Raw genomic sequence first — 57,266 nt, 5'->3', positions numbered from 1 at the left:
CGCCCACGGGGTGAAGGTCATCTCCATCGGCATGTTCACGCCGGGCAACGCCCCGGTCGTGTGGCGCGGCCCGATGCTCCACCGCGCCCTCCAGCAGTTCCTGGCGGACGTGTACTGGGGCGACCTGGACGTGCTGCTGCTGGACCTGCCGCCGGGCACCGGCGACATCGCGATCTCGGTGGCGCAGCTGGTGCCGAACGCCGAGATCCTGGTGGTGACCACCCCGCAGCAGGCCGCGGCCGAGGTGGCCGAGCGGGCCGGTTCGATCGCCGTGCAGACCCACCAGAAGATCGTCGGCGTCGTCGAGAACATGTCGGGCCTGCCGTGCCCGCACTGCGACGAGATGGTCGACGTGTTCGGCACGGGCGGCGGCCAGAAGGTCGCCGACGGCCTGACCAAGACCACCGGCGCGACGGTCCCCGTGCTCGGCTCGATCCCGATCGACGTGCGGCTGCGCGAGGGCGGCGACGAGGGCATGCCGGTCGTCCTGTCCGACCCGGAGTCGCCGGCGGGCGCGGCGCTGCGCGCCATCGCGGGCAAGCTCGGAGGCCGTCAGCGCGGCCTGTCCGGCATGTCGCTGGGGATCACCCCGCGCAACAAGTTCTGACGTCGCGGCGGCGCCCCGCCGCCGGGACACCCGTGCGTCCGTGACGCGCCGAGGGGCGCCGCTCGTGTCGAGCGGCGCCCCTCCTGCGTGGCGCGTCGTGCGGGGGGCGGGGCCGCCCGTGCGTCCTGCGGGGCGCGTCGTGCGGGCTGCCCGTGCGGGGCGGGCCGTACGGGGCACGTCCTGCGGGGTGGTGTGTCCCGCGGGGTGCGTCCCGGGTGCTTGGACGGTCAGGCGTAGGCGGCGATGTCGGCGATGACGGAGAACCCGAGCCCGTAGGCGCTCATGCCTCGCCCGTACGCGCCGAGGTGGACGCCGGCGGTGGTCGAGCCGGCCAGGACCCAGCCGAACTCGGACTCGCGGTAGTGGAAGGGCCGCGGCACACCGTCGACGGGCAGCGAGAGCGTCGTCCAGGCGGGCCCGTCGAGGTCGTCGGCGAGCTCGAACGCGGTCTCCGTCTGCTGGTCGAGCCACTCGCTGCGCAGCGCGTGGTCGAGCTGGGCGGGCCAGGTGTAGGCGAGGAGCCCCGAGCCGGCCAGCCAGGCCGCGGAGGACGCCGTGGTGGCGTCCAGGACGCCCGTGCCGTCACCGGAGCGCCGGACGGGGTTGGCGGCGACGGTGACGACCACCGCGAAGCGGCCGCGCTCGGGCCCGGCGACCTCGGGTCTCGTCGTCGGTTCCTCGCCGTGGCCCGTGGCACCGTGCTGGACGGTGCCGTCCGCCGCCGTGCCGACCTGCATCAGCCAGCGGGGGCCGGTGAACGCCTCGTCCAGCCCGTACCAGGGGAAGGGGGCCCGCAGGTACCCGTCCACCGTGCGACGGGCGGCCGGCACCCCCTCGGTCGTGGATGTGGTGCTGGGCGTCGGCTGTGCCTGCGCGCCCACCCGACTCGTCGTCTCCATCTGCCCGGCCGCCTCCTCGATCCGTTCGGACAGATGGAGAGGATATCCATCCGCCCGGGCCTGTTCCGGAAGGCCGGTACTCAGATGACTCAGGTGGCGTCGACGTCGAAGGGGGGCCGTTCGGCCGTTTCCGGCGTCTCGCGCTTCCTCAGCAGGTCGGGCGTGGCGGCCGTGCCGGCGGCGGGTGCCGCGGGCGCGGCGGCGGAACCCTTGACCGCGTCCGCGACCTCGTCGATCTCCTTGCGGAGGTCGAAGCTGCTGCGCAGCTCGCGGATCTCGCGGAGGTCCCCGTTCTCCGCGAGCTGCTTGCGGAGGAAGGCCTTCGGGTTGAGGTCCTCGAACTCGAAGTCCTTGAACTCCGGCCCCAGTTCGCTGCGGATGTCCTGCTTGGCGTTCTCGGAGAAGGCCCGGATCTTCCGGATGAAACCGCTGACGTCCTGGATGAGCTGGGGCAGCTTGTCGGGACCCCAGATGAGCACGGCGAGGATCACCAGCGCCACCACCTCGAGTGCGCCTATGTCACTGAACACCTTGTCGCTCCTCCTCGGGTCTCCGCTGCTCCAAGGTACCCGCTCGGCGGGTGGGGCGGGACTGGCCCTCGGACGTTCAGCCGTTCAGCCGTTCAGTTGTCGGCCGATGAGCCGAGCGTGAGCGTTTTCTCCTGTTCCCGCCCGTCTCGTTCCACGGTGAGGCGGAGCTCGTCGCCGGGGCGGTGGGCGCGGATCTTGACGATGAGCTCCTCGCCGCTGTGCACCCGCTCGCCGTCGACCTCGGTGATGACGTCACCGGCCCGGACGCCCGCGTCGGCCGCGGGGCCGCCCGCGGTGACGGAGGCCGTACCGCCCTGGGCCTTGTCGGCGACCCGGGCGCCGTCGCCGGCGAACTTCATGTCGAGGCTGACGCCGATCACGGGATGCGTGGCCTTGCCGGTGTTGATGAGCTCCTCGGCGACGCGCCGGCCCTGGTTGATCGGGATGGCGAAGCCGAGGCCGATCGAGCCGGACTGGCCGCCTCCGAGCGCGGAGCCGCTGTCGGCGGCGCGGATGGCGCTGTTGACGCCGATGACGCGGGCCTGGGCGTCGAGCAGCGGGCCGCCGGAGTTGCCCGGGTTTATGGGGGCGTCGGTCTGGAGTGCGTCGACGTAGCTGACGTCGCCGCCGTCGCCCTTCTCGCCGCCCGCCGTGATGGGCCGCCCCTTGGCGCTGATGATGCCGGACGTGACCGTGTTCCGCAGGTCGAAGGGGGCGCCGATGGCGACGACGGGGTCGCCGACGCGGACGCCGTCGGAGTCGCCGAGCTGCAGCGGCGCCAGGTTCGACACACCGGTGACGCGGACGACGGCCAGGTCGTAGCCGCTGTCGCCGCCGACGAGGGTGGCGCGGGCGGTCTCGCCACCGCTGAAGGTGACGCTGATGTCCCCGGCGCCGTCGGCGGCGTCCACGACGTGGTGGTTGGTGAGGATGTGACCGCGCCGGTCGAGGACGAAGCCCGTCCCGGTGCCCTGCTCGCCGCCGCCGCTGACGTGGAGGGTGACCACGCTCGGCAGGGCGCGGGCGGCGATGCCGGCGACGCTGTCCGGGGCGCGGTCGCCGGGAGCGGCGCCGGCCTGGGGCAGCTCGACGGGGTTCAGTCCGCCGTTGCGCTCGACGTACGCGCCGACGGCACCGCCGATGACACCGGTGAGCAGGGCGAAGACGAGCGCGCCCACGAGGGCGAGCCCGCGCCGCGGCCGGCGCCGCGGCCACGCCCCGGCGGGGCTGACGGCCAGGGGTTGCGGCGGGCCGGCCGGGCTGCTCCACGGGTCGTACTGCGCCCACTGCCCAGGGGCCGCGGCCGGGGCGGTGGCGTGGGCGTGGGCAGGGGCGGCCGGCGGGGCGGGGGTGGGCTGCGCGGGCGCGTGGGACGGTGCCGGGCCCGGGACGGGGGGCGCGGGTGGTACGGGGCGCTGGACGGGCGGGGCGGGGGCCCACGGGCCGGGCTCGCCGTAGGGCGGCGTCCGGTACTCGTCCGGGGCGTGCAGCGGCCCCAGACGTACGGGCGCGACGCCGTCCCCGCCGCCCGCGCCCTCCACGGGGGTGGCCGTGGGCGGGGCGGGGGCGGAGGCGGGGGCCGCCGGGACGGGGGCGGAAGCCGCCGTCTCGTACGGGGCTCCCGGGGCGTCCTGCGGGGCGGTGTCGGTGGGGTGGGTGCCGCTGCCGGTGGTGCCGGTCGTTTGGGGGTCCGCGGGCCGGGGTGCCGCCCCGGAGGCCGTCCCACCCTCGGTCGGCTCGGTTCCGGGCGCCTGCGCCGCGGGCGTCCCGACCCGGGTCGCTTGTGCGGTGGGCCTCTCGATCCCGGGTGCCTCGCCCGCGGCCGGGGTCGCGGCGGTGACCTGGCCGTCGGGGGTGGCCGGCTCCACGGCGTACCCGCCCCTCGCTGTCGCGGCCGGACCCGCCGTCGCGGCCGGGGCCGCCGTCGCGGCCGGGGCCGCCGTCGCGGCCGGGGCCGTGTCTTCGGGGGCGGCGGCGGAGGGGCCCGGAGCCGGGGAGGGGTCCGGCGTGGGCGCGGCGGGGAGGGTGGAACGGCTCCACCACTTCGGCTTCGGCTGCGTCGGCGTCCCGTCGTCCATGCTCTCCCCGCCACTCACGAGTCAGCGCCCCTCGGGCGCCCCGGACCATGGATTCAACCAGGTCCCCCGGGGCGCCCCTCACGGCACCGGAGGCGCCAGGCGTTTCGGGGAGGGCGGATGAGCGGGGCCCGCCACGCCTATCGGGAACACGCCGTTCGACGCGAACAGCGGGGTCGCCGTGTGGAGGAACGGCGGCGCCGCCGGATGCCGGGCCTGGACCTGCCCGCCCGGCAGCAGGGCCGTACCGGGACGGTCGACCGAGCGTCCGGCGCCCGCGCCGGCAGCGGCGCGACGGCGGTTGCCCTCGCCCGTCGCGGTCGGCTGACCGGCGGAGGAGGAGCGCAGCGGCGTCACGCTGTTCCCGGAGCCCTCGCCGCGCGCGTCGACGACGGTGACCGTCGGGGCGGCGCCACCCAGGGCGATCGCCGCGAACGACACGGCGCTGGCGGCGGCGAAGGCGAACCTCCGGCCGCGCCACGGGGAGCGCTCGGCCTCCGGCCGGCTGGCCTCGTGGATGCGGAAGCCCGAACGGGCCGGGGCGGGGACGTGGTGGTCGTCCGCCGGGACATAGCCGAAGCCACCCGGCCGCACCGCGAACAGGCCCGGACCGGAGGGGCCCGACTCCTCGGTGGGCAGCGGCCCGCGCGGGTCGCCACCGAGCCGGTCGACGCCGAGGGGGCCGCCGAACGGCGACCCGCCGTCCGCGCCTCCGGGCAGGCCCTGGAGGCGGGCGAGCAGGCCCGCCGGTGGTGGCGGCGGCGCGGATTCGGCGAAGAGGCTCTTCACCCGGCGCTGGGCGTCGGCCTCGGCACGGCACTTGGCGCAGGTCGCGAGGTGCGCGAGGACGCGCTCGCGGGCGTCGTGGCCCAGCTCCCCGTCGATCAGCGCGGCGAGACGGTCCCCCAGGTGGTGCTCCGCTGGGGTCGGACGTGTGCCACTCACGCGGCTCCGCCCTCCCCGCCCACGGCGACGAACGCACGCCGATCGACGACGACGCGCTGCTCGGCCCGCGCTTCCGGGGACCGGTGCTTGAGGGCCTTGCGCAGGTGCGACCGGCCACGGTGGATGCGGCTGCGGACGGTGCCGAGCTTCACGCCGAGCGTCGCGGCGATCTCCTCGTACGACAGGCCCTCGATGTCGCAGAGCACCACGGCCGCGCGGAACTCCGGCGCGAGCGTGTCCAGCGCCTGCTGGACGTCGGCGTCGAAGTGCGTGTCGTGGAAGACCTGCTGGGGAGAGGGCTCGCGGCTGGGCAGGCGCTCCGCGGCGTCGTCGCCGAGGGCGTCGAAGCGGATGCGCTGCTTGCGCCGCACCATGTCGAGGAAGAGGTTCGTGGTGATGCGGTGCAGCCAGCCCTCGAACGTGCCGGGGGTGTACGTCGACAGGGACCGGAAGACACGGACGAAGACCTCCTGGGTGAGGTCCTCGGCGTCGTGCTGGTTACCGGTCAGGCGGTAGGCGAGGCGGTACACGCGGCCGCTGTGCGTGCTGACGATCTCCTCCCAGCTGGGCGGAGCCCACGCCTGCGATTCCGCATCCGGTGCGAAGGTCGCCGTCGTGGCTGCGGTCTCGGTGGCGGCGCGGGTGCTGTCAGCGGTGTCGGTCACGGATTTCGGCTCACCCGCCGACCTGAGAAGGCGCCGCAACCGCAGCACTGCTCCCCGATCCACAGGCGCAGCCGCACCTCCCCTGTCGGCTCTGGTGGTGTCCAGCGGAGCCCCTACCATAGCCACCTCGCCCGTTAGCTCCGGATAAGAATCTTTACGAACATTTGGGGCCGACTTCGGCCCTTGGTCCTGCCGGCCGTCCCCACCCCTTCCCAACGCCTGGTCCCATCTGCGGGTTCCCGACCACGAGCGGCTACAGTCACCGTTGCCAACTACGGGAACAGGAGAGGGTCATTACCGCCAACCGGCAGACGAGCTGGGCCTTCGCCGACGCCTTCGCCGCCGAGGACGAACCGCTGCGCTGGGCCCGCGACCAGGCCCGGGAGGCAGGGCTGCCGTCGGTGTCCCCCGGCACCGGCGCCGCGCTGCGGCTGCTCGCCGCCACGGCGGACGCCAAGGCCGTCGCCGAGATCGGCACCGGGACCGGCGTCTCAGGGATCTACCTGCTGCTCGGCATGCGGCCGGACGGGGTGCTGACCACCGTGGACCCGGAGCCGGAGCGGCAGCAGTTCGCGCGGCAGGCGTTCCGCGCGGCGGGCTTCGCCGGCAACCGGGCGCGGTTCATCCCGGGCCGGGCCCTGGACGTGCTGCCCCGGCTGGCGGACGGCGGTTACGACCTCGTCTTCTGCGACGGCGACCGCACCGAGTACCTGCTGTACCTCGCTGAATCGTTGCGGCTGCTGCGGCCGGGAGGGCTCGTGTGCTTCGAGGGCGTCTTCGCGGACGGCCGCACGGTCGACTCCGGCCTCCAGCCGGCCGAGGTGCTGTCGCTGCGGGAGCTGCTGCGTACGGTACGGGAGAGCGAGGAGCTGCTGCCCTCACTGCTGCCGGTGGGCGACGGCCTGCTCTGCGCCGTACGCCGCGGCTGACCGTCCCCCTGCCACTGACCGTCCCGTCCCGCGGCTGAGGGCCCCTCGCGCGGCTGGCCCTCCCCGCCCCGCGGCTGACCGCCGTACGCCGGGCCGGCCCCACCCCGCGGCCGCCCCGCACCCGCCCCCATGGACGTCGCCGCCCGTACGGGAAGCCCCCGGGCCTCCCTCCCCGGCTCGCGCCCCTCCCCGGCCCGCGCCTCTCCCCGGCCCGCGCCCCTCACCGGAACACCACGGCCCCCGGCGGCGCGCCCTCGGGCGCGTCGTGGGGGCCGGCGGACGCACGATCGCCCCGGCGCGGTGACGTGCACCGGCCGGGGCGATCGGGAAGGACGTGGGGCGTTGGCCTCAGCTCGTGACCTTCTTCAGCTCCTCGCCGAGGGCCACGGCCTCATCCGGGGTCAGCTCGACGACAAGCCGACCGCCGCCTTCGAGCGGAACGCGCATGACGATGCCCCGCCCCTCCTTGGTCACCTCGAGCGGGCCGTCACCCGTCCGCGGCTTCATGGCCGCCATGCTCGTTCCCCTTCCTAGAACCAGCTCATCGATCAGCCGCGCGGACCCCATGGAAGGGCACGTACCGGCGTCGAACACATTGCTTCCAGGTCATTATCCCGCATGGTGACACCCGATGACCAACATAGGGCCGCATCGCTTGGGCAACGCGCTCGCGCAAAACCCCTCATATCGGGGATCCGCCTGCGATACTTCGCCCCCGGCCGCCCTGGCCCGGAGTGCCACGGTTTGACGCAGGTCACATGTCGGAGCCGGATGATCTCCGCCATGCTGGGCGTGACAACGCCGTCCGAGCCGCAAAGGGGACCTGCCATGGCCGACACCGTGCTGTACGAGGTGAGCGACGGGCTCGCGACCGTCACCATCAACCGGCCGGACGCGATGAACGCGATGAACACCGAGGCGAAGGTCGCGCTGCGGGACGCCCTGGAGGCGGCGGGCGCGGACCCGGCCGTGCGCGCGGTGCTGCTGACCGCCACGGGGCGGGCGTTCTGCGTGGGGCAGGACCTCAAGGAGCACGTCGAGTCGCTGGCCGGCGGCGAGGCCATGCGCACGGTCCGGGAGCACTACAACCCCATCGTGCGGGCGATCACCGGCATGCCGAAGCCCGTGGTGGCCGGGGTGAACGGCGTCGCGGCGGGTGCGGGCTTCGGCTTCGCGCTGGCGGCGGACCACCGGGTCGTCGCGGAGACGGCGACGTTCAACACCTCGTTCGCGGGGGTGGCGCTCACCGCCGACTCCGGCATGTCGTGGACGCTGCCGCGGCTGGTCGGGCCGAGCCGCGCCGCCGACCTGATGCTCTTCCCGCGCACGCTCTCGGCCCAGGAGGCGTACGACCTGGGCCTGGTCAGCCGGCTGGTACCGGCCGCCGAACTGGCCGCGGAGGCGCTGGCGGCGGCCCGCGCGCTCGCCGAGGGGCCCACGGTCGCGTACGCCGCGATCAAGGCGTCCATGGCGTACGGGGCCGGCCACACCCTCGCCGAGACCCTGGAGAAGGAGGACGAGCTGCAGACCCGGGCGGGCGCCTCCGAGGACCACCGGATCGCGGTGGACGCCTTCCTCGCCAAGCGCAGGCCCCAGTACGTGGGCCGCTAGCGGACACCTCCCGGGCGCGCCGCGTCCGGGCGCGCCGCGTCCGGGCGCGCCGCGTCCGGGCCCGCCGCCTCCGGGTCCGCCTCCCGCCGGCCGGCCGCCTCCGGGTCCGCGCCCCCCGGGTGCGCCGCCTCCCGGCGGGCGTCCCCCGGGCGGGCAGGCGCCGGCAGGTGGGTGGTGCGGGCGGTGCAGTCGGCCAGGTGGTCGTCGACCAGCCCGCACGCCTGCATCAGGGCGTACGCCGTGGTGGGGCCGACGAACCGCAGGCCCCGCGCCTTCAGGGCCTTCGCCAGCGCGGTCGACTCGGGCGTGACCGCCGGGACGTCCGCCAGGGTGAGCGGCACCGGGCGGGCGGCCGGGTCCGGGGCGTGGGACCAGATCAGCGCGTCCAGCTCGCCGGGGGCCCACCCGGCGAGCACGCGCGCGTTGGCGAGGGTCGCGTCGACCTTGGCGCGGTTGCGGATGATCCCCTCGTCGGCGAGGAGCCGTTCCCGGTCCTCGTCCGTGAACGCGGCGACCGCCTCGACGGCGAAGCCGGCGAACGCCCGCCGGAAGCCCTCCCGGCGGCGCAGGATCGTCAGCCACGACAGACCGGACTGGAACGCCTCCAGGCAGAGGCGTTCGAACAGCGCGTCGTCCCCGTGGACCGGGCGCCCCCACTCCTCGTCGTGGTACCGGAGGTAGTCGGGCGTCGACAGGCCCCACGGGCAGCGCGGTGCCCCGTCCGGGCCCGGTACGGCGCCGCCGGTCACCGCTCGTCCTCCGCCGCGTCGCGGCGCGGCGGCTGCTCGTCGAAGAGGTCCGTCCGCCCGGCGGCGGTGGCCTGGGCGCCGGCGAGCGCGGACTCCAGCTCGGCGATGCGCGCGTCGCGCTCGGCGAGTTCGGCTGCCAGCCGGTCGAGGACCTCGTCGACGTCGAGCATGCGGTACCCGCGGGCCGCCATCGGCAGTCGCAGCGCCTCGATGTCGGCGCGGCTGACGGGCCTGGTCGGCGGGAGCGGGTCGACGAGGTGCTCGGGCGGCGCCTCGGGCAGCACCTCGTTCTCCGCGCCGCCGACCACCGCGAGGGTCACCGCGGCCACGACGACGACCATCGCTACAGCCAAGAACCAGAACACAGTGCGCCTCTCCCGGGGCCGGAAACCATGGAGCGTAGAACGTCCGGTGCCGATCGTGCCACGCGGTCGCTGCCGTTAGGGTCGCAGGGACGTCATGCGAGGAGGACTTACGGGATGCTGCGCCTGGGACGACGCGAATTCGACGCGCACGAGCCGGTGGTCATGGCCATCGTGAACCGGACCCCCGACTCCTTCTACGACCAGGGCGCCACCTTCCGCGACGAGCCGGCGCTCGCCCGGGTCGAGCAGGCGGTCGCCGAGGGCGCCGCGATCGTCGACGTCGGCGGGGTGAAGGCGGGCCCCGGCGAGGAGGTCGACGCCGAGGAGGAGGCGCGGCGCACGGTCGGCTTCGTGGCGGAGGTGCGGCGGCGCCACCCGGACGTGGTGATCAGCGTCGACACCTGGCGGCACGAGGTGGGCGAGGCCGTCTGCGAGGCGGGCGCGGACCTGCTGAACGACGCGTGGGGCGGCGTCGACCCGAAGCTCGCCGAGGTCGCCGCGCGGTACGGGGCGGGGCTGGTGTGCACGCACGCGGGCGGTGCGCTACCGCGGACCCGGCCGCACCGCGTCGGTTACGACGACGTGATGGCGGACATCCTGCGGGTGACGGTCGGCCTGGCCGAGCGGGCCGTGGCACTGGGCGTGCCGCGCGAGTCGGTGCTGATCGACCCGGGGCACGACTTCGGCAAGAACACCCGGCACTCGCTGGAGGCCACGCGGCGGCTCGGGGAGATGGTCGCGACGGGCTGGCCGGTGCTCGTGTCGCTCTCCAACAAGGACTTCGTCGGGGAGACCCTGGACCGGCCGGTGAAGGAGCGGCTCGTCGGCACGCTGGCGACGACGGCGGTCTCGGCGTGGCTGGGGGCGCAGGTGTACCGGGTGCACGAGGTCGCCGAGACGCGGCAGGTCCTGGACATGGTGGCGTCCATCGCGGGGCACCGCGAGCCCGCGGTCGCCCGGCGCGGCCTGGCCTGACGGCGCCGCCGCAGCGCGGACGGCGCCGAGCCGGAGCCGGACGGACCAACGGCGCCAAGCCGCGGCGCCGAGCCGGGCCGGGCAGCGAGCCCGGGCCGGCCTGGCGGGTCGAGCCCGGGTCGGACTGGCGCGCCGAGCCGGGCCGGGCCGGGCGGGGCGGGGGTGCGCCGGGCGCGCGCCCCCGCCGCCCCGCCCGCCGTGCTCAGCGGCCGGTCTCCTTGCTGACCAGGGCCACCGCCTCCTCGACGTCGTCCGTCAGGTGGAAGAGCAGCAGGTCGCGCTCCGCGGCCTTGCCCTGCGCGATGACGGTGTCGCGCAGCCAGTCCACCAGGCCCGACCAGTACGCGGTGCCGAAGAGGACGATCGGGAACCGGGTGACCTTCCGCGTCTGGACCAGGGTCAGCGCCTCGAAGAGCTCGTCGAGCGTGCCGAGGCCACCGGGGAGGACGACGAAGCCCTGGGCGTACTTCACGAACATCGTCTTCCGCACGAAGAAGTAGCGGAAGTTCACGCCGATGTCGACGTGCGGGTTGAGGCCCTGCTCGAAGGGGAGCTCGATGCCCAGGCCGACCGAGATGCCGTTCGCCTCCCGCGCGCCCTTGTTGGCGGCCTCCATCGCGCCGGGGCCGCCGCCCGTGATGACCGCGAAGCCGGCCTCGACGAGGGCCTTGCCGAGCCGCTCGCCGGCCTCGTACTCCGGTGTGCCGGCCGGGGTGCGCGCCGAGCCGAAGACGCTGATGGCGTTGGGCAGTTCGGCCAGCGCGCCGAAGCCCTCGACGAACTCGGACTGGATCCGCATGACCCGCCACGGGTCGGTGTGGACCCAGTCCGATTCGCCCGCCGTGTCCAGCAGCCGCTGATCGGCGGTGCCGGGCTGGACCTGGTCCCTGCGGCGGAGCACCGGCCCCAGCCGCTGCTCGGCGCGTACACCCTCGGCCTCGGGGTTCCCCATGATCTGCTCCCTCCGCTGAACATCGCTTGCTGAGGTCAGCGTAGGGCGGGGAGGGTGACGAACGGCGAAATTACGGTGGTCGGGATCGCGGTGGTCAGGCGGTGAGCCAGTCGTACAGCCGGCGCTCGCAGTGGGCGATCCGGTCGACGGCGACGTGCTCGTCCCGCTTGTGCGCGTAGATCGGGTCGCCGGGTCCGTAGTTGACCGCGGGCACGCCCAGGGCGCTGAACCGGGCGACGTCGGTCCAGCCGAACTTGGGCTTGGCGGTGCCGCCGACCGCCGCCATGAACGCCGCGGCCGCCGGGTGGGACAGGCCGGGGAGGGCGCCGCCGGTGTGGTCGTCGACGACGAACTCGGCGACCCCGCAGTCGGCGAAGACCTCCCGCACGTGCTCCTCGGCCTCCCGCATGGTGCGGTCGGGGGCGTAGCGGAAGTTGACGACGACCGTGCACTCGTCGGGGATGACGTTGGTGGCGACGCCGCCGGAGATGCCGACGGCGTTGAGCCCCTCGTGGTACTCCAGGCCGTCGATGACCGGGCGGCGCGGCTCGTAGGCGGCGAGGCGGGCCAGGACGGGGGCGGCGGCGTGGACGGCGTTGGAGCCCATCCAGGAGCGGGCCGAGTGGGCGCGCTCGCCCGTCAGCTTGAGGTGGACGCGCAGGGTGCCCTGGCAGCCGCCCTCGACCTGGGCGTCGGACGGCTCCAGCAGGACGGCGAAGTCGCCCTCCAGCCACTCCGGGTGGGCGTCCGCCACGTGTCCGAGGCCGTTGAGGTGCGCGGCGACCTCCTCGTTGTCGTAGAAGACGAACGTGAGGTCGCGGTTGGGGGCGGGGACGGTCGCCGCGATGCGGAGCTGGACCGCTACGCCCGACTTCATGTCGGAGGTGCCGCAGCCCCACAGGACGCCGTCCCCGTCCAGCCGGGAGGGGACGTTGTCGGCGATCGGCACGGTGTCGATGTGGCCGGCGAGGACGACGCGCTCGGCGCGGCCCAGGGCGGTGCGGGCGACGACGTTGTTCCCGTACCGGTCGACGGTGAGGTGCGGGAGGGTCCGCAGCGCCTCCTCGATCGCGTCCGCCAGGGGTTTCTCCGTGCCGCTGACGGAGGGGAAGTCGACCAGGGCGGCGGTCAGCGCGGCGCCGTCCAGGGTGAGGTCCAGAGCAGGGTGCGAGGACGCCTCAGGCGTGGAGTCGGGCATGTGACCGACCCTATCCCGCTCCCTAGTACGGTTGGCTGCGTGTCCGATTCCGCCGTCCCTCCCCCGCCCGCCCGCCGCGGTGGCCGTCGTTCCCGGGTCGCGGCGTCGTTCGCCGTCCTGCTGGCCGTCGTGGGGTACGTGGCGCTGCGGTGCGGGACGAGTGGCGACGGCTCCCCCGGGTGCACGGTGGGCACGGGGAGCCACACGTACAGTCTGAGCCCGGAGCAGGCGGCGAACGCCGCGACGATCTCCGCCGTGGGGACCACCCGCGGCATGCCCGAGCGGGCGGTGACGATCGCGCTGGCGACCGCGCTCCAGGAGTCGGCACTGCGCAACATCGACTACGGGGACCGCGATTCGCTGGGCCTGTTCCAGCAGCGCCCCTCGCAGGGGTGGGGCACGGCCGGCCAGATCATGGACCCGGTGTACTCGGCGGGGATCTTCTACGACCGCCTCGCCGAGGTGCCGGGGTACTCGCGGCTGCCGCTGACGGTCGCCGCGCAGCGCGTCCAGCGCAGCGGCTTCCCCCAGGCGTACGCCAAGCACGAGCCGGACGCCGCGCTGCTGGCGGCGGCGCTGACCGGCCGTTCGGCGGCGTCGCTGAACTGCGCCCCGGCGCAGGGCCCGAGGACCGGTGACCCGGCGCGGGTGCGCGGCGAGCTGGTGCGGGCGTTCGGCGCGGGCGTGCTCGGCGGGACGTCGGGCGACACCGCGGACGGCAAGGGCGGCGGCACACCGGGGACACCCGGCGGGGCCACCACCGGTCCGGGCACCACGGGTCCGGGGGGCGGCGCACCGGGGAATGACGCACGGACCGTGACGCTTCCCGTTCCGACGGAGGGCGCCGGCGCCGTCGGGCCGGAGGGCGCGACCGGCGGGGGCACGCGGCGCGGCTGGGAGCTGGCGCAGTGGGCGGTGGCCCGGGCGGAGTCCCTGGGCGTCGCGGAGGTGGCGTACGCGGGCCGGGTGTGGAGCGCGCGGGACGCGGCGCAGGGGTGGCGCACGGCCCCGCCCGGTACACCGCCGCACAGGGGTGAGGTCGTCGTCCGCCTCGCTCGGTGAGCGCGGGCGGGCCCGGCGGGCGCGGGCGGGCCCGGCGGGCACCCCGAGCCCGGTCGAGCCCGGTGAGCGCCGCGAGTCCGGTGAGCGCCGAGCACCGCGAGCGTGGTCGTACGGGGACGGCGGAGCGCGCACCGCTGGGCGCAGCGCATGGTAATCGACCCTGATCACAGGGTAATCACGCCACCCTCGCCCACCCTTCGATCAGCCGTCCGGCGCGTCACCCGTCGGGGCCACGTCGCGCGGCGGCGGGTACGGCGCGGGCGGCTCGGGTGAAGGGCCCTGCCGGCGGGCCCCTCCGGGGCGTTTCCCCGGGAAGGGGCGCGGAGTGACGGTTCTGCACGCGCCCCGCGCGCCCTGCGCCCGGCCCCGTTCGAAGGGGGCGCCCCACCGGGCGCGTTACCAACTCTTTACCCCGGGCCACCGCAACCTCCCCCCGGCCCCCGGCGGTTGTCACAGCGTCCGATCGTCGGACCGGCATCACCGCCGACACGACCCTCCCCCGTCGAAGGAGCATCATGTCCCTCCCCCTGACCCGCCGGATCGCCAGTGCCGCGCTGCTGACCGCAGCGGGAGCGGCCTCCGTGGTCGGTGCGGCCGGCTCCGCGAGCGCCGTGGACCTCCCGAAGAACACCGACCTCGCCGGCGGCGTCTCCGCCCTCGACACGGCCACGGTCACCGACACGGTCGACTCCACCGCGCAGGGCACCACCGGCGTGGCGGGCGACGCGGGCTCCGACGCCGTCCCGACCGCGGGCAAGGCCGTCGGGAAGACCACCCGCGCGGCCGCCCCGCTCGCCCGGAAGGCCGGCGGGGAGGTGACGCGCGGTGTCCGCGACGTCGCGGGCGACACCGCCGGTACCGCCAAGGACGCCGCGGGCGGCGCCACCAAGGGCGGCCTGCCCACCGGCGAGCTCGGCGGCGGCCTCCTGGGCGGCCTGCCGGCCGGCACCCCGCTCAGCTGATCCCACCCACCCGGCTGATCCACCCACCCGGCTGACCGCCACTCCGAGCGGCCGGCCCGCCCCACTGCGAGGGCCCGGGGAGACACGCCCCCCGGGCCCTCGCTCACGTCCGCCGACCGACCGCCCCGGGCCCCACGGGCCCACCGCCGGTCGCCCGGGCCTCACGGGCCCGCACCGACCGCCCGTGGCCCTCGCGTGCGTCCGGCCGGCCGCGTCCCTCGGGCGCGGGGCTGCGGCCGTCAGCCGAGGCGCTTGACCGCCGCCGCGACGCGCTCGTCCGTTGCCGTGAGCGCGACGCGCACGAACCGCTCCCCCGCCACGCCGTAGAAGTCGCCGGGCGCCACCAGGACGCCGAGCTCCGCCAGGTACCCGACGGTGTCCCAGCACGGCTCGTCGCGCGTGGCCCACAGGTAGAGGCTCGCCTCGCTGTGCTCGATGCGGAAGCCGTGGGAGACCAGCGCCGTCCGCAGCGCCGTCCTGCGCTCCGCGTACCGCGCGCGCTGCTCGCGCACGTGCGCGTCGTCGCCGAGCGCCGCGACCGTCGCCGCCTGCACCGGCGCGGGCACCATCATCCCGGCGTGCTTGCGGATCCGCAGCAGTTCGCCGAGGACCGCCGCGTCACCGGCGACGAACGCGGCGCGGTACCCGGCGAGGTTGGACCGCTTCGACAGGGAGTGGACGGCGACGATCCCCTCGTACGAGCCGCCGCAGACGTCCTCGTGCAGGACGGAGACCGGGTCGCCCTCCCAGCCCAGCTCCAGGTAGCACTCGTCGCTCAGCAGCAGGACGCCGTGCTCCCGCGCCCAGGCGACGATCCGGGTCAGCTCGTCCTTCCCGAGGACCCGGCCCGTGGGGTTGGACGGCGAGTTGAGCCACAGCAGCTTCAGCCCGGCCGGGTCGAGCTCCGTCGGGTCGTCGTAGACCACCGGGGTGGCCCCCGCCAGGCGCGCGCCGACCTCGTACGTCGGGTAGGCCAGCCGCGGGTAGGCGACGCGGTCGCCGGGGCCCAGGCCCAGCTGGGTCGGCAGCCAGGCCACCAGCTCCTTGGAGCCGACGACCGGCAGGACCTCGGTGTGCGCGACCGCGCGGGCGCCGAGCCGCCGCTCGCACCAGCCGGCGAGCGCGTCGCGCAGGGCGGCGGTGCCCCAGACCGTCGGGTAGCCGGGCGAGTCGGCCGCCTCGACCAGGGCCCGCTGCACCAGCTCGGGCACGGGGTCCACGGGGGTCCCGACGGACAGGTCGACGATGCCGTCGGGGTGGGCCGCGGCCGTCTTCTTGTACGGCTCCAGCTTGTCCCACGGGAACACGGGTAGGCGGGAGGAGACTGCGGACACGGTGCTCACTTTCTCGTGCGGGCGGCGGGCACAAACGCCGCGGTCCCGTACAGCGGAAGGACCGTACGGGACCGGGCGGTGATGGATGGAGCGATCAGCCGTTCTGCGGCGGCAGGGCGGCGATGAAGGGGTGGTCACGCTCGATCAGACCGAGCTTCGAGGCACCACCGGGCGAGCCGAGCTCGTCGAAGAACTCGACGTTCGCCTTGTAGTAGTCCTTCCACTCCTCCGGGGTGTCGTCCTCGTAGAAGATCGCCTCGACCGGGCAGACCGGCTCACAGGCCCCGCAGTCGACGCATTCGTCCGGATGGATGTACAAGGACCGCTTGCCCTCGTAGATGCAGTCGACGGGGCACTCCTCGATGCACGCCTTGTCCTTGACGTCGACACAAGGCTGCGCGATGACGTAGGTCACGCTGTCGTTCCTCCTTGGTAGGGCTGGCTCTGCGCGGGAGCGCGGCGTCGTCGATGCCCGCACCTAGTATCTCCGTTCTTGGAGACGAACCGAACAGGAGGGGCGGACAGAACTGTGGAGTTCACTGCGGGCGGACGCCTTGAAGTCCAGATCACACCATCTGACGTGGGTAAACGGGTGTCTGTCCGCCGGTTGGGGGACCCCGCGTCGGGACCGGAGACGTTCACCGACACCGTCGGGGTTCTCACATCCTGGGACGACGGTGTGTTGCTGATCACACGGCGGACCGGTGAGAGCGTCCGGATCGCGGAATCCTCGCTGGTCGCGGGCAAGGTCGTGCCCGCCGCGCCCGCCCGCAGACGGGGCCCCGCCGCGGGCTTCGCCGAGCTCGCGCGCGTGCAGGCCCGGTCCTGGCCGCCGGAGGAGGCCGAGCCACTCGGAGAGTGGACGCTGCGCGCCGCGCGCGGCTTCACCCGCCGGGCCAATTCGGTGCTCCCCCTCGGCGCTCCCGGCGTACCGCTCGACGACGCCCTCGCGCGTGTCGTGGCCTGGTACGGCGAGCGCGGGCTGACCCCGTACGTCCAGGCCGCCACCGGGGCCGAGGGCACCCAGGAGACGCTGTGCGCCGCCCTGCAGGAGCGGGGCTGGCGGCGGGAGGTCACGGCCGAGGTGCGGGTCGCGGGGCTGGCGCCCGTCGCGGACCTGACCGCCGACACGACCCGGGTGGTCCTGGCCCGGACCCCCGACGCGGCCTGGCTGCGCCGCTACCAGCGGGTCGGCGAGCCCGGCCCGCACGTGCTGCGGGTGCTGTCCGGCGGCCCGTCGGTGTGGTTCGCGTCCGTAGCCGGCGAGGAGGGGGCCCCGGCGGCGATCGGGCGGTGCGTGGTCGACGGCCGGTGGGCGGGCTTCTCCGCCGTCGAGGTCGACCCGGCGCGGCGGCGCGGGGGCCTGGCCACGGCCGTCATGGCGGCGCTCGCCGCCCGCGCCCTCGCCCAGGGCGCCTCCGCGGCCTGGCTCCAGGTGGAGGAGGACAACACCGCGGCCCGCGCCCTCTACGACGGCATGGGCTTCGCGCTCCACCACCGCTACCACCACTTCCGCCCGGACCGGGCCGGCGCGTGAGCGGCGCGCACGACCGGCCGGAGGCGGACCGGTGGCGGACGCGGTTCGCGCGGGAGGCGCGCGAGGAGCGGCCCGACCTGGCCGCGCTCTGTCTGCTGATCGGCGCCGAGGCGGAGCCGGAGCTGGGACAGCCGGAGCTGGACGCCGCCGAGATCGAACTGGACCGCCTCGCCGGGCTCCTGCCGTACGGGCCGAAGTCCCCGCGCGCCTGGGCGGCGGCGCTCGCCGCGCTGCTCGGCACCCGGTGCGGCTTCCACGGCACCCCCGCCGACTACCGGCACCTGGAGTCTTCGCTCCTCCACCACGTGCTGCGGCGGCGCCGGGGCCTGCCGATCCTGCTGTCGGTGGTGTGGGCGGAGGTCGCCCGGCGCGCCGGCGCCCACGTGTACGGGGTCGCCCTGCCCGGCCACTTCGTCGTCGGCTTCGGGGACCCGCAGGAGCAGGTGCTGGCCGACCCCTTCGCCGGGGGCCGACTGCTGACCGGCGCCGACGCGGAACTGCTCGTGGCCGGCGCCACCGGGGAGCCGCTGCGGCCGTCGATGCTGACGCCCGCCGACCCGCTCGACGTCGTCCTGCGCGTCCTGAACAACATCCGCGCCTGGGCCGCCGGGCGCCCCGAGCGCTCCGACGTGGCCCTGTGGGCGGTGGAGCTGGCCCTGCTGCTCCCCTCCCACCCGGCGCGGCTGCGCTACGAGCGCGCCCAGCTGCTCGTGCGGCGGGGCGAGTTCGCGGCGGGCGCGGCGGAGATCGAGGCGTACGCGGAGGTCGTCGACGCGGTCGAGCCGACCACGGCCGCCACCCTGCGCGCCCACGCGCGGGCCGCCCGGGCGCGGCTGAACTGAACGCCGGCGCCCGGACGCCCCGGGCGCCGGGTCAGCCCTGCGGGTCGAGCTCGATGGTGACCGTGCGCTCCGCCCGGTTCTTGCCCATGAGCGCCTTCTGCATGGCGCTGGCCACGTCGTCGGCGGACAGCTGGTGCTTCTTGCCGTCGCCCTTCGTGATCATCACGCCGTCGAAGACGCCGTCCAGGAGGCGGTTGATGGCCTCCTTGTCGTAGTACGGGACGAGCTTCCCGTCGACCGGCTTCATGGAGAGGATCTGCGGCAGCGACCGCTGCGGGCCGAACTGGATCTCCCGGCCGCCCGCGCGGATGGTGACCAGGTCGGACATGGCGGGCTCGGCGAACTCCGCCACGGCCCGGTCGATCTCCTCCTGCTTGATCGTCGGTTCGCGGGTCGCGACGGGGAGTTCGACGACGTTCGGCTTGCCCGTCTCGACCTGCGCCCGGTACGCGTCCTTGACGAAGAGCATGGACCGCTGGACGTCCAGGGCCGTGCCGGCCCTGCCGGGGACGGGGACGACCTTGCCGGGGGCGAACTTGACGGTGCCCTCGGCGACCGAGCCGGAGCCGCCGGCCAGGTCGCTCAGGGCGACGCCGAGCTTCTCCTCGTCCACGGGGATGACCGGCTGCGCGACGCGTTCGACGCCGAAGAGCGAGCCGATCACCGACACGGGGTTGTAGTCGCTGCCCGCGGCCGCCCGGACGGTGGCCTGGCTGTCGAGGGACAGGCCGGCCTTGTCGGGGGCGAGGCTCCGGTCCGTGCCGCCCACGTCGAGCTTCAGCGGCGTGGTGGCGCGCCCGCCGAGGGCGGCGTCGAGCTTGCGGACGGCCTCCTCCTTCGTCGAGCCGCCGATGTCGACGCCGAGGACCGTGGTGCCCTTCGGCACGTCGGCCTGGTTGAGGAGCAGCCCGGCGCCGTAGGCGAGGCCGGCCAGGGTGACCGTGGCGACGCCGAGGAGGACCAGCTTGGAGCGGCCCTTCTTCTTCGGCGCGGGCGCCGCGCGCGTGGCCGGCGGTGGGGTCGGCGCGGGGGCCTGCGGCGCGGGCTCGTCGAGGGCCGGCGGGTACGCGTCGAACGCGTCCGGGCCGGCGGGGTCGTCCGCCGCGCGGGCCGGGCCCGACATCGGGAACGGCGACGGCGCCTCGTGGTGGTCCTGGGGGGCCACGGGGATGCCGCTGGTGAGCGTCGCACCGGAGACCTGCGTGGGCGCCGGTCCGGGGTGGGGCTGCTGCGGGGTGAGGATCGCGGTGTCGTCGGAGAACGCGCCCACGGGGCCGCCGTCGGCGGCGGGCGGCACCTCGACCGTGCCCGGCGCCGGACCCGTCGTCGGGCCGGAGGGCGGCTCGGGCCCGTCCGAGAAGTACGGCGTGGCGGGCGTGCCCGGGTGTCCGGTACCGCCACTCCCGCCGTCCGGGGAGGAGGGGTCGCGCCGCGCGGGGCCGCCCTGGCGCGGCGGGGCTCCCGCCGTCGCGGCGTACCCCGAGCCGTTGGCCCCGGCGCGTGCGGGGGCACCGCCGCCGACCGCGGGCGTGCCCGCCGCGGGGGTGCCGAAGGCCGGCGTGCCGAAGGCGGGGGTGCCCGTACCGCCGTCGCGGGCGGGGCCGCCCGCTGCGGGCGGCCGCGGCGCGTTCCTGGGCGCCGCGGCCTGCGGCGCGGCGGCCGGGGGCCTGCGCGGGGCGAACCAGGCGCTGGTGGACTCCTGCGGCGCCGCCGGTTCGGGTTCCGCCACCTCGGGGCGGGGCGTCGCCGCCGTGCGCTCGGCGGGGCGCTCCGGCTGCGGCTCGCCCTCGGCCGCCTCCTGGTCCTCGGCGGCGACGGGCTTGCGGACGACGACCGGCGGGATGGGCCGCGATCCGGGGATGTTGATCCGGATGCGGGTCGTCAGCGTCGTCTCGGTCTTCTTCTCCTCGGGCTGCGCGGGCGCGCCGGACCCGGACGCCTCCTGGTACTGGGGCGACCCGTACGGCGGGGTCCCCGAGGGGTAGGCGGCTCCGCCACGCCCCTGGGGCCCGGAGGACGAGGTGTCAGTTTCACGGCTCAAAGCAGGCTCTCCCGGTTGGCTCCGCCGCCCGCTCTCACACCCACGGGCGCCCGGCGGCGCGCACCACCATACTGGCCGCGGTCACGGAACCACCCGCGACCAGGGGAACATCACCGGGCATTGCCGCCCAAGTTCGGGCAGGTCACCTGTCAAGTGCCCGTGCGCGGCCGCGCTGTTGGGGGAGAGTGGAGTAAGTGGCGCACATCACAGCGAGCGCCATGCCGCCGAGGACGAACACCAGGTCGGCGAGGCCGCCCCAGAAGACCTTGTCCCCCTCGCCGCGGCCGAAACCGACCGCCACGACCGCCGCGAGCCAGCCGAGGCCGGACGTCATGACGCCCGCCTGCCCGCCGGCCGCCCGCAGACCCCCGTGGAACAGCGCGGCGCCGGCCAGGAGGGCGAGCAGCAACCCGCCGGGGAGGAAGGCGCCCTGGACCAGCGCCCCTGCCAGCCCGACGAGGACACCGAGGACGACGAGGACGGCGTGGACGGCGGCCTTCGTCGCGGTGCTCACGCCTCCACCCCCGCGAAGAGGTCGGTCTCGCGCTCCCCGTCCGGCGCACCGGACGGGCCGTGGACCAACTGGTAGTACTCACGGACGAAGACGGGCTGCCCCAGGTGGTTGGAGAGGGCGAAGAACCTGTCCTGCACACTGATTTGTGTGGCGTGGGCACACAGGGCGGCGATCTTCCGGTCCGCGTACGCCGTGCCGTCGATCTCCGTGGTGACCAGCGCGTCGTCGACCACGCCCGGGACGTCGCCGATGTCCGCGATGCCGGGGAACGTCACGCCGGTCGCGGCGCGCAGGGCGGCGAAGCCCTCCTCGGCGACCGAGCGCGGCACGCGGTTCCAGTAGACCTTCGCGATGGCGTGCGGGGTGCCGGCGTCGGGGCGGTACGCGGGGTCGGCGGCCAGTTCGGCGGCGCGGACGGCGACGCGGTGGGCCTGGATGTGGTCGGGGTGGCCGTACCCGCCGTCGGGGTCGTAGGTCACCAGGACCTGCGGGCGGACCTCCCGGACGATGTCGACCAGGTGGGCGGCCGCCTCGTCGACGGGGGTGCCGTAGAAGGAGCCCTCGCGGTGGTTCTGCGGGACGCCCATCATCCCGGAGTCGCGGAAGCGCCCGGGGCCGCCGAGGAAGCGGTGGTCGGTGACGCCCAGCTCCCTCATCGCGGCGGCGAGTTCACCGACGCGGTGCGGCCCGAGGCGGTCGTCGCGGTCGGGTGCGAGGTGGGCGAGGGAGGGCGGGACGACCTCGCCCTCCTCGCCGCGTGTGCAGGTCACGAGCGTGACCTGGGCGCCTTCGGCCGCGTACCTGGCCATGGTGGCGCCGTTGTTGATCGACTCGTCGTCGGGGTGCGCGTGCACCAGGAGCAGACGACGGGCGGGGAGATCCGTCATACGGACACCCTACGAGGTCCGGCGAGGGACCCCGGGGAGGTGCGCTCGCTAGAACTTGAGGTTCCCGATCATGCCGGCGACGCTGGTGGTCAGCTGGCTGACGGTGGGGGCGATGGAGGAACTCGCCAGGTAGAAGCCCAGCAGCATGCACACGACCGCATGCCCGGCCTTCAGACCCGATTTCCGGATGAGCAGGAAGACGACGATCGCCAGCAGCACCACCGCCGAAATCGAGAGTGCCACGGCGGTTCACCTCCATACGTGTCGGTCGGAACGGGCAGCGCGCATGTGCCAGGAGGTACTTACCCACCTTGCGCTACGGATCATAACTTTCCGTTCGTACGCATCGATCGGTGCACGGCAGCATTGGGGGGCGCACAGCCGCTAGTTTCGGTCACATGACCTCGCGGCAGCAGAGCTCGTTCCCCCGCCAGTACGCGCGGACCCGGCGCTACGCCCTGGGAGCACCACGGTCGTTCACCGTGTCACCCGACGGTTCCCGGGTCGTCTTCCTGCGTTCGCCCTCGGGGACGGAGCCGGCGCACCGGCTGTACGTCCTGGACCTGGCCGGCGGGGAGGTGCGCGAGCGGGTCGCCGCCGACCCGCGGGAGTTGCTGGGCGGGGCCGGTGAGCGGCTGTCGGCGCAGGAGCGCACGCGCCGGGAGCGCAGCCGTGAGGTGGCGCGGGGCGTGGTCGGCTACGCGGTCGACGCGGCGGTCGAGTTGGCGGCGTTCGCCCTGTCCGGGCGGTTGTACGTCGCCGAGCTGCGGGCCGGGACGACGCGCCCGCTGCCCGCGCGCGGGCCGGTGCTCGACCCGCGGCCGTCGCCGGACGGCCGGCTCGTGGCGTACGTGTCGGACGGGGCGCTGCGGGTGGTCCCGGTCGAGGACGGCGACGGGGCGGACCGGGCGCTCGCCGAGCCCGAGGGCGAGCACGTGGCCTACGGGACGGCGGAACACGTGGCGGCCGAGTCGATGGACCGCTCGCGGGGCTTCTGGTGGTCGCCGGACTCCGACCGGCTGCTCGTGGCGCGGGTCGACAACGCCGCCGTGGAGGGGTGGTGGATCGCCGACCCCGCGCACCCGGAGCGCGAGCCGGCGCGCGTGGCGTACCCGGCGGCGGGGACGGACAACGCCGACGTGCGCCTGTTCCTGCTCGGGGTGGCGGACGGCGCGCGGACGGAGGTCGTGTGGGACCGGGGCCGGTTCCCGTACCTCGCACGGGCGCACTGGTCGGCCGCGGGGCCCCCGCTGCTGCTCGTACAGGCCCGTGACCAGCGCACGCAGGAGTACCTGGAGGTCGACACGGACAGCGGGGCGACCCGTGCCGTCCACCGGGAGGAGGACGGCCGTTGGCTGGAACTTGTCTCCGGCGTTCCCTCCCGGACACCCGACGGGCGGCTCGTGCGGGTCGCGGACGAGGGCGGGGCGCGCGTTCTCGTCGTCGGCGACCGCCCCCTGACGGACGGGCGGTTGCACGTGCGGGCGGTGCTGGACGTGGGCGACGGTGACGTGCTGGTCTCGGCCTCGGCGGGCGCGTCGGCGGACGACCCGGAAATTGGCGCGATCCATGTGTACCGGGTGGGCCCCGGGGGCGCCGAACGGGTCTCGGCGGGGCCGGGCGTCCACGGCGCGGTGCGCGGCGGCCCGGTGACCGTCCTCGCCTCGGCGCTGCCCGACCGGCCGGGGACGCGGGTGCGGGTGCTGCGGGACGGCGAGCCGCTCGCGGAGGTCGCCTCGTACGCCGAGACGCCCGTGCTGTCGCCCCGCCTGGCGCTCACCGTGTCGGGCCCGCACCGCGTGCCCTGCGCGGTGCTGCTGCCGCACGGGTACGAGGAGGGGGACGGGCCCCTGCCGGTGCTGATGGACCCGTACGGGGGCCCGCACGGGCAGCGGGTGGTGGCGGCGCACGACCGGCACCTGACCTCCCAGTGGTTCGCCGACCAGGGGTTCGCGGTGGTCGTCGCGGACGGACGGGGCACGCCGGGGCGCTCGCCCGACTGGGAGAAGGCCATCGCCGGGCGGCACACGCTGGCGCTGGACGACCAGGTCGCCGCCCTGCGGGGGCTCGCCGGGCGGTATCCGCTGGACCTCGGGCGGGTGGCGATCCGGGGCTGGTCCTACGGCGGCTTCCTGGCGGGGCTCGCGGTGCTGCGGCGCCCCGACGTCTTCCACGCCGCCGTGGTGGGGGCCCCGGTGACGGACCACCGGCTCTACGACACCCACTACACCGAGCGGTACCTCGGCGGGATGCCCCAGGACGTGCCGGAGGTCTACCGGGCGAACTCACTGGTGTGGGACGGCGGGCTCGTGGAGCCACGGGAGCCCGCCCGGCCCATGATGATCATCCATGGGATGGCGGACGACAACGTGGTCGTCGCCCATACGCTGCGGCTGTCCTCGGCCCTGCTCGCGGCGGGCCGCCCCCATGAGGTGGTCCCGCTGACGGGCGTGACGCATATGACGCCGCAGGAACAGGTCGCGGAGAACCTGCTGCTGCTCCAACTCGACTTCCTGCGCCGGGCACTCCCCGCGGGGTGAGCCCCCGTGGGCCCGGGTGCGACCGGCCGGGGCGACGTGGTGCGCCCCGGCCGGTCCACGGCACCCGCACGGCCGTACGCCCACCAGGGTGGCGCGTCCGTATATCGGTACGGGGTCGTCGCCGTGTCCTGTCGGTTACACGGGCCCCGGGTCGCCGGCCCCGGGCCCCGGCGGGGCGGGCGGGGCCTCCCCCCGCGGCGCCACCTCCCCGACCCGGGCCGTCGTGTCGCCCGGCACCACGTGCATCTCCTCGGCGAAGTGGCACGCCGAGTCGTGCCGCGCCGGGGTGGCCGCGTCCCGGAACACGGCCGGTACGGCGAGCAGCGGCACCTCCAGCGCGCACCGCTCGCGCGCCTTCCAGCAGCGGGTGCGGAACCGGCACCCGGAGGGCGGGTCGGCCGGGGACGGCACGTCGCCGCTGAGCAGGATCCGCTCGCGGTGCTCCCGCGCCCGCGGGTCGGGCACGGGGACGGCGGAGAGCAGCGCCTGTGTGTACGGGTGGGTGGGGTGGTCGTAGATCTCGTTGTCGGTCCCCGTCTCCACGATGCGGCCGAGGTACATGACGCCGATCCGGTCGGAGATGTGCCGGACGATCGACAGGTCGTGCGCGATGAAGACGTAACTGAGTCCGAACTCGTCCTGGAGCCGTTCCAGCAGGTTGACGACCTGCGCCTGGACGGAGACGTCGAGGGCGGAGACGGGCTCGTCGGCGACGATGACCCGGGGCCGCAGGGCGAGGCCGCGGGCGATGCCGATGCGCTGGCGCTGTCCGCCGGAGAACTGGTGCGGATAGCGGTTGATGTGCTCGGGGTTGAGGCCGACGACCTCCAGCAGCTCCTGCACCCGGCGCCGGCGGTCGCCCTTCGGGGCGGCCTCGGGGTGGATCTCGTACGGCTCGCCGACGATGTCGCCGACCGTCATCCGCGGGTTGAGGGAGGTGTACGGGTCCTGGAAGACCATCTGGATGTCGCGCCGCACGGCCTTCAGCGCGCGGCCCGACAGCCGGGTGATGTCCTCGCCCCGGTAGCGGATGGTGCCGGAGGTGGGGCGTTCGAGGTGGACGAGCATCCGGGCGACGGTCGACTTCCCGCAGCCGGACTCGCCGACGATGCCGAGGGTCTCGCCCTGCCCCACCTCGAAGGAGACCCCGTCGACCGCCTTGACGGCGCCCACCTGCTTGCGGAACAGGACGCCCTGGGTGAGGGGGTAGTGCTTGACGAGGTCCCGGACCTCCAGGACCGGCTCAGCGTGGGGCATCGGCGGGCTCCTTGCCGGAGGGCTCCTCGTGGAGGGTCTCCCGCCAGAAGTGGCAGGCGCTGCGGCGTTCCGCGGAGACCTCGTACAGCGGGGGGACGTCGGTGCGGCAGACGTCGCGGGCCCGGGGGCAGCGTGGGTGGAAGGGGCAGCCCGAGGGGATGGCGGTGAGGCTCGGTGGCAGCCCCCGGATCGCGTACAGCTCGCGGCCCTTCTGGTCCAGGCGCGGGATGGAGTCCAGCAGGCCCCGGGTGTAGGGGTGCGCGGGCGCCCGGTACAGGTCGTGGACGGGGGCGGTCTCGACGATCCGGCCGGCGTACATGACGGCGATGCGGTCGGCGACGTCGGCGACGACGCCGAGGTCGTGGGTGATGAGGATGAGGCCCATCCGCATCTCCCGCCGGAGCTCCGCGAGCAGCTCCATCACCTGGGCCTGGACGGTGACGTCGAGGGCGGTGGTGGGCTCGTCGGCGATGATGAGGGCGGGTTCCAGGGCCATCGCCATGGCGATCATGACGCGTTGGCGCATGCCGCCGCTGAACTGGTGCGGGTACTGGCCGACGCGTTCGAGCGCGGCGGGGATGCGGACGCGGTCCATCAGCTCGACGGCCCGGGCGCGAGCCTCCTTCTTCGACGCGCCGCGGTGGACGGTGAACATCTCGGCGAGCTGGTCGCCGACGGTGAGCACGGGGTTGAGGGCGGACAGCGCGTCCTGGAAGACCATCGCCATCCGGGCGCCGCGGACCTTGCGGCGCTCCTCCTCCCTGAGGGTCAGCAGGTCGCGTCCCTGGAAGAGGATCCGTCCGCCGGTGATCCGGCCGGGCGGCACGTCGAGGATGCCCATGACCGCCTGGGCGGTGACGGACTTGCCGGATCCTGACTCGCCGAGCACGGCGAGGGTCTCGCCCTCGTCGACGGCGTAGCTGACGCCGTTGACGGCCTTGGCCACGCCCTCGCGGGTGCGGAACTCGACGTGGAGGTCGCGGACTTCGAGCAGCATGGCGGCGGCTCCTCAGCGCAGCTTGGGGTCGAGGGCGTCGCGGACCGCGTCGCCGAGCATGATGAAGGCGAGCACCGTGACGCTCAGCGCGCCCGCGGGCCACAGCAGCATGTGGGGGGCGTTGCGGATCTGCGGAGCGGCGTTGGAGATGTCGATCCCCCAGGAGACCGTGGGCGGGCGCAGGCCGACGCCGAGGAACGACAGGGTCGCCTCCAGGGCGATGTACGTGCCCAGCGCGATCGTCGCGACGACGATGACCGGGGCCACGGCGTTGGGGGCGACGTGGCGCAGCATCAGCCGGCCGCTGCCGGCGCCCAGGGAGCGGGCCGCCTGGACGTAGTCGTGCTGTTTCGCGGTGATCACCGAGCCGCGGGCGATGCGGGCGATCTGGGGCCAGCCGAGCAGCACGATGAAGCCGACGACGGGCCACACCGTGGTGCTGGTGACGACGGAGAGGAAGACGAGGCCGCCGAGGACGACGGGGATGCCGAAGAAGACGTCCGCGGTACGGGAGAGCAGGGCGTCGCCCCAGCCGCCGAAGAACCCGGCGAGCCCGCCGAGGAGGCTGCCGAGGAGGGCGGCTCCGAAGGTGGCGGCGACGCCGACGGTGATGGAGGCGCGGGCCCCGTGGACGGTGCGGGCGTACACGTCGCAGCCCTGGGTGTCGAAGCCGAAGGGGTGGCCGGGCGCGGAGCCCTCCTGCGAGCGGTCCAGGTCGCAGCGGAGCGGGTCGGTGTCGGTGAGCAGCTGCGGCCAGACGGCGACGAGCAGCAGGAAGGCGATGAGCAGCGCGGAGACGACGAAGACGGGGTTGCGGCGCAGCTGGTGCCAGGCGTCGGTCCACAGGCTGCGCGGCCTGCCGCCCGGGCCCGGCGGGACGCCCTCCTCGCCGGTCGGTTCGGTCTCCCGCCGGTCGAGTGTCTCGGCCTCGCTCATGGCCAGGTCCATCGCGCCGCCGGCACCGGTGGGGGCGACGGCCTCGCGGGGGTCGTCGTACGGGCGGTAGGGGCTGTGGGGACCGCCGGGCTCCCCGATGCCGTTGGGGTCCTTGGGGTCACGGGGGTCATGGGGCTCCTGCGGCTCAGGCATAGCGGATCCTCGGGTCCAGGACCGCGTAGAGCAGGTCGACGAGCAGGTTCGCCACCAGGAAGACGATGACGAGGATCGTCACGAAGCCGACGACGGTGGGCGAGTTGTTGCGCAGGATGCCCTGGTAGAGCTGGTAGCCGACGCCGTGGATGTTGAAGATCCGCTCGGTGACGATGGCGCCCCCCATCAGCGCCCCCACGTCGGCGCCGATGAAGGTGACGACGGGGATGAGCGAGTTGCGCAGCAGGTGGCGGGTGATGACCCGGCGGCGCGGCAGTCCCTTGGCGACGGCGGTGCGCACGTAGTCGGCGCGGAGGTTCTCGGCGATGGAGGTGCGGCTGAGCCGGGTGACGTAGGCGAGGGAGACGAGGGCGAGCACCACGCCGGGCAGGAGCAGCTCGTCGAAGCGGGCCTCCGAGGAGACGGACGGGCTGATCCACCCCCATTTGACGCCGAGGAGGAACTGCAGGAGGTAGCCGGAGACGAAGGTGGGGACGGAGATCACGACGAGGGTGAGGACGAGCAGTCCGGTGTCGAGGGGACGGCCGCGCTTGAGGCCGCTGACCACGCCGAGGGTGATGCCGACGACGATCTCGATGACGACGGCGACGACGGTCAGGCGCAGGGTGACGGGGAAGGCGCTCGCCATCAGCTCCGTGACCGGCTGCCCGTTGAAGGCGGTGCCGAAGTCACCCTGGAAGATCGCCCCCATGTAGAGGACGTACTGCTTCCACAGCGGCTCGTCGAGGTGGAGGTCCGCGCGGATGCGGGCGGCGGTGGCCGGGTCGGGCGCCTTGTCGCCGAAGAGCGCCGCGACGGGGTCCCCGAGCGCGTACACCATGAGGAAGATCAGCAGAGTGGTCCCGATGAACACGGGGATCATCTGGAGCAGCCGCCGGACCAGGTAACGCCCCATGAGCCCTCCTCGGGGGTGGCGGGTTGCGGGTGGCGGGTCTCCCGTGCCAGGAGCCGGCGGTGGGGCCGGGGCCCGTGGCGGGGGTGGGGCCCGGGCCCGGGGCGGTCCGCTGCGCGGGGCCCGTGGCGCGGGGTCAGCCGACCTTGATCGCCTCGTACACGGGGACGCTGAACTGGTTGAGCTTCACCTCGGAGAGCCGCTCGGAGTACCCCGCGCTGCCGTTCTGGTACCAGAGGGGGATGGCCGGCATCTGGTCGGCGAGGATGCGCTCGGCGTCCTGGAAGAGCTTCACGGCGGCGGCCTCGTCGGCCTCGGCGTTGGCGCGGTCGACGAGGGCGTCGAAGCGCTGGTTGCTGAACTTGCCGTAGTTGGAGGAGGCGCCGGTGTAGTACAGGGGCTCCAGGAAGTTCTGGATGAGCGGGTAGTCGGCCTGCCAGCCGGAGCGGAAGGGACCGGTGACGCGGGCGTTGGAGACCTGGTTGCGGAAGTCGGCGAAGGTGCCGACGGGGTTGACGGTGCAGACGGGGCCGCGGCCCAGGACGTTGTTGACGCTGTTGCACACCGCGTCCATCCACTGGCGGTGCGATCCGGTGTCGACGTTCGAGGTGAGCGTGATCCTGCCGCCGGGCAGGCCGCCGCCCTCCTCGATGAGCCGCTTCGCCTCGGCGGCGTCGAACACGCACGCGTCGCCGCAGATGTCGGAGTAGCCGCCCTGCTCGCCGAGGGCCGGGGAGGTCCAGTCCTTGGCCGGGGTGCGGGTGCCCTGGAAGATCTGCCGGGTGATCTGCTCGCGGTTGATCGCCTTGGAGAGCCCGACGCGGACCTTCTCCATGCCGGGCTTGGACCACTCGGGCCGGTAGAAGGGGAAGAACAGCGTCTGGATGATCAGCGCCGGCTGGTTGATGTACCGGTCGCCGAGGTCGCCCTCGACGTTCTTCAGCTGCTGCGCGGGCACGTCGTCGACCAGGTCGAGGTTGCCGGAGATCAGGTCCTGGTAGGCGGTGTTGTTGTCGGTGTAGACGCGCAGGTCGACACCGGCGTTCTGCGCCTTGTCCGGGCCCTGGTAGCCGTCCCAGCGGCGCAGCCGCATCTCGCTGCCCTTGGTGTACGCCTCGATGGTGTACGGGCCGTTGCCGACGGGCTTGTCCAGCCACGCGGCACGGTCGGCGAAGAACGCCTGCGGCAGCGGCATGAACGCCTGGTACCCGAGGGTCTCCGGCCAGGTGGAGAACTTGTCCGTCAGTGCCACGGTGAAGGTGCGCTCGTCCTTGACGACGAGGCCGCGCATCGTCTTCGACTTGGGGCTGCCGGCCTCGGGGTGGACGTCCTCGTACCCCACGATGTCGGCGAAGAAGGGGGCGTTGTTCTGCTTGCTGTCGAGGTGGGCGGCGTAGTTCCAGGCGTCGACGAAGGACTTCGCGGTGACCTTCTCACCGTTGCTGAAGGTCCACCCCTCCTTCAGGGTGACGGTGAAGTTCTGCGAGTCCGACGTGTCGATCCTCTCGGCGACCATGTCCTTGGCCTCGCCGGTCTCCGGGTCGTACCGCTTGAGGCCGCGGAAGATCATGTCGAGGACCTTGCCGCCCTGGACCTCGTTGGTGTTGGCGGGCTCCAGGGGGTTTTGGGGGTCGCCCCAGGAGGAGCTGAGGATCCCGTCGCCGCCGGCCCCGTTCCCGCCGCCACACGCGGTCGCGGACGCGGCGAGCACGACGGCGACGGCACAGGCGACCCACTTCGTGGGCTGGCTGGCTCCGCGCATGGCTGCCTCCTGGGGGGTTCCGTGCCGGTTTGCGGTAGGTAGGCCCACTATCGCCCCAGGGTGGTGGGCCGTGCACGCGCACGGCACCCAACGGGGTGCCGGGCCGGGGGCCGCGTCCGGGCTCGGTCGCGGGGTTCGGCACGGGGCGGGTCCCGGGCACGGGGCGGGCCGGTACGTGGCCCGCTCCCGGCCGCACCTCCCGCCTACGGCACCGGTCACAGCCCCCCGGCACCGGTCACAGCCCCCCGGCACCGGTCACAGCCCCCCGGCTGCGCGTCCCGGGTACGCCGGAAGGCCCCCCGCCGGGTGGCGGGGGGCCTCGGTACGCGGACGGACTACTTGGCGTCGGACTCCAGGGACGCGAGCGCCGGGTCCAGGACGACCTCCTTGCCCGACCTGATCGTCGGCTCCTCCGGGAAGTGGCACGCGGTCAGGTGCCCCTCGGAGTTGCCGGCGATCTGCACGAGCGGCGGATCGTCCGTGGCGCACTTGTCCTGCGCCTTCCAGCAGCGGGTGCGGAACCGGCAGCCGGACGGCGGGTTGATCGGGGACGGCACGTCGCCCGCGAGGCGGATGCGCTCGCGCTGCGGCTCGTCGACGGTCGCCTCCGGCACGGCCGACAGCAGGGCGTGCGTGTACGGGTGGCGGGGCCGGTTGTACAGGGCGTCGCGGTCGGCGACCTCCACGACCTTGCCCAGGTACATCACCGCGACGCGCTGCGAGAAGTGCCGGACGACCGCCAGGTCGTGGGCGATGAAGAGGAAGGCGATGCCCATCTCTTCCTGGACCTTCTGCAGCAGGTTCACGACCTGCGCCTGGATCGACACGTCCAGGGCCGACACCGGCTCGTCCGCGACGATCAGCTTCGGCTCCAGCGCCAGGGCACGGGCGACGCCGATGCGCTGGCGCTGACCGCCGGAGAACTCGTGCGGGAAGCGGTTGTAGTGCTCCGGGTTCAGGCCGACCGTCTCGAGCAGCTCGCGGACGCGCTTCTCGCGGCCACCGGGCGGGTTGATCCCGTTGACCTCCATCGGGCTCTTGATGATCGAGCCGACGGTCTGGCGCGGGTTCAGCGACGAGTACGGGTCCTGGAAGATCATCTGGATCTCGGACCGGATCGGTGCCATCTGCTTGCGCTTGGCGTGCGTGATGTCGATGCCGGCGTACTCGATCCGGCCGCCGGTGGGCTCCAGCAGGCGGGTGATCAGCCGGCCGGTGGTCGACTTGCCGCAGCCGGACTCACCGACCAGGCCCAGCGCCTCGCCCCGGTGGACGGTGAGGTCCACCCCGTCGACCGCCTTGACGGCGCCGACCTGTCGCTTGAAGGGGAAGCCGCCGTAGATGGGGAAGTGCTTCGTCAGCCCTTCGACCTTCAGCAGCGGTTCTCCCTGCTGCGGTGTTCCCTGCTGCGGCAGAGTGACGTTCTCGCTCATGTCTCTGCGACTCCTAGCCCAGCCGGGGCTTGATCTGGTCGATGAAGATGGACTGCTTCTGCTCCGCCGTGAGGTGGCAGGCCGCGGCGCGGCCGTCCGCCAGCAGGGGCCGCTCGGTCGAGCAGCGGTCGCCGGGGACCTCGTCCTTGAAGCGGCACCGCGGGTGGAAGCGGCAGCCGTTGGGCGGGTTCAGCAGGCTCGGCGGGGTGCCGGGGATCGGCACGAGCGGCTCGCTGGTGTCACCGCCGAGACGCGGCATCGAGCTGAGCAGGCCCCAGGTGTAGGGGTGCTTCGGCTCGCGCAGCACCTCGCGGACGCTGCCGCGCTCGACGGCCCGGCCCGCGTACATCACCAGCAGGTCGTCGGCCATGTTGGCGATGACGCCGAGGTCGTGGGTGATGAAGATGATCGCCGAGCCGAACTCCTGCTGGAGGTCGCGCAGCAGGTCCAGGATCTGGGCCTGCACGGTCACGTCGAGCGCGGTGGTCGGCTCGTCGGCGATGAGCAGCTCGGGGTCGCACATCAGCGCCATGGCGATCATGGCACGCTGGCGCATGCCGCCGGAGAACTGGTGCGGGTAGTCGTCGAAGCGGGTCTGCGGCTGCGGGATGCCGACCTTGGTCAGCATCTCGATCGCGCGTTCCTTCGCCTCCTTCTTGGAGGCGCCGCGGTGCTTCATGAACGGCTCGGAGAGCTGCCGGCCCACCGTGTAGTACGGGGAGAGCGCGGTCAGCGGGTCCTGGAAGATCATGGCGGCCTTGTTGCCGCGGATCTTCTCCAGCTCCTTCTCGGAGGCGGTGGTCAGCTCCTGGCCGTCCAGGATGATCTCGCCCTGGATGTCCGTCGACTTGCGGTTGTGCAGGCCGAGGACCGTCAGGTTGGTCACGGACTTGCCGGAGCCCGACTCGCCGACGATGCCCAGCGTCTTGCCGCGCTCGATGTCGAAGGAGAGGCCGTCGACGGCCCGGACGACGCCGTCCTCGGTGGAGAAGGCCACGCGCAGGTCGCGGACCGAGAGGAAGCCCCCCGGCCCGGTCGGGGCCGGCGTGTCTTCGGTCTTGGTCAGTGTGGTCACGGTCGTTCTCCTAGGCGAGGCGTACGCGCGGGTCGATGTAGGCGTAGGCGATGTCCACGACGATGTTCAGCAGCAGGATGAAGAAGGCGCCGAACAGCATCACGCCCATCGTCAGCGGCAGGTCCTTGCTGATCGAGGCGTCGACCGCGAGGCGGCCGATGCCGGCCAGGTCGAAGGTGAACTCGGTGACGACCGCGCCGGAGAGCAGCGCGCTGAGGTCCATGCCGATGATGGTCACGATGGGCGTCAGGGACCCGCGCCAGGCGTACCGGAAGAAGACGTACCGCTGCGCCATGCCCTTGGCCTTCGCCGTGCGGACGTGCTCCTCCTGGAGCTGCTCGATCATCGTGGAGCGCGCCATACGGGTGTACTGCGCGGTGAAGATCGTCGCCATCACGGCCCACGGGATGAGCAGGCCGGTGGCCCAGGCGAGCGGGTCCTCGGTGAACGGCGTGTAGCTGGGGTTCTCCATCCAGCCCGTCTGGTAGACCATGACGCCGAGGACGACCGCGCCGAGGAAGTAGATCTGGAAGGAGCTCAGCACCATCGAGGCGCCGGAGACGAACTTGTCGGCCTTCGTACCGCGCTTCCAGGCGGCGAGCATGCCGGACCCGAGACCGAGCACCAGGAAGATGATGAGCCCGCCGATGGTGAGCGAGAGCGTCAGCGGGAAGCGGTCGACGATCGAGTCCCAGACGAAGTCACCCGAGTCGAAGGACATGCCCAGGCACGGCGCGGCGCAGTGGCCCTGTGCGAAATCGCGCCCGGCGACGATGCCCACCATGAAGGTCCAGAACTGTGTGGTGATGGGCTTGTCGAGTCCGAGGTTCTCCCGGATGACGGCCAGGTTCTCCGGCGAGCAGTTCTTGCCACAGGAGAGGGCGGCGAAGTCCTGGGGGATTGTGTAGAACAGGAAGAACGTGAAGGCGCCGATCAAAAACATGATCACGAACGCGCCGATCACCCTGCGGATGAGGAACTGAAGCATGGCGGGCAGCTGCTCTCTTCGGAAGCGGCGGGGCGGTGAGGGGTTCAGGGCCCGTGGGGGCGCGCTCCGCCTGGCGCGCACCCCCACGGGTCAGCCGATGTCCGGGACTACGGCTGCTTCACGAACAGGTCGTTGATGTTGATGTAGCTCGAGTTGGTGCTGTAGCGGGCACCACCGATGTTGGAGCCGAAGAGCTGCATCTGCTTCGAGTAGTAGACCGGGGCGGCCGGGTTGATCTCCTCGACGATGCGCTTGTGCGCCTCCTCCCACTTCGCGGCGGCCTGCTCCGGCTGGAGCTTCAGGGCCTCCTCGATCAGGGAGTTGACCTTCGCGTCGTTGATGTGCGAGTAGTTCGAACCGCCGTCGGAGATCAGCTTGCCGTCGTAGACCGGGGTGACGACGGTCGAGGGGGACGACCAGTCCTGGCCCCAACCGGTCATGTACAGGTCGTACGGGTTCTTGACCTTGCCGATCTGCTCGTAGTAGCTCGCGCGCTCGACCTCCTTCAGCTGGACGTTGAAGCCGATCGCGTTGAGCGCGTCCCTGATGATGACCGACTGCTTCTGGCCGCGCGGGGTGTTGGAGTACGCGTACGTCAGCTTGGTGCCCTCCTTGACGCCGGCCTCCTTCAGCAGCTGCTTGGCCTTCTCCGGGTCGCCGTTCGGCTTCTTCTTCTTGCCGAAGGGGTCGTAGTTCGGGTCGTGGCCCGGCAGGGTCGGGGCGAACAGACCGCCGGCGATCTCGCCGCCGTACTTGCCGCCGTCGGCCTGGATCATCCGCTCGTTCGGGATCGCGTACGTGATCGCGTCGCGGACCTTCTTGTCCTTCAGCTTGTCCATGTTGAACGTGAGCTGCCAGACGTAGGGCTGGTAGCCCTTGACGGTGCGCTTGTTGACCGCGGGCTTGGTCACGACGTCGCGGACGAGCGTGGTCTCGACCGAGTCGGTGAACTGGATGGCGTTCTTCGCCTCGCCCTGGTCGGCGATCAGACGCTTGGTCTGGCTGGCCGCGTCGACGGTGTTGGTGAAGTTGTAGCCGTCCACGTACTGGTGGCGGACCGCGTCGGTCTTCGGGTCCCAGTGCGTGTTGCGCACGAGCTTGAAGGACTTGCCGGCCTTGTACTCGGTGAGCTTGTACGGGCCGAGCGCCTTGGGCGCCTTGTCGTACTTCTCCTTGGTGTCCTGCTTGGCGGGGACGATGCCGTAGCCGGCCATCGCGAGCGCCTGCGGCAGGTCGGGGCGCGGCTGGTTGAACTTGAAGATGACCGTCTTGGCGTCCGGGGTCTCCAGGACGGTGTTCGGCAGGTGCTTGCCCTTGTACGGGCCGTCCGGCAGCGCCTTGCGGTAGTCCGTGCCGGAGAGCCAGGTCTGGACGAACGTCGGGCCGTCGAAGATGACCTTCGAGTACAGGCGCTCGATGGAGTGGCGGATGTCGGCCGAGGTGATGACGTTGCCGTCCTCGTCCTTGATGCCGTCCTTCAGCGTGTACTTCCAGGTCTTGCCGCCGTCGGTGGTCTGGCCGGAGTCGGTGGCGATGTCACCGACGACGGTCAGGTTGCCCTTGGCGTCCTCCTGGTAGTTCGTCAGCTTGCGGTGGACCAGGTTGGCGAACTGGCCGGCGTCGGAGACGTAGATCTGGCCCGGGTCCATGTGGCTGAGGTCGGACTGCTGGTAGACCTCGATGAAGCCGCCGGACTTCGCACCGGCGACCTCCTTGGCGGGACCGGTGGAGGCAGCGGCGTCGCCGTAGGCGACCGGCTTCGACTGCTCGGCGGCGTGGCTGGCGTCGGGGGCCTTGTCCTTGGGGCCGCTACCGCCGTTGTTGCTGCTGCAGCCGGCCAACACGAGGGAGCCGGCCGCCATGGCGACGACTATGGCGCTCGTGGAACGCGATCGGATGGACTTCATGATGCTTGTGCACCTACCTGTGAGTGGTTGTCCAGAAAAGTGCTGCCTGCCGTCCGGTTGCCCGGTGCGGGGGCGGCAGCTCCCCCGCACGTGGACGTCACCGTCCGGTCTTGGGGTCGAACGCGTCGCGGACCGAGTCGCCGAGCAGGTTGAAGGCGAGGACGAAGACCACGAGAGCGACGCCGGGGAAGATCATGAACGCCGGGTCCTGCTGGTAGATCCTCGAGCCGATGGCGAACATGCGGCCCCAGTCCGGGGTCGGCTCGACGAAGCCGACCCCGACGTACGAGAGGAACGCGATACTGAGGATGGCGCTGGGCAGCATGTACGTGCCCTGCACCAGGATCGGCGTCACGATGTTCGGCAGGATCTCCTTGCGGACGATCCGCCACCGTGAGGCGCCCGACACGAGCGCGGCCTCGACGAACTCCCGCTCCCGCAGGGTCAGTACGGAGCTGCGCACGAGGCGGGCCATGCCCATCCAGCCGAGGAACCACATCACGAGGAGGATGGCGACGGCCCGGAGGTAGGTCGGCGTCTCGTCCCGCGGGTCGACGAACATCGCGGTCACGACGGGCATGAAGGCGATGAAGAAGAGCTGGCTCGGGAAGGCGAGGAAGAAGTCGGTGGTCCGGCCGAGCCAGTAGTCGACCTTGCCGCCGAAGAAGCCGCCGACCATGCCGATGACGACACCGGTGACCACGGCCAGGACCGTCAGCACCACGGCCATGTACAGCGACGTGCGGATGCCGTAGACGAGCATGGTGAACACGTCGCGGCCGAGGTTGGGCTCGACACCGAACCAGAACTCGCCGGAGACGCCGCCGAAGGTGCCGTACGGCATGCCGAAGTCGTCGAGCACGTTCTCGTGACCCGGCACCGTGGGGTACAGGGTGTACGGGTCCTTGCCGTACAGCGCGGAGATGACGGGCGCGAGGGCGCCGATGACGAAGTAGGAGAGCACCACGAAGGCGGAGACGACGCCGACGCGGTCGCGCTTGAAGCGCATCCACATCAGCTGCCCGGGCGAACGGCCCTGGTGGCCCTGCTGCTTCTCCTCCGTGGCGTCGGTCTTGGCCGTGGTGTCTTTGTCCAAGGCGACGGAGGCTTCGCGGCCTTCGATCTCAATTGGACTGGTCATGGTGTGTCCATTTCACGGGTGTCGGATGACCCGCGGTCCTGCGCGTGCGGCGACGACCGGGTGGTGTGCACCCGGTCCGTCGGATCCGCTGCCCGACGTTCCTCACGAGCCTTTCGGGCATGCCGGGCACCCGTGAAGGGGTAAGGCGGCAGCACCGCCCGCCGGACGGGTGGGACCCGTGGCGGGAGGCCGGAAGGGAAGGTCGGCAGGGGTGGATTACCCCCCAAAGGAGCGCGAGCCGAGCGGTTGACCGGGTCTCAGAATCGCCGACCGCTGCAGGCGGCCCGACCGGTTGACGTACACGGGTGACCGGCCGTTGGAGCCAGCTGCGACGACCCGACCCCACTGGCGCTCGTGGCACCGCGCATGGGTTCCTCCTCATGAGTCCACGTATCACTGCATGGTTGGGTACGGGGCACTCCGCCGACACCCCTGACGGCGAAGTGCTGTACCACGTGTGCTCGTGAGTCGGCGCTCCCCACAGCGCGTGACCCATCGACCCGAGCTCAGTGGAGCCAACTATTAAGTACGTCCGGGCTGTAAACCACACTTAAAGGGTCTCGTTTTGACAACATCGCCCAAGTGCCGCTGCCCGAAATCCAGACAAACTGAGCACAGACAGACACCCGCGAAACGGACTGTTAACACATGTTCCGGAGAGCGACGATCGATAACCGGACGCTTCGCGATCGAAAACACGTTGACGTGAACCCGTCGGACGTACCGCGCGGCACCGCCCGCGGCGCACGCGGAGACGACGCGCACCGACCGTCGCACCGCCCCCACCGGCCCCCCTCGGGAACGACCGACGGCCGCCGGGTGGGAACCCGGCGGCCGTCGGTGGGCCCGCGCGCCGTGGCGCGCGTCCTGTTGTGCTGCTGTGTGCGCTGGTGCTGCCGCGGCGTCAGCCGTGCTTGGCGCGGGAGGCCGCACGGGCGCGCTCGCGCCCGTCCAGGTTGACCTTGCGGATGCGGACGGCCTCCGGGGTCACCTCGACGCACTCGTCGTCGCGGCAGAACTCCAGGGACTGCTCCAGCGACAGCTTGCGCGGCGGGACGATCGCCTCGAACGAGTCGGCCGAGGACGACCGCATGTTCGTGAGCTTCTTCTCCTTGGTGATGTTGACGTCCATGTCGTCGGAACGGGAGTTCTCACCGACGATCATGCCCTCGTACACCTCGGTGCCCGGCTCCACGAAGAGCACGCCGCGCTCCTGGAGGTTGGTCATCGCGAAGGCGGTGACGGCGCCGGAGCGGTCGGCGACCAGCGAGCCGTTGTTGCGGGTCTGCAGGGTGCCGAACCACGGCTCGTGGCCCTCGTGGATGGAGTGGGCGATGCCCGTGCCGCGCGTCTGGGTCAGGAACTCGGTACGGAAGCCGATGAGGCCGCGGGACGGCACGACGAACTCCATGCGGACCCAGCCGGAGCCGTGGTTGGACATGTTGTCCATGCGGCCCTTGCGGACGCCCATGAGCTGCGTGACGGCGCCCATGTGCTCCTCGGGCACGTCGATCGTCATGCGCTCGACCGGCTCGTGGACCTTGCCGTCGATCTCCTTGGTGACCACCTGCGGCTTGCCGATGGTCAGCTCGAAGCCCTCGCGGCGCATCTGCTCGACCAGGATGGCCAGCGCCAGCTCACCGCGGCCCTGCACCTCCCAGGCGTCGGGGCGCTCGGTGTCCAGGACGCGCAGCGAGACGTTGCCGACCAGCTCGCGGTCGAGGCGGTCCTTCACCTGGCGGGCGGTGACCTTGCGGTCCTTGACGGCCGCCTTGTTGTCCGCGCCCTTGCCGGTGGCGCCGCGGCCGACCAGCGGGGAGGTGTTCGTACCGATGACCATCGAGATCGCCGGCTCGTCGACCGTGATGAGCGGCAGCGCGATCGGGTTCTCCGGGTCGGCCAGCGTCTCGCCGATCATGATGTCCGGGATGCCGGCGACGGCGCAGATGTCACCGGGGCCCGCCACCTCGGCCGGCTTGCGGGTGAGCGCCTCGGTCATCATCAGCTCGCTGATGCGGACGTTGGAGACGGTGCCGTCACGCTTGATCCACGCGACCGTCTGGCCCTTGCGCAGCTCGCCCTGCTCGACACGGAGCAGCGCGATGCGGCCGAGGAAGTTGTCGGCGTCCAGGTTGGTGACGTGCGCCTGGAGCGGGGCCTCCTCGTCGAACGTCGGGGCCGGGATGTGCTCCAGGATGGTGGAGAAGAACGGCTCCAGGTTGGTGGAGTCCGCCGGGACCGTGCCGTCCTCCGGCTTGGTCAGCGAGGCGATGCCGTCGCGGCCGCAGGCGTAGACGATCGGGAACTCGATCTGCTCCTCGTCCGCGTCCAGGTCGAGGAACAGGTCGTAGGTCTCGTTGACGACCTCGTCGATCCGGGAGTCGGGGCGGTCCGTCTTGTTGATGCAGAGGATGACCGGCATCCGGCGCTGGAGCGCCTTGCGGAGCACGAAGCGGGTCTGCGGGAGCGGGCCCTCGGAGGCGTCCACGAGCAGCACCACGCCGTCCACCATCGACAGGCCGCGCTCGACCTCGCCGCCGAAGTCGGCGTGGCCGGGGGTGTCGATGATGTTGATCGTGATCGGGGCCCCGCCGTCCTTGGGGTGGTACTTCACGGCGGTGTTCTTGGCCAGGATCGTGATGCCCTTCTCACGCTCCAGGTCGTTCGAGTCCATCATGCGGTCGTCGACGGAGTCCAGCTGGTGCGCGGCGAAGGCGCCGGCCTGCTTGAGCATGGCGTCGACGATGGTCGTCTTGCCGTGGTCGACGTGGGCGACGATGGCTACGTTACGGATGTCGTGGCGCGTGGGCATGAGTGGCTTGCGCTTCTCTCGGATCGTGGGTGCGGCGTCTCTTTGTTCCTCGTACGCCCGCCGGGCGGACGCGCCACGGCTGTGTCCATGGTACGGGGCTGCCGCACACTCGGCCTCCCGGGCATGATCGTGCCCGCCGGCGGGGCCGGCGGGCAACGGATCGGAGGGGCTCCGCGCTCTTGTTCCCCGGGGGTTCACCCGGCCTTGCGCGCGGCGAACCCGATGTTCTCGTAGCGGGGCGTCGCGAAGCCGAAGGCGCCCGCGTTGACGACGTCCTTCCGCGCCGCCACGAGCTCGGGCCGCTGGAAGAGCGGGATCGAGCCGGCGGCGGCCCAGATCCGGGCGTCGGCCCGGCGGACCAGGTCGCGGGCGGCCTTCTCGTCGAGCTCGGCGGCGGCCTGGTCGAAGAGCTGGTCGATGTGGTCCGTGCCGACCCGCGTGTAGTTCTGCTCCACCAGCAGGGAGCCGTCGGTGGCCGGCTCCGGCTTGGCGAAGATGGGCCGCCCGTCGGTGGCGGGGAAGGCCGTGCCGGGCCAGGAGTACAGGGCCAGGTCGTAGTCGCCCGAGGCGATGTGGTCCTTGAAGAAGTTCTCGTCCGGGACCTTGCTGATCTCCGTGCGGACGCCGATGCGGTCCAGCATCCGGGAGATCCGGTCGCCGACCGAGCGCAGCACCTCGGAGCCGGGCCCGGACGGCAGGACGAAGCGCAGGGTCAGCGGCCGGCCGTCCTTGCCGAGCGGACCGGCGGCCGGCTTCGCCTTCTTGCCGGGGGCGGCGGTGCCGACGGGGGCGTACGCGCCGGGGGCGCCGCCCTGCGCCTCGGGGCGCTGGGGACCGGGGGCGTCGGCGGCGGGGGCCTTCTTGGCGCCTGCGGCCTCCTTGGCGTCGGCGGTCTCCTTGGCGCCGGTCGCCTTCTTCTCGTCGGCGGCCTTCTTTCCGTCGGCTGCCTTCTCCTCGTCGGTCGCCTTCTTCTCGTCCGACGCGGGCTTGGCGGCGGCCCGCCCCTCGCCCGGCTCCTTCGCGTCACCGTCGGCCTTGGCGTCGTCGGCCTTGGCGTCGGCTCCGGCGGCCGTGAGGGCGCGCGTGAGGGCCCGGGCCTGGGCGGAGACGAGGCTGCTGTGGACGGCGGCCGCGGGGGCCGGGGCGAGGACGTGGGTACCGGGCCTGCCCTTCGGGTCGGCCTTGTCGTCGCCGACGATGTACAGGCCCTCGTCGGAGGGCACGTCCGCCCTGGCCGCCGCGCCGACCGCCTTGGAGGCGGTCGCCTTCGAGGCGGGGGCGGAGGACGAGGCGGCCCCGGAGGGGGTGGTGGACGCCTCGGCGCCCGCCTTGGGGGCGGCGGTCCGGCGCGCGCCCGCCTTGGTCCAGCCGGCGTCGGCCAGCAGGGCGAGCGCTTCCTCGGTGTCCTGGTTGCCGAGGGCGCCGCTGCTGTCGGCGTACGCGTACTGACCGGCGAGCGCGAGGTGGGAGCCGACCGGTTCGGCGGGCAGCCCCAGCGGGGCCAGGACCGCCTGCGCCAGCTCCTGGCGGTCGATGGCGCGGGCGATGGCGCGGCGCACCCGTTCGTCGGCGAGCGGTCCGGACGCGCCGTTGAGGGCGAGCTGGGTGTAGGCGGGCTCCAGGGTCCGGCGGACGACGTAGCCGCGCAGGGCGTCGCGCTCGACGTCCTGGGCGGTCCGCGCCTGCCGGGTGCGGGCCGCGGCGGCGGGGGCCTGCGCGGGGGCGCCCTGGGCGGTGGCACCGGCCGCGCCGGCCGGGGCACTGGCGGCCGGGGCCCCGCCCGGCGCGGTCTTCGCCGTCTCCGTGGCGCGAGTGACGCGCTGGGCGACGGCGGGGTCGACGGCGGCGAGGTCGACGGTCTTCGCGGTGAGCGCCTGGGCGCGCCGGTCGCGCGGGACGACGCGCAGGACGAGGCTGTCGAGCTTGGCCGGCTCGCCCCACCAGCGCGGGTCGCGGACGAGGGTGACCGTGCCCGCCCCAGTGTCGACCGTCTTCAGGCGGAACGGGCCCGCCGACGTGGCGAGCCGGGTGCGCGCCCCGTCGTTGAAGGTGTCCGGCGACCCCATGACCTCCTTGGGGTACAGCGGTGTGAAGAGCGCCTTCCAGTCCGCGTACGGCTTGGCGAAGGTGACCCGGACCTCCAGGTCGGAGGCGCCCCGCTCGATCTTCTCGATGCGTTCGTAACCGGCGTTGCGCGCGGTCCAGTACGCGGTGTTGCGGCCGCTCAGGGCCCGCCACTGGGCGACGAAGTCCGGAGCGCCGATCTCGCGGCCGTCGCTCCACACGGCCTGCTGGCGGAGCTTGTAGCGGACGATCTGCTTCGGCTTCTGCTCGACGATCTCCGCCGTTTCCAGGTAGTCGCCGTTGGGCTGCGGCCGGCCGCGTTCGTCGAGGGTGAAGAGCGCGGGGAGGACGGCGCCGGTGATGCGCGCGGTGGTGGCGTCCGCGTCGGCCTGGAAGGCGTTGAGGGTGGTGGGCAGCGCGTCGACCGCCCACCGCAGGGTTCCGCCGTCCTTGACCTGTGCGCGCGGCGCCGCCGCGATGTCCGCGGGCACGGCGCGGGCGCTGCTCTCCTCCTCGTCGGAGCTGCAGCCGGCGAGTACGGAGACGGCGAGCACCCCGCTGGTGAGGAGTGCGACGGACCGGAGTGCGCGGGCGCCGACCTGGGCCATGGCTTGTTCCTCTTCGTCCGGTTTCTGAACTTTGGAGATGATCACACCTATTGCCCGTCCACTGAAAGGGACGGAACGGCCGGTGCGTCGGCGACACGGCGGGGCGACCCGCCAACCCCACCCGTGCGGCGCAACGCCTCCCGCGGCGGGGCCCGGACGGTTCGCTCACATGGGTGCGCCGTACGCGCGGTCGCGGGACACCGGGGAACCGCCTAACCTCGCCCGTGTGATGCGCAGTGCCACCCGGGCCCTCGTGGCCCTGATCGCCGGAGTGACGGCGGCGGTGTGCTGGCTGGTGGGCCCCGCCGCCCCTGACGTGCGCGCGGAACCGCCCGCACCGGTGGCCGCCGCCCCTGACGTGCGCGCGGAACCGCCCGCACCGGTGGCCGCCGCCCCGCCGGGCGCGCCCGCTCCGGAGGGCGGGGCGCCCGGCGTCGACCTGGTGGTCCCGGTGGCGCTGCTCGCGACGGCGCTGGCGATGGCCGGGTACGCCTTCGTCACCCGCCGCCGGCGGGTCCGGACGCGCACGACGCCGCACGGCGGCCCGGCCGTACCGCGTGAGGCGGAGCTGGACGAGCGGGCCCGGCGCGCCCTCGTCGCGGCGGACGACGCGCTGCGCACCAGCCGGGAGGAGCTGGCCTGGGCGCGGGCCGGGCACGGCGAGGCGGCGGTGAAGTCCGCCGCCGAGGCACTGGCGTACGCGGAGGATGAGGTGGCGGCGGCGTTCCGGCTGCGCCAGCGGCTGGACGACGGGCACCCGGAGGACGAGGCGGCCCGGCGGGCGGCACTGGAGGAGGTCGTGGCCCGCTGCGCGGACGCGGGGCGACGCCTGGACGAGGAGGCCCCGGACTTCGACACGCTGCGCGACCTGGAGGCCACGGCTCCGGTGGCCCTGGCAGCGGCGGAGGCGGCGCACCGGGAGCTGGTCGGGCGGCTCACCACGGCGGAGGCCGCGCTGACCGCGATGCGTGGCCGTTACGCGCGGTCCGCCGCCGAGCCCGTGGCGATCGCGCCCGAAGTGGCCCGGGCCCGGCTGGACTTCGCAGCGGCCGCCCTGTCCCACGCCCGCGCCGCCCTCGCCGCACCCGCCCCGGACGCCCCGCCGGTCCGCGCGGCGGACGGCACCGGCGCCGTGCAGCGGGACGGCACCGGCGACCGGGGGGCTGACGGCGCCACCGGCCCCGGACCGGCCGGCACCGACGGCGCCCCGGCGGACCCCGCCACGGACCCCGGCCCGCCGGGCGACACCGCCGACCCCCCGGCGGACCGGACCGCCGGCACCGGACCGGGCAGTGCCCGCGACCCCGTGGCGGGCGCGGGCGGGCTCGGTGCCGGTACCCCTCACGGGGCCGTCGGCCGCCCCGCCTCCCCGGACGCCGGCCACGGCACCCCCGGCGACGGCGTGGCGGGGGACGGGCGGCGGGCGGCCGTGTACCTGCGGGCCGCCGAGGGAGCCCTGGACCAGGCGGACCAGCTGGTCGAGGCCGTGGACCGGCGGGCGGTGGAGATCGCCGGGGCGGCCGGGCGGTTGCCGGACGCGCTCGCCGAGGCGGAGGCGGACCTCGCGGAGGCCCGGCGGACCTTGGAGGGGGCGCCCGGCGGCGCCGCCTCGGCGGGCGGGTTGCGGGGCCGCGCGGCGCGGCTGGAGTCGGTGGCCGGCGACGTGCGCCGGGCGGTCGAGGCCGGCGGGTACGACCCGGTCGACGCGCTGCGCCGGCTGGAGGAGGCGGACGCCGCCCTGGACGAGGCGCTGGCGCGGGACGAGGGGACGCGGCGGTCGCGGGCGTTCCTGGAGCAGGCGCTGCTCGCCGCCCGGTCGGCGGCGGGCGCGGCAGAGGTGTACGTGACGGCCCACCGGGGCGCCGTGGGGAGCGTCGCGCGGACGCGGCTCGCACAGGCCCGGCACCACCTGACGGAGGCAGCCGCGGCGCGGGACCCGGGGGAGGCCCTGGCGGACGCCCAGCGGGCGGACGCGCTGGCCCGGCAGGCGCAGGCGCTCGCCGAGCAGGACGTCCGGCTGCGCGGCACCCCGCAGGAGAGTCCCGAGGGCCCCGGGGGCCGGGACGGGGTCGGCGGCGCGGTGCTCGGCGGGATCCTCGTCGGGGGCGTGGCGGACGGCGAGCCCGGCGACATGCCCGGCAGCGGGTGGCCCGGGGGCCCCGCCCGCTTCGGTGGCGGGGGCACCCGGGACCGGCTGGCCGGCGACGCCCCCTTCTGACCCGCCCGTCCGGCGGGACGGGCCGCTCAGGAGCCGCACCCGTCCGGCGGGACGGGCCCGCCCAGGAGCCGCACCCGTCCGGCGGGACGGGCCGCCCAGGAGCCCGCGGGGCCCGGGGACGGGAGCCGCGCGGAGGCGAAGGCGGACACGGTCGCGCTGGCGGCCGCGGTGCCGGTCGCGGTGCCGGTCGCGGTGGTCAGAACATGCTGAGCAGCTGGTCGACCGTCGGCTCCGCCGTGCCGTCGCCGTCGGGTAGGGCGAGTTCGAACCAGACCGTCTTGCCGCGCGGCGTGCGCCGCGAGCCCCACCCCGCGCTGAGCAACCCGACGAGCTGGAGGCCGCGGCCTCCCTCGTCGGTGTCGCGGGCGCGTCGGCGCCGCGGCTGGACGAGGCCCGCGTCCCACACCTCGCAGACGAGGGTGCGGTCGCGCAGCAGGCGCAGCCGGATCTCGCCCTCGCCGTACCGCAGGGCGTTGGTGACGAGTTCGCTGACGAGCAGTTCGACGGTGTCGACGAGGGGTTCCAGGTCCCACGCGGTGAGCTGGGCGCGGGCCAGTTCGCGGGCGCGGCCCACGGAGCGCGGTTCGCGCGGCAGCCGCCAGTCGCCGACGGCCTCGGCGGGCAGGCCGCGCACGCGCGCCATCAGCAGGGCGATGTCGTCCTGGCCGTGGCGGGTGTCGAGGCTGCCGAGGACGTGGTCGCAGACGTCCTCCAGGGGCCGCTGGGGCCCGGTGAGGGCCTCCTGGAACGCTTGCAGGCCCTCGTCCAGCGGGTGGTCCCGCGACTCGACGAGCCCGTCGGTGTAGAGGGCGAGCAGCGCGTCCTCGGGCAGCTCGACCTCGACCTCCTCGAAGGGTTCGCCGCCGACGCCGAGCGGCATCCCCGGCGGTACGTCGAGCAGTTCGGCCTCCCGGCCGGGTCCGACGAGGACGGGCGGCAGGTGCCCGGCGTTGGCGAAGGTGCAGCGGCGCGTGACGGCGTCGTACACGGCGTAGACGCAGGTCGCGAGGTACACCTCGGACAGTTCGGGGTCGCGCTGCTTGTGGGCGGCGCGGGAGGTCTGGGCGCCGATGGGGGCGCCGAGGCCGCGGGTGATCTCGTCGAGGTGCGAGAGGACCTCGGCCGGCTCCAGGTCGAGCTGGGCCAGGGTGCGGACGGCGGTGCGCAGTTCGCCCATGGCGACGGCCGCGCGCAGGCCGCGGCCCATGACGTCGCCGACGACGAGGGCGGTGCGGTGGCCGGGCAGGTCGATGACGTCGAACCAGTCGCCGCCGACCTCGGTGGCGGCGTTGCCCGGCAGGTACCGGCAGGCGATGTCGAGCCCGGCGGCCTCGGGGTCGCCGGGCGGCAGCAGGCTGCGCTGGAGGATCAGGGCCCGCTCGTGCTCGCGGCGGTAGAGGCGGGCGTTGTCGATGCAGACGGCGGCGCGGGCGGCGAGTTCCACGGCGAGGGCCCGGTCGCGTTCGCCGAACGGCTCGCTGCCCTTGGCGCGGGAGAACTGCACGAGGCCGACGACCGTGTCGTGGGCGACCATCGGCACGGCGAGCGTGGAGTGCACGAGTCCGCCGTCGTCGGCGGGCACCAGGGCGGGGCGGCCGGTGCGCAGGGCCTGGGCGCACGGCGAGTGGAAGGGGTAGCGGTGCACGGCGCCGACGAGGGTCGGGCCGGTCTCGCAGCAGGGGGTGCCGGCGCTGGGCGGGGTGACGAGAGGCGCGTCGGAGACGGCGCTGGCGAAGGCGACGCGGCGGAGTTCCGCGGTGCGTCCGCCGCCCCGCCCGGGCGGGGCCTCGTCGCCGCTGAGGAGCCCCTGGTAGAGGTCGACGGACGCCAGGTCGCAGAAGCCGGGGACGGCGACGTCGAGGAGCTCGCGCGCGGTGGTCTCCAGGTCCAGGGAGGTGCCGATGCGGGCGGTGGCCTCGTTGAGGAGGGCGAGGTTGCGGCGGGCGTTGGCGGCCTCGCGCGCGGCGTTGTGACGGCGGGTGACGTCCGTGCCGAGGCCGGCGACGCCGATGGGGCGGCCGGTGCCGCTGTGCACGCGGTAGAGGTTCACCGACCAGTGGCGCCGGTCGGTGGAGCCGGGCACCGTCCCGACGAACTCCAGGTCGGTGACGGACTCGCCGGTCTCCATGACGCGGCGGAGCGCGGCGGTCATCCGGTCGGCCTCGGAGCGGGACAGGTAGTCGTGGACGGTCCGTCCGCGGTGGTCGTCGGCGCTGCCGCCGAAGACGGTGGCGAAGCGCTTGTTGGCCCGCTGGACCTTCAGGTCCGGGCCGAACAGCAGGAACCCGAAGGGGGATTGGCCGAATATCGCCTGTGACGAGGCCAGGTCGGTCTCGATGTGGCGGAGGGCACGTACGTCCACGACGATACAGAGCGCGGCGCGTTCGCCGTGCTCGGTCTCGCTCGGCATGACGTAGACCTCGGCGAGGCCGCGGGTGTGGCGCTCACCGGGGACGCGGAACGGGACCAGGCCCGTCCACTCCTTGCCGTCGAGGATCTCGGCGACCTTGCGGTGCCCGCGCGAGCGCAGTTCGGCGGGGATGAACGCCTCGACGGGGTCCTTGCCCCTGACGTCCTCCGCGGGCACGCCGAACAGTTCGGCGGCCCGCAGGCTCCACTGGTCGACGAGCCCGTCGGGGCCGATGGAGAACGACGCGACCCTGATGTAGTCGTAGATCGAGCCAGGCGGGTTGCTCTGCCACACGACGCCGTTCGCCGTCCCAGGTATCTCGCTCACGCGACCGTCCCCTCCAGCTCACCGCACCGGACCGGCCATTCCCGCAGTATTCAGCACTACGGCCCCCGTCGGCACGCCGTTCACGATCACAGGGTGGTCTCGTTCGTTTTGAGCCGAGCCTGCGGTGATCGTTGTCCCTTCCCTCTTCTAACCCGGCAGGGACAGCTCGAACCACACCGTCTTACCCGACCTCCCCTTCCTCGTACCCCAGCGGGCCGCGGAGCAAGCGACGAGTTGGAGCCCGCGTCCGCCCTCGTCATCGGGGCCGGCGGGGCGGGCGCGCGGGGGGTCGGGGAGGGGGTCGGAGACCTCGACGAGGAGGGCCGCACGGGACGGGACGGACGCGTCGTGCGACGGGAGACGGATGAGGCGTACGCCGATCGGTCCATGGGCGTACCGCAGGGAATTGGTCACGAGCTCGCTCACGAGGAGGACCGCGAGGTCGCCGACCGCGGCCTCCAGCTCCCAGCCGCGGAGGGTGTCGCGGACGGCGTGCCGGGCCGCGCGGACCGCGTCGAGCTCCCCGGGCAAGGTCCACTCGGCGCGTGCGCCTTGGGTGTCGATCACGCCGATCACTTCCCAGACCGAGGAGGCGACGCCCCGGAGAGAGGGGGCCAATCGTGACATACCCGAAATCCGGTGCGATTTACCGTCAGGTCGGACCTTATGTGGCACGAACGGCGCAACGGGGCGCCGGGCCCGGGCCCCACCTGACGGACCGACCGGCACCGGCCGTCGCGGGCGGGAGGGGCGCAGCCGGCACGCGCGGCCGCACCGGACCCGGCCGCTCCGTGCCGGAAAGGCCGGGTCAGCGCGGGCCGGCGGCGGGCGGCGCACCGGTCGCCCCGGCCGGTTCAGCGCGCCGGATCGGCGGGGTCCGGAGCGGGGAGGCGGCGGACGGCCTCGATCACCGCGGGAACGTCCTGATCCAGCCAGTCGACACTGTCCCAATCCCGACGGGAGAGCCACCGCAGTTCGTCATGGTCCTGGAGCGGCCGCGGCTCGCCAGAGAGGACCCGCGCCGTCCACACCCGCAGCACGTAACCGGGCTTGAGCGGCCACTCCCCCGGGATCCGCTCACAGGGCTCGACCTCGACGCCCAGCTCCTCGCGCAACTCGCGCACGAGGGCTTCGGGCCCGCCCTCACCCGGCTCCACCTTGCCGCCGGGCAGCTCCCAGCGCCCGGCGAGCTCGGGAGGCGCACTGCGGCGCGCGGCGAGCAGCCGCCCCCGGTCGAACACGGCTCCGGCGACCACGACGCGGTCCACGCACTCCTTCATGCGCCGGAGCGTATCCACCCCGCGTGGGTCAGTGCGCGGGCTCCCCGATGCGCTCGACCCAGTAGAGCCGCTGCCGGCCGCGCGAGTCGAGGCTGTCGACGACCTTCTGCGCCTCGTCCCGCGTGGCGTACCTGCCGACCCGGTAGTGGTTGCCGTTGTCGTCCTGGCGGATGACCTGCCAGAGAAGAGTCGTACCGCTGTCGGGCATCATGCCGATCCCCCCGCCCGGTCACCTGTCGCCGCACATGCCGCTGAAACCGCACTCCGCATATGCCTGAGCTTACGCCTGACCTTCACGGACCGGATACGCCTTTACACAAAGAGATACGCATCCGGCCAGGGGGCGCCCCCGGAAAGTGGGCGCACCTGGCCGAGTGCGCCCCCCTGAACCGCCACGAAGGGGGACATTCCCTCCCGTCCCGGCAGCGACGCCTCCCCCTCCCGCCCCGGCCTCCCCACCCGCGGCGTTCAGCGCACCGGCAGGTGGTACGCGACCCGGTACCGGTCGGCCGGTACGACGACGTCCGCCGTCTCCACCGGCCGCCCGGAGGCGTAGTACGTGCGCTCCACCACGATCACCACGTGTCCGGGGACGCCGCCCAGCGTCAGCAGCTCCTCGGCGAGGCCGGGGCGCGCACCGACCTCCTCCACGACGTTGTCCACGACGACGTCGATGGCGGCCATGCGCTCGACGACGCCGCAGCCGCCGAGCGGCCCCTCCTCGGGGAGCATCACGGGGGTCCGGCCCGTGATGGCGAGCGGCTCCCAGGAGGTGGAGAGCATCATCGCCTCGCCCGCGTCCCGGAAGACGTACCGCGTGCGCATCACCGGGTCGCCCAGGGTGATGCCGAGCCGGACCGCGACCTCCGCCGTCGCCTTCTCCTGCTCGCTGCCTGACTCCCACGTACCGCGGGCACCCTCGGCGGACTGCTCCTGGCGGAAGGGGTTCACCGCGCCCCCGGCCGGGCGGTAACCGGAGCGGGCGATGCGGCGCGGGACCGGGCGCTCCCTCACGTACGTCCCCGAGCCGGAGCGGCCCTCGACGAGCCCCTCGGCCATCAGGACCTTGCGGGCCTCCAGGGCGACCGTGTCGGAGACCCCGTACTCCTCGCGGATGCGGGCCTGCGAGGGAAGCCGCGTGTGCGGCGGCAGCGAGCCGTTGACGATCTTCTTGCGGAGATCGCTCGCAACGCGCAGATAGGCCGGCTGCTCACCGAAAGACACGGGCCACTCCCATCAGGTTGACAGACAGCTACAGCGTGGCAACCGAGAGTTCCACCCCGCAAGCATGGGCCAGAGAATCACTCGAAGTGATGACGGCCGCGTGGGGGCGGGGGGACCGACGCACCGAGGGGGTGCGCGACGGCGGGCGACTGTCGCACACCCCCTGGCGGTGGCACCGGGACCGGAGGCGGACCCGCGCGACCCCGCGTCAGCCGGTCGGCTCGACCGGCGCCTTGGTGGAGAGCTTGAGCGCGCCGCGCGCGTCCTTCCCGAGGTCCAGCGGCAGGGCCTCGTAACCGGGCTCGTAGTGCTCCCAGAAGGTGTCGGCGTCCGCCGCGTCCGCGGCCTCGGCCCAGTGCTTGCGGGCCTTCTCCAGCTTCCGCACCACACCGGCCACGGGCTGGGCGGCGGCGGGGGCGAAGGTGTGGCCCTTCAGCCGCGCGACGGAGCTGCCGAGGGTCTTCTCCAGCGCGCCCGCCCAGGCGACGTTGCCGTCGAGGTCGGTCTCCGGATCGTCCTCGGGCTCCTTCAGCAGCGCCGCGTCGACCGCGTTCAGGGCTTCGAGGTAGGTCAGCTGGTCGGCGGTGAGGGTGGTGCCGTCCGCGCGCAGCGACCCGGTCAGCTTCCCCTTCTCGGCGGCGAAGGCGCACGTCACCGTGCGGTCCTTCACCTGCCGCCAGCTCTCCGCGGTCGGGTGGTAGTAGAACGTCACCGCGTTCTCCGGCACCGCCCAGGAGTCCAGGGAGTACTTCTCGCCGATGGAGACGCACCGCTCCTCGGCCAGCTTCTCGATCGCCGGGACGCCCGGGTAGGCGCTCCCGGCGAGCTGGAAGGAGCCGGCCACCTCGGCGTCGTGCGGCGTGGCGCAGTCGACGCTCTTGACCCGCTCGACCTCCTGCTCCTTCGCCGTGCCGCCCGGCTGGTCGAAGCAGTCGCCGGTGCGCAGGGAGAAGGCGGAATGGGAGCTCGCCACCTCGTCCTTCACCTTGCGGACCCCGTCCAGGGCGTCGCCGAACGCGCCGGTGGCGAAGCCGACGGCGATCAGCAGCGAGCTGATCAGGGAGAGGACCATGCCGGCTATCGCGAGGCCCTTGCCCCTCTCGCCCCGGCGCTTGATCTGCCGCAGCGCGACGGCGCCGAGGACCAGACCGAGCGGCGGTACGAGACAGACGACACCGGCGATGAGCGAGGTGATGGCGAGGCCGTTGGTGTTCGCCGACGGGAGCGGGGCCCCGGGAGGCGGGGGCACCGGCGGGTAGGGCTGCTGGGGCGCGGGCCAGCCCTGGGGGGACGATGACACGGGTGGGGTGCTCCTGTCGGGGCGGGGGCGAACAAACGTATGAGCGGCGCGCATCGTACGCGGTCGGCGACGGGCCGCCTAATGCGCCCGGGGGGCCGACGTTCCGCGGGGTCGTCGGCGCCCCACCACCGCCTGCCACCCGCTCCGGCCGCATCTGCGTGACCACTAGGGGCCACTGACGGACCGCCGGCACGATCGGGCACGCTCCGCACCGACCGAGGCGCCTTGGACCGGCCGCCGCGCGCCCTCGGACCGGCCCCGCCGGCGGGAAACCCGAACCGGCGGACGCGCCCTGACTGGACGACCGGGGGATGCCCGAACCGGCCGACGTGCCCCGCGCCGGTAGCCGCACCGATGGACGGCGCCCCGCACCGGCCGGCGGCGGGACGCCCGGGACACAGCGGGGCGTACACGGGAGGAGTGGACCGCTCGGCCCCGGGCGTACCCGGGTGGCCGGTCGAGCGCGCGGAAGGGGCGACACGCGCAAGGGGCAGCGCGCGCAAGGGGCGGCCGCCGGATCGGCGACCGCCCCTCGACTCAGCTCACGCGGGTCCGGGCGTCAGAACTGCAGCGCCCAGGAGTCGATCTTGCCGGTGTCGTACCGGGCGTTGTCGCTCACGCGCAGCTTCCACGTGCCGTTGGCGACCTCGGCGGAGGCGTTCACGGTGTACGTGGTGTTGATGTTGTCGGCGCTGCCGCCCGTGCCGTGGTCCTTCAGCGTGTAGGCGGTGCCGTCCGGCGCGACGAGCTGGACGCGCAGGTCGCCGATGTAGGTGTGCTGGATGTTGACCTCGACCTTGAGGCCGGTCGGGGCGTTGCCCGCAACGCCCGTGACGGTGACCGGGGAGTCGACGGTGGCGTTGTCGGCGATGGCGTAGTCACCGGTGTTCTCGAAGCGGGAGCCGGTGGGCGGGGGCTCGTCGCCGCCGGCGCCCACGAAGAGCAGGCGGTTCGGGGAGCCGGTGCCCGGGTTGCCGACCACGCCGCTGGTGGCGGCGGTGGCGAGCGCCGAGGAGACCTGCGCCGGGGTGGCGGTCCGGTTGTTGGCCAGGTACAGCGCGGCGGCGCCGGCGACGTGGGGCGCCGCCATCGACGTGCCGGAGATGGTGTTGGTGGCGCTGTCGCCGCTGTTCCACGCCGAGGTGATGGATGAACCGGGAGCGAAGACGTCCAGCACGCTGCCGTAGTTGGAGAAGCTGGAGCGGGCGTCGGAGTTGGTCGTCGAGCCGACCGTGATGGCCTCGGCGACGCGGGCCGGCGAGTAGTTCGACGCGTTGCTGTTGTCGTTGCCGGCCGCGACGGCGTAGGTGATGCCGGCGGCTATGGAGTTGCGCACGGCGGTGTCGAGCGCGCTGTCCGCGCCGCCGCCGAGGCTCATGTTGGCGACGGCGGGCTTGACGGCGTTCCGGGTCACCCAGTCGATGCCGGCGACGACCTGGGCGGTCGTGCCGGAACCCTGGTTGTTCAGGACGCGGACGCCGACGATCTTCGCCTTCTTGGCCACGCCGTACGCGGAGCCGCCGACGGTGCCGGCGACGTGGGTGCCGTGGCCGTGGCCGTCCTGGGCGGTGTTGTCGTTGTCGACCGCGTCGTAGCCGTTGGCCGCGCGGCCGCCGAAGTCGCTGTGGCTGATGCGGACGCCGGTGTCGATGACGTACGCGGTGACGCCGTCCCCGCCCGGCTCCGGGTAGGTGTAGCTCCGGTTCAGCGGCAGGGCGCGCTGGTCGATCCGGTCCAGGCCCCAGGAGGGCGGCGAGGGCTGTGTGCCGGAGATCGTGAAGACGCGGTCCTGGACGACGGAGGCGACGGCCGGGTCGGCGGCGAGCCTCTTCGCCTGGGCTTCGGAGAGTTCCACCGCGTAGCCGTTGAGGGCCGCGGTGTACGTCTTCTTGATCTTCGCGCCGTAACGGGCCGCGACCGCCTTGCCGGACGAGGCGTCCGAGTCGGCGGCCGACTCGTCCAGGGTCACGATGTAGCTGCCCTGAACGGCGTTGGGGGCGCCCGCGTACTGGATGACGCCCTCGGCGGCCGACCCGGCGGCGGCGGCCGGGAAGGCGGCGAGGGAGCCCAGGGCGAGGGCGGCGACGGCGGTGGCACTGGCCGCGGCGACTCTTCGCCGCGACGTACGCATCACTGACATGTGAGGGGTCCTCCTCATTTGGTGGTGCGTTGCTGTGGGGGCTCGGCAGGTGCATGACAACCCCTGAACGCATGCACGGCGGTGTGCGCCACGATGTCCGCGGCGTGTTCCGTCTCGGTCTGCCAGCGAAAGGTTCGCCGATCCACAGGAAACCCACAAGGGTCCTGAACCGTCGTTAACAGCTGTGCCACACAACTGATACGTCGACCGTCGCGACGGTACGTGCGCGTGGCATCTGCCCGGATCGCGGAGTCGGATCACCCGTTTCGCCCCTGGCCTGGCACTCCTCCCGCGCCGCTCCACGCGGTGGGCGCGCCCGACGGCCGCGGACCACCGCGCGGAGCGACCCGGGCGGGCGGGGGCGAACAGGCCGGACACATCCCCCCGCGTCGCCCACCGTCGTCCCGGCGCGCTCAGCGGCGCGGCACGGATCTTGCCGCGGCGGACCGCACAGGGCACGGTGTACGTGCCCGGGTTCCTTTCATGACAAGGGAGTTGACGGATGAAGAAGTCCACGCTGCGCTCCGCGGCGGCGGCCGCGGCCCTGGCCACCGGTCTGGCGGCCGCGTCGGTGACGACGGCCACGGCGGCGCCGGCCCCTGCGGCGGCCTCGGCCGAGACCACGTCAGCGGCCCCCGCGGCCGGCCCACCGGCGGCCGGCCGCATCGCCACCCCGCAGCAGCTCGCCGACAGCCTCCTGCGGGCCGTCGCGCTGGAGGCGGGCACGGGCGGTGGGGCCACCGACGGGAACGTGGTCGGCTACCTGGCGCCCCAGGGCGACACCGGCACGAAGCCCTGCTGACGATGACCGCGTCGGGCCCCTCGCCTACCCCGCGCCCCCCAGCGCCCCGGGAGACCACGGCGCTCCCGGAAGTCCCAGCGCCCTCAGGGCCCCCGGAACCGCGGGCACCCCGGGAAGCACAGGCGGCCCCGGCAGCCCGAACGGCCCAGCGGCCCCAGGAGGCCCCGAGCCCCCCGACGGCCCGGGTGCCCCAGCAGCCCCATCAAGCGCGGGAAGCAGCCCCGGCGGATCCGCTCCACTGGTGCCCGAGCGGCTCGCCCGACCGCCCCGAGGCGGTCGTCCTCGGCGTGCGCTCCGGGCCGGACGGCCGGGTCGACTACCTGGCCGCCCCCCTCCCGGCCGCCGAGGTGGTGGCCGCCCTCCCGGACGGCGTCCCGCCCACCCGGGTGCTCCGCTTCGCCTCCCACTGCGTGAGCGGGTGCGCCAACCGGGTCGGCACCGCCTGCGGGCTGGCCGACCGCATGCTGGCCCTGCCGTCCGCGGAGGGCGCCCCCGTCCCGCGCTGCCACCTGCGCGCCCACTGCAAGTGGTGGCACCAGACGGGTGTCGCGGCCTGCCACCGGTGTCCGGCCGTGGCGACGGCCCCCTTGGCGGACGACACGCTGTCCGCCCTGGTCGCTGACCCGTCGACCACCCGCGAGCACCTGGCGGCCCACCTCGCCGCCACCGGTCCCGGCGCCGCGGGCCGCTGACCCGCCCGTCCCCGTACACGACGGAAGGCCACCCTCCCCACGCGTCACGCGGGGTGGGCGGCCTCCCACGGCCGGCCGGTCAGACCGGCAGGGGCAGGCGGCCCGGCCCCGACCCACCGGCCGGCACCGGCACCGGCACCGGCACCGGCACCGGCATCAGAGCTTCCACACCTGGTCGCTGTACTTCGGCTCGCAGTCGTACTGCGTCACCGCCGCGCCGTTGTCCGGCGTGCGCCACGAGACGACCATGCAGCGGTTGGTGAAGGCGTTGCGGATCTGGTACCCGCCACCCGTGACGGGCTCCAGCTTCCACACCTGGTCGCTGTACTTCGGCTCGCAGTCGAACTGCTGCACCGGCGCGCCGTTCTCCGGGGTGCGCCACGACACGAAGAGGCAGCGGTCGGTGAACGTGTTGCGGATCTGGTAGCCGCCACCGGCGACCGGCTGGAGCTTCCACACCTGGTCGGCGTACTGCGGCTCACAGTCCGCCTGCCGGGCCTGGGCGCCGTTCTCCGGGGTGCGCCACGACACGAACAGGCAGCGGTCGCTGAACGCGTTGCGGATCGAGGCGGTGGTGAGGCTCTGCTGCCGCACCCACTCCGCCAGGCCGTCGACGCGCGCGGAGACGGCGCCGGTGCGGGTCTCGGCCGGGTTACCGCCGAAGCAGCCGCCCTGCCAGGACTGGGAGTTGACGCCGACGACCTCGCCGGCCGCGTTGAGCAGCGGCCCGCCGGTGTCGCCCTTGCAGATGGCGTCGGTGCCCTTGCCGGTGATGCGCAGGGTGGTGGAGTCGGCGGAGTCGACGGTGAAGGCGCCGGTGTGGAGCTTGTCCGGCACCCACGCGGTCCGGGTACGCCCGAACCCGGCCGCCGTCAGGTCGGCGCCGACCGCCGGGGTCGCGCCGGCGAGCGGGGCGACCGGGACGGTGGTGACAGGGGTGGCCAGGCGTACGAGGGCGACGTCGCGGTCGGCGCGCGGCGCGATCTCGGTGAGGGCGACGGACTTGCCGTCGGCGAGGGTGACGGTGGCCTTGACGGCCGGCTTGCCGGCCGGGACCGGCGTGCCGGGCGTGGTGGCGAAGCAGCTCGCGGCGGTCATCACCCAGTAGCGGTCGACCAGCGTGCCGGTGCAGCCGCGGGTCGTCGGCTCCTCGCCGAGCGTCAGCTGCACCGCGTACGGGTGCGTGCCGGCGGCGGCCTGCGGGCCGGTCACCGCCGCGGCGGGAGTGGCGGGGAGGAGTCCCACGGTCATCGCGGCGGCGGCGGCCAGGAGGCCGGTGGTCCGTGCCGTGCGCGGACGGGGTACGTGCATGCGTCATCCTTCGGGAAGGGCCCGGCGCGCGAGGACGCGGTCGGTCGGTCGCGGCGGGGCACGGTTCTGCGGTGGGGCGAGCGGTTCGTACGGTCGTACGACGGTCGGGGCACTGCCCCGGGAACGCGAGGGCCCGACGATCAGGGACCTGGCGGCATGGCGATCGGCGCCCGTACGACACCGGAAGCACACGACCGGCGACGGTCGGGTCACCGTGCGGGCCGACAGGGCGCCGAGACGGATCACCGACGGGTCGCGGCCCCGGTGGAGGCGGCTAGGAGGGCCGGTACCTGAACCGGCCGGCGGTACGCGAACGCCTCGCGTCCACGGCCGCACCGGCGGTGCCGACGGCTGGTCGACGTGCCTTCATGACGTGCCCCCCTGAAATCCCCCGACTTCGCGCCCGATCCTAACGATCACGCGGTTCGCCCCTCAAGTACCCACCACCACAAAGCCCCCTCCCCACCCACTCTCCCCACGAGCGGCGAGGGCATCAGGGTGCGCTGTGGGGCCGGACCACGTGGGAGCCTTCGGGCGGGACCCGACTCAGGCGGTGCCGACCACCCTGCCGGACCTACGGATCGGCAACCATGTTTGACCTGCGGATACGCGTGCTCGTCCCAGCACCATCGCCAGCACGGGAATCTCGGCGAAGCGCAAGGGGAATCGAGGCCGAGGACGCTACCCGACGCCTGCGCGGGCCGGTGCGCGTTCCCGACTCGGTCGGCGGTACCCGGCTCCACGACCCACTCCGCTTGCAGACCGCTCACCGAAGCGATCATGTCGAAGTCGCCCTCGTAGTGCAGGACCATGGCCCGATGTCGCTCGGGTCGCCGCGATGAGGACGCCCGCCGGTGACAGCGCCCGGTGAAAACCGGCGTTCAGGGCCAGGGCCTGGATCTCGAGCGCCCGCTCGAACTCTTCGTCGGTGCAGGGCAGATGGTCGAATCCACGAAGCAGGGAGCGCAGCCGCAGCGCTTCGGGCTTCCCGCGCGCCGACTACAGAACCTCGTACTCGGTCGGGGCGCACACCGCCAGGAGCCCATCGCGGTCCAGCGCGTCCAGCCGTGCGCGCACTGCCGGTTCGCCCCGACGGGCCAGCGCCGACCTGTCGATGAGGTAGCGCCCTTTCACGCCGCCGAGGACCGTCTTCCGACCGGAGGCGCGGGCCTCGGAAGATCCCTCGCGACACGGCGCTGCGCATCCTGGCCAAGCTGACCGAGCTGGAGAGCGACCCCCTCGGCTTCAACACCACCGCGCTCGTGTCTCAGCCGGAACGCCGCCGGCTGCGAGTCGG

47 protein-coding genes and 3 pseudogenes (2 of these 50 only partly in view) are annotated in these 57,266 nt (G+C 73.6%); 13 read left to right on the top strand and 37 right to left on the bottom strand.

The genetic code is table 11. The features are described from left to right. Positions 1-607, top strand: the 3' portion of a protein-coding gene (locus tag NRO40_RS19655) for an Mrp/NBP35 family ATP-binding protein (protein ID WP_058940624.1). Its footprint begins 527 nt before the window's first position; only the last 607 of its 1,134 coding nucleotides appear in the window; its start codon lies beyond the left edge, outside the window; the stop codon is at positions 605-607. Positions 608-834: 227 nt separating this feature from the next. On the opposite strand, the gene NRO40_RS19650 is transcribed toward NRO40_RS19655, so the two are convergent. The 5 genes from NRO40_RS19650 to sigE all read right to left on the bottom strand — a co-directional run bounded on the left by NRO40_RS19650 (position 835) and on the right by sigE (position 5,841). Then, a complete protein-coding gene (locus NRO40_RS19650; RefSeq protein WP_232790960.1) occupies positions 835-1,506 on the bottom strand; it encodes a hypothetical protein in 672 nt (223 codons plus the stop codon). A gap of 89 nt (positions 1,507-1,595) precedes the next feature. Then, the gene (locus tag NRO40_RS19645) at positions 1,596-2,036 is read right to left on the bottom strand and encodes a sec-independent translocase (RefSeq protein ID WP_257375455.1); all 441 of its coding nucleotides are present in this window, start codon (positions 2,034-2,036) and stop codon (positions 1,596-1,598) included. A 92-nt stretch (positions 2,037-2,128) separates the two neighbouring features. Further along, positions 2,129-4,114, bottom strand: a complete 1,986-nt coding sequence (locus NRO40_RS19640; protein ID WP_058940623.1) for a S1C family serine protease — start codon at positions 4,112-4,114, stop codon at positions 2,129-2,131. A gap of 78 nt (positions 4,115-4,192) precedes the next feature. After that, on the bottom strand, positions 4,193-5,056 hold the full coding sequence (locus tag NRO40_RS19635) for a zf-HC2 domain-containing protein (protein WP_058940622.1): 864 nt from the start codon (positions 5,054-5,056) through the stop codon (positions 4,193-4,195). Continuing rightward, the gene (sigE, locus tag NRO40_RS19630) at positions 5,053-5,841 is read right to left on the bottom strand and encodes an RNA polymerase sigma factor SigE (RefSeq protein ID WP_079046815.1); all 789 of its coding nucleotides are present in this window, start codon (positions 5,839-5,841) and stop codon (positions 5,053-5,055) included. The genes NRO40_RS19635 and sigE overlap by 4 nt, the downstream gene beginning before the upstream one ends. 107 nt (positions 5,842-5,948) lie before the next feature. On the opposite strand from sigE, the gene NRO40_RS19625 reads away from it, so the two are divergent. After that, positions 5,949-6,650 carry an O-methyltransferase gene (locus NRO40_RS19625; RefSeq protein ID WP_079046825.1) on the top strand — a complete coding sequence of 234 codons (702 nt, stop codon included), beginning with the start codon at positions 5,949-5,951 and terminating at the stop codon, positions 6,648-6,650. A 348-nt stretch (positions 6,651-6,998) separates the two neighbouring features. Here NRO40_RS19625 and NRO40_RS19620 read toward each other — a convergent pair whose 3' ends face one another. After that, entirely contained in the window at positions 6,999-7,166 is a 168-nt protein-coding gene (locus NRO40_RS19620) for a DUF3117 domain-containing protein (RefSeq protein WP_010474836.1), read from the bottom strand. A 312-nt stretch (positions 7,167-7,478) separates the two neighbouring features. Here NRO40_RS19620 and chcB point away from each other — a divergent pair, with 312 nt between their 5' ends. Then, positions 7,479-8,261 (top strand): 2-cyclohexenylcarbonyl CoA isomerase, encoded by a 783-nt coding sequence (gene chcB / locus NRO40_RS19615; RefSeq protein ID WP_058940619.1) that lies wholly within the window; start codon positions 7,479-7,481, stop codon positions 8,259-8,261. 173 nt (positions 8,262-8,434) lie between these two features. On the opposite strand, the pseudogene NRO40_RS19610 reads toward chcB, so the two are convergent. Together NRO40_RS19610 and NRO40_RS19605 are read right to left on the bottom strand one after the other, a co-directional pair. Next, positions 8,435-9,010: pseudogene (locus NRO40_RS19610) on the bottom strand (DNA-3-methyladenine glycosylase I); the annotation flags it as partial. Beyond that, positions 9,007-9,363 (bottom strand): DivIVA domain-containing protein, encoded by a 357-nt coding sequence (locus NRO40_RS19605; RefSeq protein ID WP_408057029.1) that lies wholly within the window; start codon positions 9,361-9,363, stop codon positions 9,007-9,009. The pseudogene NRO40_RS19610 and the gene NRO40_RS19605, both read right to left, overlap by 4 nt. Positions 9,364-9,489: 126 nt before the next feature. Between NRO40_RS19605 and folP the strand changes: the two genes are divergently transcribed. Continuing rightward, the gene (gene folP / locus NRO40_RS19600) at positions 9,490-10,350 is read left to right on the top strand and encodes a dihydropteroate synthase (RefSeq protein WP_058940617.1); all 861 of its coding nucleotides are present in this window, start codon (positions 9,490-9,492) and stop codon (positions 10,348-10,350) included. A 202-nt stretch (positions 10,351-10,552) separates the two neighbouring features. Here folP and NRO40_RS19595 read toward each other — a convergent pair whose 3' ends face one another. Next, the gene (locus tag NRO40_RS19595; RefSeq protein ID WP_058940616.1) at positions 10,553-11,302 is read right to left on the bottom strand and encodes an LOG family protein; all 750 of its coding nucleotides are present in this window, start codon (positions 11,300-11,302) and stop codon (positions 10,553-10,555) included. A gap of 94 nt (positions 11,303-11,396) precedes the next feature. Next, on the bottom strand, positions 11,397-12,500 hold the full coding sequence (gene dapE, locus NRO40_RS19590) for a succinyl-diaminopimelate desuccinylase (RefSeq protein WP_058940615.1): 1,104 nt from the start codon (positions 12,498-12,500) through the stop codon (positions 11,397-11,399). Between the two features lie 39 nt (positions 12,501-12,539). Between dapE and NRO40_RS19585 the strand changes: the two genes are divergently transcribed. After that, positions 12,540-13,562 (top strand): hypothetical protein, encoded by a 1,023-nt coding sequence (locus tag NRO40_RS19585; RefSeq protein ID WP_107114997.1) that lies wholly within the window; start codon positions 12,540-12,542, stop codon positions 13,560-13,562. Between the two features lie 515 nt (positions 13,563-14,077). Then, the gene (locus tag NRO40_RS19580) at positions 14,078-14,524 is read left to right on the top strand and encodes a hypothetical protein (protein WP_058940614.1); all 447 of its coding nucleotides are present in this window, start codon (positions 14,078-14,080) and stop codon (positions 14,522-14,524) included. A gap of 239 nt (positions 14,525-14,763) precedes the next feature. Here NRO40_RS19580 and NRO40_RS19575 read toward each other — a convergent pair whose 3' ends face one another. Continuing rightward, positions 14,764-15,858 carry a bifunctional succinyldiaminopimelate transaminase/glutamate-prephenate aminotransferase gene (locus NRO40_RS19575; RefSeq protein ID WP_058940687.1) on the bottom strand — a complete coding sequence of 365 codons (1,095 nt, stop codon included), beginning with the start codon at positions 15,856-15,858 and terminating at the stop codon, positions 14,764-14,766. Between the two features lie 94 nt (positions 15,859-15,952). After that, on the bottom strand, positions 15,953-16,273 hold the full coding sequence (fdxA, locus tag NRO40_RS19570; protein ID WP_058940613.1) for a ferredoxin: 321 nt from the start codon (positions 16,271-16,273) through the stop codon (positions 15,953-15,955). A 114-nt stretch (positions 16,274-16,387) separates the two neighbouring features. Between fdxA and NRO40_RS19565 the strand changes: the two genes are divergently transcribed. Both NRO40_RS19565 and NRO40_RS19560 read left to right on the top strand, forming a co-directional pair. Then, complete coding sequence (locus NRO40_RS19565; protein WP_058940612.1) at positions 16,388-17,395, top strand: GNAT family N-acetyltransferase; 1,008 nt, start codon at positions 16,388-16,390, stop codon at positions 17,393-17,395. Then, entirely contained in the window at positions 17,392-18,237 is an 846-nt protein-coding gene (locus NRO40_RS19560) for a transglutaminase family protein (protein ID WP_058940611.1), read from the top strand. Before NRO40_RS19565 ends, NRO40_RS19560 begins: the two co-directional genes overlap by 4 nt. A 31-nt stretch (positions 18,238-18,268) precedes the next feature. Here NRO40_RS19560 and NRO40_RS19555 read toward each other — a convergent pair whose 3' ends face one another. The 4 genes from NRO40_RS19555 to NRO40_RS19540 form a co-directional block, all read right to left on the bottom strand. Beyond that, positions 18,269-20,278, bottom strand: a complete 2,010-nt coding sequence (locus NRO40_RS19555; protein WP_058940610.1) for a hypothetical protein — start codon at positions 20,276-20,278, stop codon at positions 18,269-18,271. 142 nt (positions 20,279-20,420) lie between these two features. Next, positions 20,421-20,792 (bottom strand): DUF6113 family protein, encoded by a 372-nt coding sequence (locus NRO40_RS19550; protein ID WP_058940609.1) that lies wholly within the window; start codon positions 20,790-20,792, stop codon positions 20,421-20,423. After that, positions 20,789-21,679 (bottom strand): N-acetyl-1-D-myo-inositol-2-amino-2-deoxy-alpha-D-glucopyranoside deacetylase, encoded by an 891-nt coding sequence (gene mshB, locus NRO40_RS19545; protein ID WP_058940608.1) that lies wholly within the window; start codon positions 21,677-21,679, stop codon positions 20,789-20,791. Before mshB ends, NRO40_RS19550 begins: the two co-directional genes overlap by 4 nt. Positions 21,680-21,727: 48 nt before the next feature. Continuing rightward, positions 21,728-21,922, bottom strand: a complete 195-nt coding sequence (locus tag NRO40_RS19540) for a hypothetical protein (RefSeq protein ID WP_058940607.1) — start codon at positions 21,920-21,922, stop codon at positions 21,728-21,730. Positions 21,923-22,077: 155 nt separating this feature from the next. On the opposite strand from NRO40_RS19540, the gene NRO40_RS19535 reads away from it, so the two are divergent. Further along, positions 22,078-24,219, top strand: a complete 2,142-nt coding sequence (locus tag NRO40_RS19535) for a prolyl oligopeptidase family serine peptidase (protein ID WP_058940606.1) — start codon at positions 22,078-22,080, stop codon at positions 24,217-24,219. A 135-nt stretch (positions 24,220-24,354) separates the two neighbouring features. On the opposite strand, the gene NRO40_RS19530 is transcribed toward NRO40_RS19535, so the two are convergent. The 12 genes from NRO40_RS19530 to NRO40_RS19475 all read right to left on the bottom strand — a co-directional run bounded on the left by NRO40_RS19530 (position 24,355) and on the right by NRO40_RS19475 (position 42,265). Then, positions 24,355-25,476 (bottom strand): ABC transporter ATP-binding protein, encoded by a 1,122-nt coding sequence (locus tag NRO40_RS19530; protein ID WP_058940605.1) that lies wholly within the window; start codon positions 25,474-25,476, stop codon positions 24,355-24,357. Continuing rightward, complete coding sequence (locus NRO40_RS19525) at positions 25,463-26,473, bottom strand: ABC transporter ATP-binding protein (RefSeq protein ID WP_058940604.1); 1,011 nt, start codon at positions 26,471-26,473, stop codon at positions 25,463-25,465. Before NRO40_RS19525 ends, NRO40_RS19530 begins: the two co-directional genes overlap by 14 nt. A gap of 12 nt (positions 26,474-26,485) precedes the next feature. Beyond that, positions 26,486-27,562 (bottom strand): ABC transporter permease, encoded by a 1,077-nt coding sequence (locus NRO40_RS19520; protein ID WP_408057028.1) that lies wholly within the window; start codon positions 27,560-27,562, stop codon positions 26,486-26,488. Continuing rightward, the gene (locus tag NRO40_RS19515; RefSeq protein ID WP_058940603.1) at positions 27,555-28,478 is read right to left on the bottom strand and encodes an ABC transporter permease; all 924 of its coding nucleotides are present in this window, start codon (positions 28,476-28,478) and stop codon (positions 27,555-27,557) included. The genes NRO40_RS19520 and NRO40_RS19515 overlap by 8 nt, the downstream gene beginning before the upstream one ends. 133 nt (positions 28,479-28,611) lie before the next feature. Further along, entirely contained in the window at positions 28,612-30,237 is a 1,626-nt protein-coding gene (locus NRO40_RS19510) for a peptide ABC transporter substrate-binding protein (protein WP_058940602.1), read from the bottom strand. A gap of 335 nt (positions 30,238-30,572) precedes the next feature. Next, a complete protein-coding gene (locus NRO40_RS19505; protein ID WP_058940601.1) occupies positions 30,573-31,670 on the bottom strand; it encodes an ABC transporter ATP-binding protein in 1,098 nt (365 codons plus the stop codon). A gap of 13 nt (positions 31,671-31,683) precedes the next feature. Beyond that, positions 31,684-32,745, bottom strand: a complete 1,062-nt coding sequence (locus NRO40_RS19500; protein ID WP_058940600.1) for an ABC transporter ATP-binding protein — start codon at positions 32,743-32,745, stop codon at positions 31,684-31,686. Positions 32,746-32,755: 10 nt separating this feature from the next. After that, positions 32,756-33,733: an ABC transporter permease gene (locus NRO40_RS19495; RefSeq protein WP_058940599.1), complete on the bottom strand. Its 978-nt coding sequence runs from the start codon at positions 33,731-33,733 to the stop codon at positions 32,756-32,758. Between the two features lie 107 nt (positions 33,734-33,840). Next, positions 33,841-35,640: an ABC transporter substrate-binding protein gene (locus tag NRO40_RS19490; protein WP_058940598.1), complete on the bottom strand. Its 1,800-nt coding sequence runs from the start codon at positions 35,638-35,640 to the stop codon at positions 33,841-33,843. 97 nt (positions 35,641-35,737) lie between these two features. After that, on the bottom strand, positions 35,738-36,781 hold the full coding sequence (locus tag NRO40_RS19485; RefSeq protein WP_058940597.1) for an ABC transporter permease: 1,044 nt from the start codon (positions 36,779-36,781) through the stop codon (positions 35,738-35,740). A 904-nt stretch (positions 36,782-37,685) separates the two neighbouring features. Next, positions 37,686-39,593 carry a translational GTPase TypA gene (gene typA / locus NRO40_RS19480; RefSeq protein ID WP_058940596.1) on the bottom strand — a complete coding sequence of 636 codons (1,908 nt, stop codon included), beginning with the start codon at positions 39,591-39,593 and terminating at the stop codon, positions 37,686-37,688. A 194-nt stretch (positions 39,594-39,787) separates the two neighbouring features. Then, positions 39,788-42,265 carry an ABC transporter substrate-binding protein gene (locus NRO40_RS19475; RefSeq protein WP_058940595.1) on the bottom strand — a complete coding sequence of 826 codons (2,478 nt, stop codon included), beginning with the start codon at positions 42,263-42,265 and terminating at the stop codon, positions 39,788-39,790. Positions 42,266-42,494: 229 nt separating this feature from the next. On the opposite strand from NRO40_RS19475, the gene NRO40_RS19470 reads away from it, so the two are divergent. Then, on the top strand, positions 42,495-44,483 hold the full coding sequence (locus NRO40_RS19470; RefSeq protein ID WP_058940594.1) for a hypothetical protein: 1,989 nt from the start codon (positions 42,495-42,497) through the stop codon (positions 44,481-44,483). 196 nt (positions 44,484-44,679) lie between these two features. On the opposite strand, the gene NRO40_RS19465 is transcribed toward NRO40_RS19470, so the two are convergent. The 7 genes from NRO40_RS19465 to NRO40_RS19435 form a co-directional block, all read right to left on the bottom strand. Next, positions 44,680-47,220 carry a SpoIIE family protein phosphatase gene (locus tag NRO40_RS19465; RefSeq protein ID WP_058940593.1) on the bottom strand — a complete coding sequence of 847 codons (2,541 nt, stop codon included), beginning with the start codon at positions 47,218-47,220 and terminating at the stop codon, positions 44,680-44,682. A 147-nt stretch (positions 47,221-47,367) separates the two neighbouring features. Then, positions 47,368-47,796, bottom strand: a complete 429-nt coding sequence (locus NRO40_RS19460; protein WP_058940592.1) for an ATP-binding protein — start codon at positions 47,794-47,796, stop codon at positions 47,368-47,370. A gap of 278 nt (positions 47,797-48,074) precedes the next feature. After that, entirely contained in the window at positions 48,075-48,500 is a 426-nt protein-coding gene (locus NRO40_RS19455; RefSeq protein ID WP_058940591.1) for a (deoxy)nucleoside triphosphate pyrophosphohydrolase, read from the bottom strand. Positions 48,501-48,528: 28 nt separating this feature from the next. Next, entirely contained in the window at positions 48,529-48,708 is a 180-nt protein-coding gene (locus tag NRO40_RS19450) for a hypothetical protein (protein WP_058940685.1), read from the bottom strand. A gap of 260 nt (positions 48,709-48,968) precedes the next feature. Continuing rightward, positions 48,969-49,724, bottom strand: coding sequence for a GntR family transcriptional regulator (locus NRO40_RS19445; protein WP_058940590.1), 756 nt, complete (start codon positions 49,722-49,724; stop codon positions 48,969-48,971). Between the two features lie 208 nt (positions 49,725-49,932). Beyond that, complete coding sequence (locus tag NRO40_RS19440) at positions 49,933-51,024, bottom strand: DUF4190 domain-containing protein (RefSeq protein WP_058940589.1); 1,092 nt, start codon at positions 51,022-51,024, stop codon at positions 49,933-49,935. A 559-nt stretch (positions 51,025-51,583) separates the two neighbouring features. Beyond that, positions 51,584-53,164: a S8 family peptidase gene (locus tag NRO40_RS19435; protein ID WP_058940588.1), complete on the bottom strand. Its 1,581-nt coding sequence runs from the start codon at positions 53,162-53,164 to the stop codon at positions 51,584-51,586. Between the two features lie 502 nt (positions 53,165-53,666). On the opposite strand from NRO40_RS19435, the gene NRO40_RS19430 reads away from it, so the two are divergent. After that, positions 53,667-53,966: a hypothetical protein gene (locus NRO40_RS19430; protein ID WP_058940587.1), complete on the top strand. Its 300-nt coding sequence runs from the start codon at positions 53,667-53,669 to the stop codon at positions 53,964-53,966. Positions 53,967-54,151: 185 nt separating this feature from the next. Next, entirely contained in the window at positions 54,152-54,658 is a 507-nt protein-coding gene (locus tag NRO40_RS19425) for a hypothetical protein (RefSeq protein WP_058940586.1), read from the top strand. 156 nt (positions 54,659-54,814) lie between these two features. Here NRO40_RS19425 and NRO40_RS19420 read toward each other — a convergent pair whose 3' ends face one another. Continuing rightward, complete coding sequence (locus tag NRO40_RS19420) at positions 54,815-55,969, bottom strand: trypsin-like serine protease (RefSeq protein ID WP_058940585.1); 1,155 nt, start codon at positions 55,967-55,969, stop codon at positions 54,815-54,817. 722 nt (positions 55,970-56,691) lie between these two features. Beyond that, positions 56,692-57,103: pseudogene (locus tag NRO40_RS19415) on the bottom strand (PIN domain-containing protein); the annotation flags it as partial. Between NRO40_RS19415 and NRO40_RS19410 the strand changes: the two are divergent. Further along, positions 57,099-57,266 (top strand): annotated as a pseudogene (locus NRO40_RS19410) (type II toxin-antitoxin system RelE family toxin) (its annotated part continues 91 nt past the right edge of the window); the annotation flags it as partial. The pseudogenes NRO40_RS19415 and NRO40_RS19410 sit on opposite strands and share 5 nt — an antisense overlap.

The sequence above is a fragment of the Streptomyces changanensis genome, assembly GCF_024600715.1.
Classification (GTDB): Bacteria; Actinomycetota; Actinomycetes; order Streptomycetales; family Streptomycetaceae; genus Streptomyces; species Streptomyces changanensis.
The sequence above is the reverse complement of the archived record's forward strand: the minus strand, read 5'-3'. Positions and strand labels throughout refer to the sequence as shown.

What these genes read in the sequence shown, in the direction of transcription:
- NRO40_RS19650 (WP_232790960.1), bottom strand. Translation starts at nt 1,506, where the DNA reads ATGGAGACGACGAGTCGGGTGGGCGCGCAGGCACAGCCGACGCCCAGC.
- folP (WP_058940617.1), top strand. Translation starts at nt 9,490, where the DNA reads ATGCTGCGCCTGGGACGACGCGAATTCGACGCGCACGAGCCGGTGGTC.
- sigE (WP_079046815.1), bottom strand. Translation starts at nt 5,841, where the DNA reads ATGGTAGGGGCTCCGCTGGACACCACCAGAGCCGACAGGGGAGGTGCG.
- NRO40_RS19510 (WP_058940602.1), bottom strand. Translation starts at nt 30,237, where the DNA reads ATGCGCGGAGCCAGCCAGCCCACGAAGTGGGTCGCCTGTGCCGTCGCC.
- NRO40_RS19520 (WP_408057028.1), bottom strand. Translation starts at nt 27,562, where the DNA reads ATGCCTGAGCCGCAGGAGCCCCATGACCCCCGTGACCCCAAGGACCCC.
- NRO40_RS19580 (WP_058940614.1), top strand. Translation starts at nt 14,078, where the DNA reads ATGTCCCTCCCCCTGACCCGCCGGATCGCCAGTGCCGCGCTGCTGACC.
- NRO40_RS19435 (WP_058940588.1), bottom strand. Translation starts at nt 53,164, where the DNA reads ATGTCAGTGATGCGTACGTCGCGGCGAAGAGTCGCCGCGGCCAGTGCC.
- NRO40_RS19620 (WP_010474836.1), bottom strand. Translation starts at nt 7,166, where the DNA reads ATGGCGGCCATGAAGCCGCGGACGGGTGACGGCCCGCTCGAGGTGACC.
- NRO40_RS19490 (WP_058940598.1), bottom strand. Translation starts at nt 35,640, where the DNA reads ATGAAGTCCATCCGATCGCGTTCCACGAGCGCCATAGTCGTCGCCATG.
- NRO40_RS19470 (WP_058940594.1), top strand. Translation starts at nt 42,495, where the DNA reads ATGCGCAGTGCCACCCGGGCCCTCGTGGCCCTGATCGCCGGAGTGACG.
- NRO40_RS19515 (WP_058940603.1), bottom strand. Translation starts at nt 28,478, where the DNA reads ATGGGGCGTTACCTGGTCCGGCGGCTGCTCCAGATGATCCCCGTGTTC.
- NRO40_RS19530 (WP_058940605.1), bottom strand. Translation starts at nt 25,476, where the DNA reads ATGCCCCACGCTGAGCCGGTCCTGGAGGTCCGGGACCTCGTCAAGCAC.
- NRO40_RS19485 (WP_058940597.1), bottom strand. Translation starts at nt 36,781, where the DNA reads ATGACCAGTCCAATTGAGATCGAAGGCCGCGAAGCCTCCGTCGCCTTG.
- NRO40_RS19430 (WP_058940587.1), top strand. Translation starts at nt 53,667, where the DNA reads ATGAAGAAGTCCACGCTGCGCTCCGCGGCGGCGGCCGCGGCCCTGGCC.
- NRO40_RS19595 (WP_058940616.1), bottom strand. Translation starts at nt 11,302, where the DNA reads ATGGGGAACCCCGAGGCCGAGGGTGTACGCGCCGAGCAGCGGCTGGGG.
- typA (WP_058940596.1), bottom strand. Translation starts at nt 39,593, where the DNA reads ATGCCCACGCGCCACGACATCCGTAACGTAGCCATCGTCGCCCACGTC.
- mshB (WP_058940608.1), bottom strand. Translation starts at nt 21,679, where the DNA reads ATGACGGATCTCCCCGCCCGTCGTCTGCTCCTGGTGCACGCGCACCCC.
- NRO40_RS19525 (WP_058940604.1), bottom strand. Translation starts at nt 26,473, where the DNA reads ATGCTGCTCGAAGTCCGCGACCTCCACGTCGAGTTCCGCACCCGCGAG.
- chcB (WP_058940619.1), top strand. Translation starts at nt 7,479, where the DNA reads ATGGCCGACACCGTGCTGTACGAGGTGAGCGACGGGCTCGCGACCGTC.
- NRO40_RS19450 (WP_058940685.1), bottom strand. Translation starts at nt 48,708, where the DNA reads ATGCCCGACAGCGGTACGACTCTTCTCTGGCAGGTCATCCGCCAGGAC.
- NRO40_RS19455 (WP_058940591.1), bottom strand. Translation starts at nt 48,500, where the DNA reads ATGAAGGAGTGCGTGGACCGCGTCGTGGTCGCCGGAGCCGTGTTCGAC.
- dapE (WP_058940615.1), bottom strand. Translation starts at nt 12,500, where the DNA reads ATGCCCGACTCCACGCCTGAGGCGTCCTCGCACCCTGCTCTGGACCTC.
- NRO40_RS19420 (WP_058940585.1), bottom strand. Translation starts at nt 55,969, where the DNA reads ATGCACGTACCCCGTCCGCGCACGGCACGGACCACCGGCCTCCTGGCC.
- NRO40_RS19495 (WP_058940599.1), bottom strand. Translation starts at nt 33,733, where the DNA reads ATGCTTCAGTTCCTCATCCGCAGGGTGATCGGCGCGTTCGTGATCATG.
- NRO40_RS19505 (WP_058940601.1), bottom strand. Translation starts at nt 31,670, where the DNA reads ATGAGCGAGAACGTCACTCTGCCGCAGCAGGGAACACCGCAGCAGGGA.
- NRO40_RS19475 (WP_058940595.1), bottom strand. Translation starts at nt 42,265, where the DNA reads ATGGCCCAGGTCGGCGCCCGCGCACTCCGGTCCGTCGCACTCCTCACC.
- NRO40_RS19535 (WP_058940606.1), top strand. Translation starts at nt 22,078, where the DNA reads ATGACCTCGCGGCAGCAGAGCTCGTTCCCCCGCCAGTACGCGCGGACC.
- NRO40_RS19640 (WP_058940623.1), bottom strand. Translation starts at nt 4,114, where the DNA reads ATGGACGACGGGACGCCGACGCAGCCGAAGCCGAAGTGGTGGAGCCGT.